This is a genomic window from Comamonas sp. SCN 65-56, from assembly GCF_001724135.1.
Lineage (GTDB): Bacteria > Pseudomonadota > Gammaproteobacteria > Burkholderiales > Burkholderiaceae_C > Comamonas_C.
In genome coordinates, this window is record NZ_MEDS01000014.1 from 1 (window position 1) to 48,160 (window position 48,160).

The 48,160-nt window shown below is 63.1% G+C and carries 49 protein-coding genes and 5 tRNA genes; 22 read left to right on the forward strand and 32 right to left on the reverse strand.

Annotated elements, in window-relative coordinates; genetic code table 11:
• Positions 1 to 156 precede the first annotated feature (156 nt).
• The 4 genes from ABS45_RS09685 to ABS45_RS09700 form a co-directional block, all read right to left on the reverse strand.
• The gene (locus tag ABS45_RS09685) at positions 157 to 513 is read right to left on the reverse strand and encodes a helix-turn-helix domain-containing protein (RefSeq protein WP_291555281.1); all 357 of its coding nucleotides are present in this window, start codon (positions 511 to 513) and stop codon (positions 157 to 159) included.
• Between the two features lie 273 nt (positions 514 to 786).
• Positions 787 to 2,253, reverse strand: coding sequence for a site-specific integrase (locus tag ABS45_RS09690; protein ID WP_291555282.1), 1,467 nt, complete (start codon positions 2,251 to 2,253; stop codon positions 787 to 789).
• Positions 2,254 to 2,422: 169 nt separating this feature from the next.
• Positions 2,423 to 2,499 (reverse strand) — tRNA-Pro (locus tag ABS45_RS09695).
• A gap of 24 nt (positions 2,500 to 2,523) precedes the next feature.
• Entirely contained in the window at positions 2,524 to 3,507 is a 984-nt protein-coding gene (locus tag ABS45_RS09700) for a polyprenyl synthetase family protein (RefSeq protein WP_291555335.1), read from the reverse strand.
• A 162-nt stretch (positions 3,508 to 3,669) separates the two neighbouring features.
• Between ABS45_RS09700 and rplU the strand changes: the two genes are divergently transcribed.
• From rplU to proB, 4 genes are all read left to right on the forward strand, one after another.
• Complete coding sequence (gene rplU / locus ABS45_RS09705; RefSeq protein ID WP_291555283.1) at positions 3,670 to 3,981, forward strand: 50S ribosomal protein L21; 312 nt, start codon at positions 3,670 to 3,672, stop codon at positions 3,979 to 3,981.
• Between the two features lie 17 nt (positions 3,982 to 3,998).
• Positions 3,999 to 4,256 carry a 50S ribosomal protein L27 gene (rpmA, locus tag ABS45_RS09710; protein WP_291555284.1) on the forward strand — a complete coding sequence of 86 codons (258 nt, stop codon included), beginning with the start codon at positions 3,999 to 4,001 and terminating at the stop codon, positions 4,254 to 4,256.
• A gap of 86 nt (positions 4,257 to 4,342) precedes the next feature.
• On the forward strand, positions 4,343 to 5,419 hold the full coding sequence (gene cgtA, locus ABS45_RS09715) for an Obg family GTPase CgtA (RefSeq protein ID WP_291555285.1): 1,077 nt from the start codon (positions 4,343 to 4,345) through the stop codon (positions 5,417 to 5,419).
• A 54-nt stretch (positions 5,420 to 5,473) separates the two neighbouring features.
• Positions 5,474 to 6,619 (forward strand): glutamate 5-kinase, encoded by a 1,146-nt coding sequence (gene proB / locus ABS45_RS09720; protein WP_291555286.1) that lies wholly within the window; start codon positions 5,474 to 5,476, stop codon positions 6,617 to 6,619.
• A 19-nt stretch (positions 6,620 to 6,638) separates the two neighbouring features.
• Here the strand turns inward: proB and ABS45_RS09725 are convergent, their stop codons facing one another.
• Complete coding sequence (locus tag ABS45_RS09725) at positions 6,639 to 7,301, reverse strand: RNA pyrophosphohydrolase (protein ID WP_291555336.1); 663 nt, start codon at positions 7,299 to 7,301, stop codon at positions 6,639 to 6,641.
• 90 nt (positions 7,302 to 7,391) lie between these two features.
• On the opposite strand from ABS45_RS09725, the gene ABS45_RS09730 reads away from it, so the two are divergent.
• Both ABS45_RS09730 and ABS45_RS09735 read left to right on the forward strand, forming a co-directional pair.
• On the forward strand, positions 7,392 to 9,140 hold the full coding sequence (locus ABS45_RS09730) for a proline--tRNA ligase (protein WP_291555287.1): 1,749 nt from the start codon (positions 7,392 to 7,394) through the stop codon (positions 9,138 to 9,140).
• A 5-nt stretch (positions 9,141 to 9,145) separates the two neighbouring features.
• Positions 9,146 to 9,784, forward strand: coding sequence for a lytic transglycosylase domain-containing protein (locus ABS45_RS09735; RefSeq protein WP_291555288.1), 639 nt, complete (start codon positions 9,146 to 9,148; stop codon positions 9,782 to 9,784).
• Here the strand turns inward: ABS45_RS09735 and ABS45_RS09740 are convergent.
• Both ABS45_RS09740 and ABS45_RS09745 read right to left on the reverse strand, forming a co-directional pair.
• Entirely contained in the window at positions 9,760 to 11,094 is a 1,335-nt protein-coding gene (locus ABS45_RS09740; protein ID WP_291555289.1) for a hemolysin family protein, read from the reverse strand. The genes ABS45_RS09735 and ABS45_RS09740 overlap by 25 nt on opposite strands.
• 78 nt (positions 11,095 to 11,172) lie before the next feature.
• Entirely contained in the window at positions 11,173 to 12,078 is a 906-nt protein-coding gene (locus ABS45_RS09745) for a DMT family transporter (protein ID WP_291555290.1), read from the reverse strand.
• A 104-nt stretch (positions 12,079 to 12,182) separates the two neighbouring features.
• Here ABS45_RS09745 and ABS45_RS09750 point away from each other — a divergent pair, with 104 nt between their 5' ends.
• On the forward strand, positions 12,183 to 13,166 hold the full coding sequence (locus ABS45_RS09750; protein WP_291555291.1) for a quinone oxidoreductase: 984 nt from the start codon (positions 12,183 to 12,185) through the stop codon (positions 13,164 to 13,166).
• Between the two features lie 199 nt (positions 13,167 to 13,365).
• Here ABS45_RS09750 and ABS45_RS09755 read toward each other — a convergent pair.
• From ABS45_RS09755 to folC, 9 genes are all read right to left on the reverse strand, one after another.
• A tRNA-Ala gene (locus ABS45_RS09755) sits at positions 13,366 to 13,441 on the reverse strand.
• 6 nt (positions 13,442 to 13,447) lie between these two features.
• Positions 13,448 to 13,524 (reverse strand) — tRNA-Asp (locus ABS45_RS09760).
• Positions 13,525 to 13,575: 51 nt separating this feature from the next.
• Positions 13,576 to 13,651 (reverse strand) — tRNA-Glu (locus ABS45_RS09765).
• A gap of 97 nt (positions 13,652 to 13,748) precedes the next feature.
• A complete protein-coding gene (gene gltX / locus ABS45_RS09770; RefSeq protein ID WP_291555292.1) occupies positions 13,749 to 15,158 on the reverse strand; it encodes a glutamate--tRNA ligase in 1,410 nt (469 codons plus the stop codon).
• Complete coding sequence (locus ABS45_RS09775) at positions 15,155 to 16,375, reverse strand: O-succinylhomoserine sulfhydrylase (protein WP_291555293.1); 1,221 nt, start codon at positions 16,373 to 16,375, stop codon at positions 15,155 to 15,157. The genes gltX and ABS45_RS09775 overlap by 4 nt, the downstream gene beginning before the upstream one ends.
• Positions 16,376 to 16,475: 100 nt before the next feature.
• Entirely contained in the window at positions 16,476 to 17,981 is a 1,506-nt protein-coding gene (gene purF, locus ABS45_RS09780) for an amidophosphoribosyltransferase (protein WP_291555294.1), read from the reverse strand.
• Positions 17,982 to 18,008: 27 nt separating this feature from the next.
• Positions 18,009 to 18,497, reverse strand: a complete 489-nt coding sequence (locus ABS45_RS09785) for a CvpA family protein (protein WP_291555295.1) — start codon at positions 18,495 to 18,497, stop codon at positions 18,009 to 18,011.
• Positions 18,498 to 18,503: 6 nt separating this feature from the next.
• A complete protein-coding gene (locus tag ABS45_RS09790) occupies positions 18,504 to 19,376 on the reverse strand; it encodes an SPOR domain-containing protein (protein WP_291555296.1) in 873 nt (290 codons plus the stop codon).
• Between the two features lie 20 nt (positions 19,377 to 19,396).
• Entirely contained in the window at positions 19,397 to 20,860 is a 1,464-nt protein-coding gene (gene folC, locus ABS45_RS09795; RefSeq protein ID WP_291555297.1) for a bifunctional tetrahydrofolate synthase/dihydrofolate synthase, read from the reverse strand.
• Between the two features lie 47 nt (positions 20,861 to 20,907).
• Between folC and ABS45_RS09800 the strand changes: the two genes are divergently transcribed.
• From ABS45_RS09800 to argG, 3 genes are all read left to right on the forward strand, one after another.
• The gene (locus ABS45_RS09800) at positions 20,908 to 21,303 is read left to right on the forward strand and encodes an ArsC family reductase (RefSeq protein WP_291555298.1); all 396 of its coding nucleotides are present in this window, start codon (positions 20,908 to 20,910) and stop codon (positions 21,301 to 21,303) included.
• 169 nt (positions 21,304 to 21,472) lie between these two features.
• Complete coding sequence (locus tag ABS45_RS09805) at positions 21,473 to 22,165, forward strand: glycine zipper 2TM domain-containing protein (protein WP_291555299.1); 693 nt, start codon at positions 21,473 to 21,475, stop codon at positions 22,163 to 22,165.
• Positions 22,166 to 22,252: 87 nt separating this feature from the next.
• A complete protein-coding gene (gene argG / locus ABS45_RS09810) occupies positions 22,253 to 23,593 on the forward strand; it encodes an argininosuccinate synthase (protein WP_291555300.1) in 1,341 nt (446 codons plus the stop codon).
• A 59-nt stretch (positions 23,594 to 23,652) separates the two neighbouring features.
• Here argG and queC read toward each other — a convergent pair whose 3' ends face one another.
• Together queC and ABS45_RS09820 are read right to left on the reverse strand one after the other, a co-directional pair.
• The gene (queC, locus tag ABS45_RS09815; protein ID WP_291555301.1) at positions 23,653 to 24,363 is read right to left on the reverse strand and encodes a 7-cyano-7-deazaguanine synthase QueC; all 711 of its coding nucleotides are present in this window, start codon (positions 24,361 to 24,363) and stop codon (positions 23,653 to 23,655) included.
• Positions 24,360 to 25,031: a 7-cyano-7-deazaguanine/7-aminomethyl-7-deazaguanine transporter gene (locus ABS45_RS09820; RefSeq protein WP_291555302.1), complete on the reverse strand. Its 672-nt coding sequence runs from the start codon at positions 25,029 to 25,031 to the stop codon at positions 24,360 to 24,362. The genes queC and ABS45_RS09820 overlap by 4 nt, the downstream gene beginning before the upstream one ends.
• 216 nt (positions 25,032 to 25,247) lie before the next feature.
• Here ABS45_RS09820 and ABS45_RS09825 point away from each other — a divergent pair, with 216 nt between their 5' ends.
• Positions 25,248 to 25,568, forward strand: coding sequence for a pyrimidine/purine nucleoside phosphorylase (locus ABS45_RS09825; RefSeq protein WP_291555304.1), 321 nt, complete (start codon positions 25,248 to 25,250; stop codon positions 25,566 to 25,568).
• Between the two features lie 17 nt (positions 25,569 to 25,585).
• Here ABS45_RS09825 and murB read toward each other — a convergent pair whose 3' ends face one another.
• Entirely contained in the window at positions 25,586 to 26,668 is a 1,083-nt protein-coding gene (gene murB, locus ABS45_RS09830) for a UDP-N-acetylmuramate dehydrogenase (protein WP_291555305.1), read from the reverse strand.
• A gap of 65 nt (positions 26,669 to 26,733) precedes the next feature.
• Here murB and ABS45_RS09835 point away from each other — a divergent pair, with 65 nt between their 5' ends.
• From ABS45_RS09835 to ABS45_RS09845, 3 genes are read left to right on the forward strand one after another with little or no spacing between them, the layout of a single operon-like run.
• The gene (locus ABS45_RS09835) at positions 26,734 to 27,219 is read left to right on the forward strand and encodes a YajQ family cyclic di-GMP-binding protein (RefSeq protein ID WP_291555307.1); all 486 of its coding nucleotides are present in this window, start codon (positions 26,734 to 26,736) and stop codon (positions 27,217 to 27,219) included.
• 15 nt (positions 27,220 to 27,234) lie between these two features.
• Entirely contained in the window at positions 27,235 to 27,867 is a 633-nt protein-coding gene (locus tag ABS45_RS09840) for a retropepsin-like aspartic protease (protein ID WP_291555308.1), read from the forward strand.
• Positions 27,868 to 27,869: 2 nt separating this feature from the next.
• Positions 27,870 to 28,844 carry an HD domain-containing phosphohydrolase gene (locus ABS45_RS09845; protein ID WP_291555309.1) on the forward strand — a complete coding sequence of 325 codons (975 nt, stop codon included), beginning with the start codon at positions 27,870 to 27,872 and terminating at the stop codon, positions 28,842 to 28,844.
• Between the two features lie 34 nt (positions 28,845 to 28,878).
• Here ABS45_RS09845 and plsY read toward each other — a convergent pair whose 3' ends face one another.
• The gene (gene plsY / locus ABS45_RS09850) at positions 28,879 to 29,511 is read right to left on the reverse strand and encodes a glycerol-3-phosphate 1-O-acyltransferase PlsY (protein WP_291555311.1); all 633 of its coding nucleotides are present in this window, start codon (positions 29,509 to 29,511) and stop codon (positions 28,879 to 28,881) included.
• Between the two features lie 298 nt (positions 29,512 to 29,809).
• On the reverse strand, positions 29,810 to 30,316 hold the full coding sequence (locus ABS45_RS09855; RefSeq protein WP_291555312.1) for an aminoacyl-tRNA deacylase: 507 nt from the start codon (positions 30,314 to 30,316) through the stop codon (positions 29,810 to 29,812).
• 140 nt (positions 30,317 to 30,456) lie between these two features.
• Here ABS45_RS09855 and ABS45_RS09860 point away from each other — a divergent pair, with 140 nt between their 5' ends.
• The 7 genes from ABS45_RS09860 to ABS45_RS09890 all read left to right on the forward strand — a co-directional run bounded on the left by ABS45_RS09860 (position 30,457) and on the right by ABS45_RS09890 (position 37,461).
• Complete coding sequence (locus ABS45_RS09860; protein WP_291555313.1) at positions 30,457 to 31,383, forward strand: alpha/beta hydrolase; 927 nt, start codon at positions 30,457 to 30,459, stop codon at positions 31,381 to 31,383.
• A gap of 101 nt (positions 31,384 to 31,484) precedes the next feature.
• A protein-coding gene (gene prfB / locus ABS45_RS09865) for a peptide chain release factor 2 (RefSeq protein ID WP_291555315.1) occupies positions 31,485 to 32,589 on the forward strand; the annotation gives its coding sequence in 2 pieces (ribosomal slippage) (positions 31,485 to 31,565 and positions 31,567 to 32,589; 1,104 coding nt in all).
• 17 nt (positions 32,590 to 32,606) lie between these two features.
• On the forward strand, positions 32,607 to 35,318 hold the full coding sequence (pepN, locus tag ABS45_RS09870) for an aminopeptidase N (protein ID WP_291555338.1): 2,712 nt from the start codon (positions 32,607 to 32,609) through the stop codon (positions 35,316 to 35,318).
• Positions 35,315 to 35,863, forward strand: coding sequence for a hypothetical protein (locus ABS45_RS09875; protein WP_291555316.1), 549 nt, complete (start codon positions 35,315 to 35,317; stop codon positions 35,861 to 35,863). The genes pepN and ABS45_RS09875 overlap by 4 nt, the downstream gene beginning before the upstream one ends.
• 59 nt (positions 35,864 to 35,922) lie before the next feature.
• Positions 35,923 to 36,267, forward strand: coding sequence for a hypothetical protein (locus tag ABS45_RS09880; RefSeq protein ID WP_291555317.1), 345 nt, complete (start codon positions 35,923 to 35,925; stop codon positions 36,265 to 36,267).
• A 68-nt stretch (positions 36,268 to 36,335) separates the two neighbouring features.
• Positions 36,336 to 37,343: a class 1 fructose-bisphosphatase gene (locus ABS45_RS09885; protein WP_291555318.1), complete on the forward strand. Its 1,008-nt coding sequence runs from the start codon at positions 36,336 to 36,338 to the stop codon at positions 37,341 to 37,343.
• Positions 37,344 to 37,385: 42 nt separating this feature from the next.
• Positions 37,386 to 37,461, forward strand: a tRNA-Thr gene (locus tag ABS45_RS09890).
• 74 nt (positions 37,462 to 37,535) lie between these two features.
• Here the strand turns inward: ABS45_RS09890 and ABS45_RS09895 are convergent.
• From ABS45_RS09895 to scpA, 9 genes are read right to left on the reverse strand one after another with little or no spacing between them, the layout of a single operon-like run.
• Positions 37,536 to 37,997 carry a VOC family protein gene (locus ABS45_RS09895; RefSeq protein ID WP_291555319.1) on the reverse strand — a complete coding sequence of 154 codons (462 nt, stop codon included), beginning with the start codon at positions 37,995 to 37,997 and terminating at the stop codon, positions 37,536 to 37,538.
• Between the two features lie 57 nt (positions 37,998 to 38,054).
• Positions 38,055 to 40,103: an acetyl-CoA carboxylase biotin carboxylase subunit gene (gene accC / locus ABS45_RS09900; RefSeq protein ID WP_291555320.1), complete on the reverse strand. Its 2,049-nt coding sequence runs from the start codon at positions 40,101 to 40,103 to the stop codon at positions 38,055 to 38,057.
• Positions 40,096 to 40,218: a hypothetical protein gene (locus ABS45_RS09905; RefSeq protein ID WP_255437656.1), complete on the reverse strand. Its 123-nt coding sequence runs from the start codon at positions 40,216 to 40,218 to the stop codon at positions 40,096 to 40,098. Before ABS45_RS09905 ends, accC begins: the two co-directional genes overlap by 8 nt.
• Positions 40,219 to 40,237: 19 nt before the next feature.
• Entirely contained in the window at positions 40,238 to 41,770 is a 1,533-nt protein-coding gene (locus ABS45_RS09910) for an acyl-CoA carboxylase subunit beta (protein WP_291555323.1), read from the reverse strand.
• Between the two features lie 32 nt (positions 41,771 to 41,802).
• Positions 41,803 to 42,828 (reverse strand): methylmalonyl Co-A mutase-associated GTPase MeaB, encoded by a 1,026-nt coding sequence (meaB, locus tag ABS45_RS09915; RefSeq protein WP_291555324.1) that lies wholly within the window; start codon positions 42,826 to 42,828, stop codon positions 41,803 to 41,805.
• Complete coding sequence (locus ABS45_RS09920) at positions 42,825 to 43,712, reverse strand: restriction endonuclease (RefSeq protein ID WP_291555326.1); 888 nt, start codon at positions 43,710 to 43,712, stop codon at positions 42,825 to 42,827. The genes meaB and ABS45_RS09920 overlap by 4 nt, the downstream gene beginning before the upstream one ends.
• Positions 43,713 to 43,752: 40 nt before the next feature.
• Positions 43,753 to 44,172 (reverse strand): PIN domain-containing protein, encoded by a 420-nt coding sequence (locus ABS45_RS09925; RefSeq protein ID WP_291555328.1) that lies wholly within the window; start codon positions 44,170 to 44,172, stop codon positions 43,753 to 43,755.
• Complete coding sequence (locus ABS45_RS09930) at positions 44,172 to 44,453, reverse strand: hypothetical protein (RefSeq protein WP_291555330.1); 282 nt, start codon at positions 44,451 to 44,453, stop codon at positions 44,172 to 44,174. Before ABS45_RS09930 ends, ABS45_RS09925 begins: the two co-directional genes overlap by 1 nt.
• Before the next feature lie 50 nt (positions 44,454 to 44,503).
• Positions 44,504 to 46,660 carry a methylmalonyl-CoA mutase gene (scpA, locus tag ABS45_RS09935; protein WP_291555332.1) on the reverse strand — a complete coding sequence of 719 codons (2,157 nt, stop codon included), beginning with the start codon at positions 46,658 to 46,660 and terminating at the stop codon, positions 44,504 to 44,506.
• 129 nt (positions 46,661 to 46,789) lie between these two features.
• On the opposite strand from scpA, the gene ABS45_RS09940 reads away from it, so the two are divergent.
• On the forward strand, positions 46,790 to 47,425 hold the full coding sequence (locus ABS45_RS09940; RefSeq protein ID WP_291555333.1) for a GntR family transcriptional regulator: 636 nt from the start codon (positions 46,790 to 46,792) through the stop codon (positions 47,423 to 47,425).
• Between the two features lie 292 nt (positions 47,426 to 47,717).
• Here the strand turns inward: ABS45_RS09940 and ABS45_RS09945 are convergent, their stop codons facing one another.
• Both ABS45_RS09945 and ABS45_RS09950 read right to left on the reverse strand, forming a co-directional pair.
• Positions 47,718 to 48,035 carry a phage head closure protein gene (locus tag ABS45_RS09945; protein WP_291555334.1) on the reverse strand — a complete coding sequence of 106 codons (318 nt, stop codon included), beginning with the start codon at positions 48,033 to 48,035 and terminating at the stop codon, positions 47,718 to 47,720.
• A complete protein-coding gene (locus ABS45_RS09950; RefSeq protein ID WP_291555340.1) occupies positions 48,032 to 48,157 on the reverse strand; it encodes a head-tail connector protein in 126 nt (41 codons plus the stop codon). Before ABS45_RS09950 ends, ABS45_RS09945 begins: the two co-directional genes overlap by 4 nt.
• Positions 48,158 to 48,160 lie beyond the last annotated feature (3 nt).

Below are 48,160 nucleotides of genomic sequence, written 5' to 3' on the forward strand. Positions count from 1 at the left end.
CACCGAACGACTGCTTGAACCCATCGGTAACATTCCACCAGTAGAAGCTGAAGCAAAATACTTCAGTAACTTGGCAATCAAACACGCTTCGGAAGAGGCGGCCACTTTAACCACGTAGCCTCCTCGAAACCTGGGGCGATTCAAAGCGGACTTACATCATGTGTTGGCGTTCAAACGCTGCAATCGCGCCTGCTGGCGGCGCTGCTGACGCACCACCGGATTACTGTCAGCCAACATTATGGCGTCCGACCGTATTGCTGGCGAGACATCGGCTTCCGGCGCCGCTTGTCCAGGTACCAACTCACCATCAGGTGTGGTTAATTGGCCTTTACGAAAAGTCTTGTCCAGAAACTCCCGAAAGTCTGCCGGATGCCAATACTCGCGGCCGCCAAAACGCACCGGTGCAGGCATGGTACCCGCGCGGATGTAGTTCTCGATCGTCTTCCTGCTGCAGCCGTCGAAGATACGGGCGGCATCCGCCATGGTGATCAGCTTGAAATCCGAGAGAGACATGAGATATCACAGAGAAGTTATGACGCCTCGTCTAGGTCGTGAATTTATCTTGCTCGAAGAATCTCCAATTTGCGCTCGCCGTTTGGCATGAAAGACGCGGCTTCCTCAGGTGAGTGGCGCACGACGCGCGATACTGGGAATGCAATGACGGCGGCCACGTCAGCCCGCCCAGCTGCGTCCCCAACAGGGACTTCTGCCGCGCTCGCTACGTCAAGCGAAGCGTCGTCGACCGTGACCGAAGCGCTAACGAGCGCATGCGAATCTGCAGGGTCGCTACCCTCCACTAAGCTGGATGCAGACACCTCGGCGGCCCTGTTCAAAAACTTGCGCCCCCGATGGATGCGATATTTTTTTTTCGTTCTTGAAGCACTCATCTATCTTCTTTGCCACCCGCCCCGAGCACAGATGGGCATAGCGCATCAGCATCCGCAAGTCCCGGTGTCCACTAAAAACCTGCAACTCCGGCAACGTGAACTTACCGGTCTCCGCCAGACGCGACAACGCTTCGTGACGTGCGTCATGGATGTGCAGGTCGGTGATTTTTGCTATCTCACATCCCTTGCTCCAGGCGCCTACGAGATAGTCAATCCCCAGGTCGAAAACCCGCTCGGTGTCGCGGGGTAGCTCGCGCACTAGCTGCACTAGATCTTCGCGCAGTGCCAGCTTGCGTGGACGCCCGTTTTTAGTCTTAGGAAGATAGGCCGTCTTCGCGACGAAATCGACGTGCTTCCACGGCAACCCGAGCGTCTCGCCCCGGCGTGCAGCGGTCATGACCTGGAACAGATAAAAAACCTGTAAATAGGGCACAGCCTCAGCCGTCTCCTGCGCCAGCGGGAGCAACTCAGTACGGACTTTCGCCAGCACCTTTTTGCGTGCGCTGACGCTCGTAAACACATGGTCGGCAAGAGCGGCGTCGGCAAGTTCGCTCAATCGAGCCTCAACGGCACGCTCGAAGTCCAGCGCGGCGAAGGCCTCCAGCAGGCGGCGCTCTTCGTCGTCCGCGATGCGGCGATCGCGCTCATTGAAGTACTTCGGCCGGCGGACCGCGTCCATGGGATTCTTCGCCAGCGGGTAGTCCCAGACAGAGATGGCAATCTTGAAGAGAGCCTTCAGGCGGTCAATTTCGCGGTCGACCGTAGCCGGTGCGACGGCATCGATTCGCTCATTGATGAAATTCTCGACGTCCACCGTCGTGATTTCCGACAGCGGCTTGTGAATCCAAGCCAGCTCGCCGCTGCTGCGGCGCATCTGAAACTTGCTCACCCGCGCGGCGAGACCGCGCCTGCGCCGCTCTTCGCGATATTTCTCGAGCAGTTCGAGGCCGACCGGCCCGCTATCGGCGAGCCAGCCCTCCAGCGAATAGGAGAGCACCTGATGGCTCTTGTGTTTTGGCGCTTCCTCGAGCAGGTAGCGCACCATCAGTTCAGCGAGGCTGACTTTGAGCGATGCCGTGTAGTCGACGAATAATCCGCGACTGCGCTCTTCCGTTGTCCGGGCGATGAAACCTTCGGCTTCCTTGCGCGTCTTGAACGTCGCGCTCAGCGGCTTGTGCCCTTTGTCGCGAATACGCACGAGCCAGCTTTCATCGAGCTGCTCGACACGCGGCTTCAAGCGTTGCGCGCGCAAACACGCCATGTAGCTTCCAACGTCATCGAGCCGGTTGAAGCTGAAGTGCCGGGTCAGGTCGTCGCGGTTCTTGACCGCGACACGAAAGCGCCCGCGGTTGGTGAGGTCAGCCATGTGAGTCTCCAGTTGACAAGGGAGACTCGTGAAGTGAATGGGTTTTAGCCTTGTCGAGTTTCTGTCCCACCCAACTCTGCTTTCGTGGAACAGATTTGGAACAGAACCTGTTAAAACACAAAAGCCGCGGAGTTCGCGGCTTGTATGTCCTTGATTGGCAAGGAAATTCTGGTCGGGGTGAGAGGATTCGAACCTCCGGCCTCTACGTCCCGAACGTAGCGCTCTACCAGGCTAAGCTACACCCCGATGGCTCCGCATGATTCAGCGAGCTCACACTCGCCGCTCAAGCAACTGAGCCGCCAATTGTAGCAGCGCTTTGGTATGAGAATTGGCTGGAAGCACAGACAGCGCCTGCACTGCCAGCTGTGCCTGGGCCTGTGCTGCGGCCCGCGTGGCGCTCATGGCATCCGTCGCATGCACAACGCCCGCCACTGCGGCAAGTTCATCGGTCGATCCGGTCTCGATCACCCTGCGCAGCAGTGCACGCTGCTCCTCAGTACCACGCTGCATCGCGATGATAAGCGGCAACGTCATCTTGCCTTCGCGCAGGTCATCGCCAATGTTCTTGCCCATCTCGTGCACGTCGCCTTCGTAGTCCAGTGCGTCATCTATGACTTGGAACGCCGTGCCCAGCGCCTGCCCATAGGCTGCACAGGCCTGCTCCACCGAAGCGCTGCTTCCGGCAAGCACCGCCGCCAGGCGTGCACTGGCTTCAAACAACTTGGCTGTCTTGGAGCGAATCACTTCCAGATACCCGGCCTCTGTCAGGCTGGCATCGTGCGTATTGACCAGTTGCTGCACCTCGCCCTCGGCAATTACATTGGTCGCATCCGCGAGAATCTCCATCACCCGCATGTCGCCCGTCTGCACCATCATCTGGAAGGCGCGCGAGTACAGGAAATCGCCGACGAGCACGCTGGCCGGGTTGCCAAAATTCTCATTGGCCGTCGCATGACCACGGCGCAAGGTTGACCCGTCTACAACATCATCGTGCAGCAGTGTCGCCGTATGAATGAACTCCACCACCGCCGCCAGGTTGTAACGGCGGACATCCAGGCATTCCAGCGCACCGCACATGAGCAGCAGCAGAGCAGGTCGCAAGCGCTTGCCGCCCGCCTGAATGATGTAATGCGCTACCTCACCGACCAGAGCCACTGAAGAGCTCAGCCGTGCGGCAATGACCTTGTCCACCTCGCGCATATCATCGGCGATCAGGGCCAAAGCGGCAGTTGTGCTGGATGCAGGGGCGCTCAAGGAGAGTCTCACGAAGTTGGTCGTCAAGTCCGGCGAATTATATGAAGCACCGCCAATCCCCCTCAACGACCCGGCAGCGCGATTTGGTCAACGGCACAATATCCAGTACAATCAGCGGTTCTGCAAAAATTCGTTTGCAGATCTCACTACATAGAGGTTTACATGTACGCGGTCATAAAAACCGGCGGCAAGCAGTATCGCGTTGCCACCGGCGAAAAAATCAAGATAGAACAGATTGCTGCGGAAGTAGGCCAGGAGATCGTGCTGGATCAGGTACTGGCTGTCGGTAACGGCAGCGAGCTCAAGGTCGGTACACCCCTGGTGTCCGGAGCAAGCGTCAAAGCGACGGTGGTGGCCCACGGCCGTCACGACAAGGTTCGCATCTTCAAGATGCGCCGGCGCAAGCACTACCAGAAACGCCAAGGCCATCGCCAGCAGTTCACCGAACTGCAGATCGATGCGATTGCCGCTTGAATACAGGGGATTGAACCATGGCACACAAAAAAGGCGGCGGCTCGACGCGAAACGGGCGGGATTCCAAGCCCAAAATGCTCGGTGTGAAAGCTTACGGCGGTGAACTGGTGAACGCCGGCTCCATCATCGTGCGCCAACGCGGCACGCGCATGCACGCTGGCAGCAACGTCGGCATCGGCAAAGACCACACGCTGTTCGCTCTGGTCAGCGGTCACGTATCCTTCAGCACCAAGGGTGCCTTGTCCAAGCACACGGTCAGCGTTACTCCTGCCTGATACTGGTACTTTGACCACTCCAAAGCCCCGAGCCATCGGGGCTTTGTTGTTTGGACAGTCACACCGACTCACTACACTCGCACACCATGAAATTCGTGGATGAAGCCTTCATCGATATCGCAGCCGGAGATGGTGGCAACGGCTGCGTATCGTTTCGCCACGAAAAGTACAAGGAGTTCGGCGGTCCGAACGGCGGCGATGGCGGGCGTGGTGGTCATGTATTTGCCGTTGCCGATCCCAACCTGAACACGCTGGTGGATTACCGCTACGCGCGCCGACACGAGGCCAGGCGCGGCGAACACGGCATGGGCTCCGACATGTTTGGTGCAGCAGGAGACGACATCACGCTCAAGATGCCGGTCGGCACCATCATCACCGACGCCGACACCGGCGCCGTTCTGTACGAGCTGCTCGAGCCCGGCAAGCCGCTGCTGATCGCCAAGGGCGGCGATGGTGGTTTTGGCAACCTGCGCTTCAAGAGCGCGATCAACCGCGCACCGCGCCAGAAGACGCCAGGATGGCCAGGCGAGAAAAAAAGCCTCAAACTTGAGCTCAAGGTGCTGGCCGACGTCGGCCTTCTGGGCATGCCCAACGCGGGCAAGTCCACGCTCATCGCCGCAGTTTCCAACGCGCGGCCCAAGATTGCGGATTATCCTTTCACGACGTTGCACCCCAACCTCGGCGTGGTGCGCGTGAGACCGGAGCAGAGTTTCGTCATTGCCGATATTCCCGGTCTCATTGAAGGCGCCTCCGAAGGCGCGGGTCTTGGACACCAATTCCTGCGCCACCTGCAACGCACCCGACTGCTGCTGCACATCGTGGACATGGCACCGTTCGATGAATCGGTGGATCCCGTGGCGCAGGCCAAGGCCATCGTCACCGAGCTGAAAAAGTACGACTCCGCGCTGCACGCCAAGCCGCGCTGGCTGGTGCTCAACAAGCTGGACATGGTGCCTGCTGAAGAGCGCGCTTTCCGCGTCAAGGATTTCGTCAAACGCTTCCGCTGGAAGGGGCCGGTGTTCGAGATTTCAGCGCTGACACGCGAGGGCTGCGAGTCGCTGGTCAGAGAGATCTACCAGCATGTGCATGCGGAACAAGTGGCCGGACAACCGCCAGCCGACGTTGATCCGCGATTCGCCGACCTCAGCGATCCACCGCACTGAAATATTATTTTGATAGCTTAATGCGAATAACCAATAAGCGTTACAGCGATTTTAATGAAAAATTCAAGCTCTCCGCTGCGTGACGCGCACCGCATCGTCGTCAAGGTCGGCTCCAGCCTTGTGACCAACGAAGGGCGCGGACTGGATGCGCAGGCGATTGGCGAGTGGGCCCGCCAGCTCGCGGCCCTGGTGCGCGGAGATGCCGGCATTCCGCGCGAAGTCATCATGGTCTCCAGCGGCGCGATTGCCGAAGGCATGAAACGCCTGGGCTGGCGCACCCGCCCGAGTGAAGTGCGCGAGCTGCAGGCCGCGGCCGCTGTCGGGCAGATGGGCCTGGCACAGATGTACGAAACCAAGCTGAGCGAGCAGCACCTGCCCAGCGCGCAGGTGTTGCTCACGCATGCCGACCTCGCCGATCGCGAGCGCTATCTCAACGCCCGCTCTACCCTGCTGACCTTGCTGGAGCATGGCGTGGTGCCGGTCATCAACGAAAACGACACCGTGGTCACCGATGAGATCAAGGTGGGCGACAACGACACCTTGGGTGCGCTGGTCACCAACCTCGTCGAGGCCGATGCGCTCATCATCCTCACCGATCAGCAGGGTCTGTACGCCGCCGACCCGCGCCGTGTACCCGATGCCGCGTTCATCCACGAAGCCCAGGCTGGCGACCTGCAGCTCGAAGCCATGGCGGGCGGAGCGGGTTCATCGATCGGCAAGGGCGGGATGATCACCAAGATCATCGCTGCCAAGCGTGCCTCGGGCTCGGGCGCGGCCACCGTGATCGCATGGGGGCGCGAACCCGACGTGCTGCTGCGCCTGGCGCGGGGCGAATCCATTGGCACGCTGTTGACAGCGCATACCCACAAGCACCAGGCACGCAAGCAGTGGATGATGGACCACTTGCAATTGCGCGGCTCGGTCACCGTGGATGCCGGCGCCGCCGCAGTGCTGCGCGAGGCCGGCAAGAGCCTGCTGCCTATCGGCATGGTGGCCGTCGAGGGGGAATTCGTGCGCGGCGACGTGATCGCGGTGCGCGACGCCGCCGGTTCCGAAATTGCCAGGGGCCTGGCCAATTACGCCAGCGCCGAAGCGCGCCTGCTGTGCCGCAAGCCGTCTTCCGAATTCGAACGCTTGCTCGGCTATGCGGCCGATCCGGAAATGGTGCACCGTGACAACATGGTGCTCACTCAGGGCTGATGGCGCACCAGCTCGCGCCCTATTGAATCGGTGGGCGCACTTGTGGATTGTCCGCCTCCGGTTGGGGATCCGGATCAAAGCTGGCGCCTGGCGGGAGTTCCACACCCGGATGCACCAGCATGGAACCTGACCGATAGGCGCTGACATAGTCCGCTCCAGCGTGGTCGCGCCCGCGCATGCTGGAGCGCAGATAGCGATTGCGCTGCAAGGTGCGCGGCAGAAAGCGCGAAAGCTCGGTCAAGGCCAGTTCGTAGACTCCGCGCTTGAACTCCACCACGACATCGAGTGGCACCCAGTAATCGTTCCAGCGCCAGGCATCAAACTCCGGGTGGTTGGTGGCGCGCAAGTTCAGATCCCAATCATTGCCCGTGAGCTGCAGCAAAAACCAGATCTGTTTTTGTCCCTTGTAGTGTCCGCGTGCATCCCGGCGGATATAACGGTCCGGCACCTCGTAGCGCAACCAGTCCCGCGTACGGGCAACCACACGCACGTGGTGGGCCAAGAGCCCAACCTCTTCGTGCAGCTCCCGGAACATCGCCTCTTGAGGACTTTCGCCCCGATCGATGCCACCCTGCGGAAACTGCCAACTGTGCGTACCTAAGCGTTTGCCCCAAAATACCTGGTTTCTCTGGTTGAGCAGAATGATGCCGACATTTGGCCTGAAGCCTTCCCTGTCGAGCATAATCGAACCCCAATTCTTGCAAATTGAGTCCATTATGCACGCTTGCATTCCTGCGGCAAGCGCTGTCACTGCGGACAGCAAAGTCACGCGATGAAAGCCTCCCAGTTTTTTATTTCCACCCTCAAGGAAGCCCCCGCCGACGCCGAGATCGTCAGTCACCAGTTGATGATGCGCGCCGGCCTCATCAAGAAGCTCGGCGCGGGCATCTACAACTACATGCCGATGGGGCTGCGGGTGATCCGCAAGGTCGAAGCCATCGTGCGCGAAGAGATGAACCGCGCTGGCGCCGTGGAATGCACCATGCCCGTGGTGCAGCCAGCCGAGCTGTGGCAGGAGACCGGGCGCTTTGAAAAAATGGGCCCCGAGCTGCTGCGCATCAAGGATCGCCACCAGCGCGACTTCGTGATTCAGCCCACCAGCGAAGAGGTAGTGACCGACATCGCGCGCCAGGAGCTGCGCAGCCACAAGCAGTTACCGAAAAACTTCTACCAGATCCAGACCAAGTTCCGCGACGAACGTCGCCCGCGCTTTGGCCTGATGCGCGGGCGCGAGTTCATCATGAAGGACGCCTATTCCTTCGACAAGAGCCGCGAAGCGGCGCAGATCAGCTACCAGTCCATGCGCGCGGCCTATGCGCGCATCTTTGATCGCTTCGGGCTCTCGTACCGCGCAGTGCGCGCTGATTCGGGCGCGATTGGTGGCGACCTGTCCGAGGAATTCCAGGTGATCGCCGCCACCGGCGAGGACGCCATCGTCTATTGCGCGGCCAGCGATTACGCCGCCAACATGGAGAAGGCCGAGAGTGCACCGCCCGGCGCCGCCCGCCCTGTCCCCGGGGAGGCGCAAACACTCACGCCCACGCCGGGCAAGAGCACCTGTGCGGCCGTGGCCGAGTTGCTCGGGCTGCCGCTTGAGCGCACAGTCAAATCGCTGGTGCTGGCGACGGATGAGAAAAACGAGGCCGGTGACATCGTGGGTGCCAGGGTCTGGCTGCTGCTGCTGCGCGGCGACCACGACATGAACGAAGTCAAGGTATCCAAGGTGGCGGGACTGGACGCGGGTTTCCGCTTTGCCACCGTGGCCGAGATCGAGGAGCACTTCGGCGCCAAACCAGGCTACCTCGGGCCCTTGAACCTGCTCAAGCCCGTCACCATCGTGGCCGACCGCGAAGTCGCGGTGATGGCCGACTGGGTCTGCGGCGCCAACCGCGAAGACTTTCACGTCACCGGCGTGAACTGGGGGCGCGACCTGCCCGAACCGGCGCTGGTGGCCGATCTGCGCAACGTGGTGGCGGGTGACCCCTCGCCCGACGGCAAAGGCGAACTCACGATCGAGCGCGGCATCGAGATCGGCCACGTGTTCTACCTGGGCACCAAGTACTCGAAAGCGATGAACGCCACCTTCCTCGGCGAGGATGGCAAGCCTGCATTCTTTGAAATGGGTTGCTATGGCATCGGTATTACGCGCCTGCCTGCCGCCGCGATCGAGCAGAATCACGACGAGCGCGGCATCATCTGGCCCGATGCGATCGCGCCCTTCACCGTCGTGCTCTGCCCCATAGGCATGGATCGAAGCGAGGCGGTTCGCAACGCAGCGCAAAAGCTGCATGCGGATTTGATCGCAGCGGGCGTCGATGTCATACTGGACGACCGTGGCGAGCGCCCCGGCGCGATGTTTGCCGACTGGGAGCTGATCGGCGTGCCGCATCGCGTGGTGCTCTCGGACAGAGGCCTCAAGGAAGGCCAAGTGGAGTACCAGCACCGGCGCGCAAGCACAGCCACCCAGATGGATCTTGCAGACGTCGCACACTACCTTTTGGATCACATCGGCAAGCAATGAAGGGATTGGAAACCACTCGCAGGCACTGGCTGCTGGCACTGGGTGCAGGCCCGGCCGGTTGGCTGGGTCTGCCTGCGGCAGCCCATGCAGGGGGGCAGATCGAGGAACCCCTGGCGGATTCGGTACGCAGCGCCCTAAGCGCTGCGGTTACTGATCTGGCGCCGCCCGAGCCGGTCTTTGCCAGCACCGAGGGGCGCATCACCTATCTTCGCTGGCTCGGAACGATGAGCGATCGGCTGCGCGCACGCAAAACCAGTTGGGAGCAGCGGCGCGATTTCCTTCAGACCGTCTGGTACGAATCCAAGCGCGCTGGCCTGGATGAATCACTGGTGTTGGGCCTGATCCAGGTGGAGAGCGCCTTCCGCAAGTTTGCCGTGTCTTCCGTCGGGGCGCGCGGCTACATGCAGGTGATGCCGTTCTGGTCGCGCCTCATCGGCGACAGCGATGTCGGCAAGCTGTTCCACCTGCAGACCAATCTGCGCTTTGGCTGCGTGATCCTGCGCCACTACCTGGACCGTGAAAACGGCGATCTGTACATGGCGCTGGGTCGCTACAACGGCAGCCGCGGCCGATCGCACTACCCCAACGCCGTTTTCGCCAACCAGCGGCACTGGAAATTTCAGGAATCGACGCGCAGCGCCTGAGTTGCTTCAGCGGGCGGTTGGGCTGCAGGCAGCCGGGTGACCATGACTTGGTCGATGCGATAGCTGTCCACGTCCAGCACTTCAAACAGATAGCCACCGAATTTCACGCTGTCGGTGCGCCGCGGCACACGCCTGAGCATCACCATCAGAAAACCCGCCAGCGTCTCATATTCATCTGCGCTGGGAAGTTCGTCCAGCTGCAGTGCGTGCAGCACATCCTCGATCGGCGCCACACCATCGATCAGCCACGAATTTTCATCACGGCGCACGATCTGCTCTTCATCGGCCGGGCCGATCAGCTCGCCCATGACCGTGCTCATCACGTCATTGAGCGTGACCACACCGACCACGCGGCTGTATTCATTGACCACCACCGCAAAATCCTCGTGCGCCTGGCGGAACTGCTCCAGCACATCGGCCAGGGTCAGCCGGTCGGGCACAACCAGCACCTTGCGCACCAGCGCGTCGTCGCGCAATGAAAGCGGCTGGTTGTTGAGCACACGCTGAAACAGATCCTTGGCATCCACATAGCCGACCACGTGGTCGATGTCGCCCTCGCACACCGGGTAGGTGGAAAACGGCTCGGCCGCGATGCGCAAGCGGATGACCTCGTCCGGATCGTCGCGCAAAAAATAGGCTACGCGCTCGCGCAGTGTCATCACCGAGGCCACCGCGCGCGAGTCGAGCTCGAACAGATTGGCAATCACCTGCTGCTCGCGCTCGGCCAAGACGCCCGCACGGGCCCCGGCCTCGGTCATCGCGAGGATGTCCTCGAAGGTGACGTGATCGTCGCGCTGGCCCGGCGCACCCAGCAGCCGCAGCAGCCCGTCGGCAGAACGGCTGTACAGCCACACCAGTGGTTTGAACACCAGCATGCATACGTGCATGGGCCGCACCACGCGCAGCGCGATGCGCTCGGGCTGCGCCATCCCGAGGCGCTTGGGCAGCAGGTCGGCGAACAGGATGAAGAGCGAGGTGACAAGCAGGAAGGACGCGACAAAACCCAGCGTCTGCGCGCTGGCAAGAGGCAGCCAGTGCGCCAGCCACGCGGTGAAATGGCTGCCCAACGCACCTTCGCCGACGATGCCGCCCAAAATGGCCACCGCATTCAGCCCCACCTGCACCACGGTGAAGTAGTCGCCCGGCTGCTCCTGCACCGCCAGCACCTGCCTGGCACGCACGTCGCCGTCGTCGGCCATCTGGCGCAAGCGCAAACGGCGCGACGCGGCCAGCGAAATCTCGGCCAGCGAGAAAAACGCGCTGGCAACAATCAGCAGTGCGATGAGCAAGAGGCTTTGGATCAGCGTCATGGGCCAGGCAGAAGTGGCGGGGCGCCGCGTTCGGCAAACCAGTGTAACGGGCGGCCCGCGGGCGGTTCGGCGTGTAGATCAGCTGCGCCGCGAAGTCACGACGATGCCGCCCACGATCAGCAGAAACGCCCAACCGTGATAGGCATGCGGCAATTCACCCAGAAACGCCGCCGACATCAGCGCCGCGAACAAGGGCGTGAGGTTGAGGAAAAACCCCGCCAGCACCGGCCCGCCCTGGCGCACGCCCTCACCCCAGAAACGATACGCCAGTACCGCCGGACCGAGCGCGATGAAGGCCAGCGCCGCTGCCAATGGCCAGCTCCAGCGAATCGCGTGGAAATCCCCCAAGGTCCACTCCACCCCGGCAAAAAAGCCGGACCAGCCCAGGCCGAAGATGAGCTGCGCCATCAAGAACGCGCTCCAGTCGGCGCGCAACGCGCGCGGCTCGTCGGTGCGCTGCAGCAGCCAGCTGTAGAACGCCCAGGCAATGGTGGCCAAGACCATGTAGAGATCGCCCGGTACCAGCCGCAGCGCGACGAGTTGCTGCCAGTCGCCTCGACTCAAGACCAGCAACACTCCGGCAATCGACAGCAGCGCGCCCAGCGCCTGCCCACGCGCCACCGGTGCCTGAAAGAACAGCGCGCCCACCAACAGCATCCAGACCGGAAGGCCTGCGGCCACCAGCGTGACGTTGACGGGCGTTGAGGTTTGCAACGCCAGGTACTGCAGCGCGTTGTAGCTGCCTATGCCCAGCAGCCCCAGCATGGCGTAGCGCCGCCAGTGGCCCCATACGCTGCCCGAAGGCGCGAGCACGCGCCAAGCCAGCGGCAGCAGCACGATGAAGGCCAGCAGCCAGCGCAAAAAGTTCAGCATCGACGGACCAACCAATGCATGCACCATGCGCCCGACGACGGCATTGCCGGCCCACAGCAGTGGCGGAATCGCGAGCATCGCGATCGTGGAAGGAGAAATGCGGCCCAACATCAAGCCAGCGACTGTAACGGCTTGCACCCTCTTTGCTGCGTTGCAAGGTCAAACGTGGCACGATCGCTCCATCCCTTTTCATTTGATGACAGGAGTGTTGCCTCATGGTTCGTGCCGTCCAGATCCGCCAGCACGGCGGCCCCGAAGTCCTTGAACTCGTCGACCTGCCGGTGGGCGAGCCCGGCCCGGGCGAAATCCGCATTCGTCACCACGCCATCGGGCTCAACTTCATCGACGTGTACTTTCGCACCGGCCTGTACGCGGGCGCCTTGCCGATGGTGCCGGGCGGCGAAGGGGCAGGCGTCATCGAAGCCGTGGGCATGGGCGTCACCCACCTGAAGGTGGGCGACCGCGCGGCCTACGCCGGGCCGCAGGGCAGCTATTGCGAGGCGCGCGTGCTGCCCGCCACCACCGTCTGCAAGCTGCCGGACGCCATACCCTTCGATACCGGCGCGGCGATGATGCTCAAGGGCCTGACGGCGCAATACCTCTTGAAAAAGTCGCGCCCTGTCGAGGGGCTGGAGCCGGGCGACTTCGTGCTTTTTCACGCCGCCGCCGGGGGCGTGGGCCTGATCGCCTGCCAGTGGGCACGCGCGCTTGGGTTCAAGCTCATCGGCACCGCAGGCAGTGATGAAAAATGCGCTCTGGCGCTTGCCAATGGTGCAGCATATGCTATCAATTACGCCAAGGAAGACTTCGCTGCGCGCGTGAAGGAGATCACCGGCGGCCAAGGGGTGAAGGTGGTCTACGACTCGGTTGGCAAGGACACATGGGAAGGCTCGCTCTCATGCCTGCGCCCCTTTGGCCTGATGGTGAGCTTTGGCAATGCCTCGGGGCCGGTGCCGCCGTTTGCGCCCGGCATCCTGGGCGCCAAGGGGTCGCTGTACGTCACGCGCCAAACGCTGTTCACCCACATGGCCACGCGTGCCTCCACGCAGGCCATGGCAGACGACCTGTTTGACGTGGTCGCGAGCGGCAAGGTGGCCATCCACATCGGCCAGCGACACGCCCTCGCCGACGTGCAGCAGGCACACCGCGACCTGGAAGCGCGCAAGACGACGGGCTGCACCATCCTGACGCTGCCCTGAGCGCCGCGCCAAAGCGTCTCACACGACGGCGTGCACAAGCACGGCATCGTGCTGCGCTGCCATGCCGGCATACCAGCGAAAATACCCGCAAGCCGCCGGTGCCGCCCCAGGTCGGCATGCACGACCTAGAGCAAAAAACCCGCGTCCTTGTGACAGGAGCGGGTTTTGAGGTGTCATGGGGCTTTGTGAGACCCCGATTTGGTGGAGGTAAGCGGGATCGAACCGCTGACCTCTTGCATGCCATGCAAGCGCTCTCCCAGCTGAGCTATACCCCCAAATGTTGGCGGAGTGGACGGGACTCGAACCCGCGACCCCCGGCGTGACAGGCCGGTATTCTAACCAACTGAACTACCACTCCAGCACAGCTTTTGTTGCTACGTTTACCGCAGCAACCAAGTGCCGTACAACTTGGCGACCCTACGGGGATTCGAACCCCGGTACTCACCGTGAAAGGGTGATGTCCTAGGCCTCTAGACGATAGGGTCAAATTCCCAGGAACTTGCGTTCATCTTCCCTGAAGCGCTCTGATCTGCGTTACGATCTGATCGTAATCAGGAAAGACGCGCATTGTAGCGTGGATTTTCAGCGCTTCTGGAGTCGCGCGAGGATTTTTTCACGGCCGAGCAATTCCAGCACCGCATCGACCGACGGAGTGTGCGCCACGCCCATGGTGAGCACGCGCAGCGGCATCGCGAGCTGCGGCATCTTGATGCCCTGCGCCTTTAACACCGCTTTCAGCGCCGCGTTGATGGCCTCGCGCGTCCACTCCACGCTCTGAATCGCTTCAGCAAACGCGGCCAAGGGCGCGTCGGCGGCGGCGGTGAGCTGCTGCGCCACGTCCTCGGCATTGCGCTCGATGGTATCGACGTAAAACAGGCGCGCCCAGTTCGCCAGATCAACCAGCGTTTCGCAGCGGTCCTTGAACAGCGCGCAGATGCGCGACAGGCGGTCGTCGGCATCGATTTGTGCGCCGCTCACGCCCGCGTTCAACATGAAGGGGCGCACCAGGCGCGCGAGTTCATCATCCGCCAGCGCCTTCAAGTGCTGCGCATTCACCCAGCGCAGCTTGGCTTCATCAAACTGACCGGCGCTCTTGCCCAGATGGTCGAGGTTGAACCACTCAAGAAACTGCGCGCGCGAGAAGATTTCATCATCGCCGTGGCTCCAGCCCAGGCGCGCAAGGTAGTTGACCATCGCGTCGGGCAGATAGCCCGCGTCGCGGTACCAGGTGACGGGTTTGGCGCCGCGGCGCTTGCTCATCTTCTCGCCGTCTTCGTTCAGCACCGTCGGCAGGTGGGCGAACACCGGCGGCTGCACGCCCAGCGCCTCGTAGATGTGGATCTGGCGCGGGGTGTTGTTGACGTGGTCATCGCCGCGGATCACGTGGGTGATCGCCATGTCCATATCGTCGACGCAGACGCAGAAGTTGTAGGTGGGCGTACCGTCAGGACGGGCAATCACCAAGTCGTCGAGTTCGCTGTTCTGGAATTCGATGCGGCCCTTGCACTTGTCGTCCCAGCCAACAGTGCCGGTTTGCGGCGTCTTGAAGCGCAGCACCGGCTGCACGCCTGCAGGGATGGGGGGCAGCACCTTGCCTGGTTCGGGCCGCCAGGTGCCGTCGTAGCGCGGCTTTTCCTTGGCGGCGCTTTGGCGTTCGCGCAGCGCGTCGAGCTCCTGCACGCTCATGTAGCAGGGGTAAACGTGGCCGCTGGCCTTGAGCTGTTCAAGCACCGCCTTGTAGCGCTCCATGCGCTGCATTTGGTAGAACGGGCCCTCGTCGATGTCGAGCTGCAGCCACTGCATGCCTTCGAGAATCACGTCCACGGCCTCTTGCGTGGAGCGCTCCAGGTCGGTGTCCTCGATGCGCAGGATGAAGTCGCCGCCATTGGCACGGGCAAACGCCCACGGGTACAGCGCCGAGCGGATGTTGCCCAGGTGGATGAAGCCCGTCGGCGACGGGGCGAAGCGGGTACGTACTTTGTTTGTGCTCATGCCAAGGTGTCCAGGCCGCGAAGCAAATCGGCCTTCAGATCGTCCATGTGTTCCAGGCCCACCGAGATGCGAATCAGGCCCTGTTTGACGCCCGCCGCCTGGCGCTGCTCTTCCGACAGGCGCCCGTGCGAGGTGCTGGCGGGGTGGGTGATGGTGGTCTTCACGTCGCCCAGGTTGGCGGTAACCGAGCACACGCGCGTGGCGTCGATCACGTGAAAGGCGTTGGCGCGCAGTTGCTCGGGCGTGGTGCCGACGACATCAAACGCCAGCACCGTGCCGCCCATGCCGCTTTGCTGGCGCATCGCCAGGTCATGCTGCGAGTGGCTCTTGAGGCCGGGATAGTGCACGGCGGCGACCTTGGGGTGACCCTCGAGCCAAGTCGCCAGCTCCAGCGCGGCGGCGCTCTCGGCCTTGACGCGCAGTGCCAGCGTTTCCAGCCCCTTCAAGACCACCCAGGCGTTGAACGGCGAGAGGTTCAGGCCGCCGCTGCGCAAGAAGGTGCCCATCACGCCATCGACCAATTTCTGCGTGCCGCAGACGGCGCCGGCCATCACCCGGCCCTGCCCGTCGAGCAGTTTGGTGCCCGAGTGCACGACGAGATCGGCGCCGAACTCGACCGGGCGTTGCAGCACCGGCGAGGCGAAGCTGTTGTCCACCGCCAGCAGCGCGTCCGCGCCGTGGGCGATGTCGGCAAGCTGTGCGATGTCGCACAGGTCGGTGAGCGGGTTGGTTGGCGTTTCGGCGAACAGCAAGCGGGTATTGGATTTGACGGCGGCGCGCCAGGCAACAACATCGGTTTGCGAGACGAAGGTGGTCTCGACGCCAAAGCGCGCCATCTCGATGCCCAGCAGCTTCATGGTCGAACCGAACATCGACTGCGATGCGATCACGTGGTCGCCCGCCTTGAGCGTGGTCAGCGCCACCAGCAGGATGGCCGCCATGCCGGTGGTCGTCGCCACCGCGCATTCGGTGCCCTCCATCTTGGCAAGGCGCTGCTCGAAGCTCGCCACCGTCGGGTTGCCGGTACGAGTGTAGGTATAGCCCTCGTGCGGGTGAGCGAAGTGGCTGGCGGCGGTCTCGCAATCGTGCTGCACGAAGCTGCTGGTGAGGTACAGCGCTTCGCTGTGCTCGCCATAGCCGCTGCGCGCCGATGCTTGGCGCACCGCATAGGTTTCGGGATGCAATCCCTCGGGTAGTCCAATGGTTTCCTGGGTCATGATTTTTCTGAAACGATAGCTATTTGCGCTTTATCAAAGGCGCTTTTCAATCTATTTATCCATGAAACGCAGTACTGGCAGGCGCTGCGCGCTCACTTTTTCATGTGGTTTCCGCATTGGGCAGGGACAGCCGCGAAGCCGGCGCGTCGTCGCCCTCCTGCGCACCACCGCGCCCCGCACGCATGGCGGCCAGATCGGCATCAGTCAACCCGGTGACATAGCGGCCATCGAAGCATGAGGCTTCAAACCCCGCCACCTTCGGGTTGACCGCTTGAATCGCGCGCTTCATGGCCTCCAAGTCCTGGTAGATCAAGGCATCGCAGCCGATGTAGGCGCGGATTTCCTCGACCGTGCGGCCATTGGCAATCAGCTCTTCGCTCGTCGGCATGTCGATGCCGTAGACGTTGGGAAAGCGCACCGGCGGCGCTGCCGATGCGAGGTACACCTTGGTCGCGCCAGCGTCGCGCGCCATTTGCACGATCTCCCTGGACGTCGTGCCGCGCACGATGGAATCATCGACCAGCAGCACGCGCTTGCCCTTGAACTCGCTGACTATGGCGTTGAGCTTCTGACGCACGGATTTCTTGCGCGCGGACTGCCCCGGCATGATGAAGGTGCGGCCGACGTAGCGGTTCTTCACGAAGCCCTCGCGGTACGGAATACCCAGCTTTTGCGCCAGCTGCATTGCGCTGGGGCGGCTGGATTCGGGCACCGGGATGATGGAGTCGATCTCGCTGGGCGGCACGGTGGAGACCACGCGCTTGGCCAGCGTTTCGCCCATGTTCAGCCGCGCCTGGTAGACCGAGATGCCGTCCATCACCGAGTCCGGGCGCGCCAGATAGACGTACTCAAAAATGCAGGGGTGCAGCTCGGCATGGTCGGCGCACGGGGCGGATTGAATCTCGCCGTCTTCGCGCACCAGCACCGCTTCGCCGGGCGCAATATCGCGCACCAAATGCAGCGAAGTGCCCTCCAGCGCCACCGATTCACTGGCCACCATCACACTGCCATCATCGCCCTGCCCCAGGCACAGCGGCCGAATGCCGAACGGGTCACGAAACGCGAGCAACCCGAAACCCGCGATCAGCGCCACCACGGCGTAAGAGCCCTGCACGCGACCATGCACCGCGCGCACGGCGGCAAACACCTCTTCGCTGCGCAGCTGTGCCCCCCGGGTGGCGCGCGCCAGCTCATGCGCCAGCACGTTGAGCAGCACCTCGGTATCGCTGCCGGTGTTGGTGTGGCGGTGGTCGTTCTCGAACAGCTCGCGCCGCAGCGCGTGCGCATTTGTCAGATTGCCGTTGTGCGCCAGCACGATGCCAAACGGTGCATTGACGTAAAACGGCTGCGCCTCCTCTTCGCTGGCGGCGTTGCCCGCCGTCGGATAGCGCACCTGGCCCAGTCCGCGCGCACCCGGCAGTGCCCGCATGTTGCGCGTGCGAAACACGTCACGCACCATGCCCTTGGCCTTGTGCATGAAGAACTTGCGGTTCTGCTCGGTAACGATGCCGGTGGCATCCTGCCCACGGTGCTGCAGCAGCAGCAAGGCGTCGTAAATCAGCTGATTGACGCTGCCCTGGCCGACGACTCCGACGATTCCGCACATGCTCTCGCTCCTTCAACGCAGACCGGCTTACACCGGCGCGGCAACGGCCCATGGCTGCGGCAGTACCGGCCCCAGACCCCTGAGCGTCTGCTGCAGCAGCGGCGCCACGCGCGAGGCCTGCCACCACGGCTCGGCCGGCAGCGGCGTGAAGCCAGCCGCCCAGACCGCCACCAACAGCAGCAAAGCGCCGCGCACCGCGCCAAAAATCGCACCCAAAGCCCGGTCCGCCGGCCGCAGCCCGGCGGCCGTGATCAACTTCTTTGCCAGCGCAGCCAGCAGGCCGCAGGCAAACACCACAACGATGAACAGCAGCACAAACGCCACCACCGGGCGCCAGGGCACCTGCGCTTCGCCCCAGGGAAGCATGACGCCCAGGTCGCCCGCGAACCAGCGCGCCACGACAAAGGCCAGCACCCAGCCCGCCAGCGACAGCACCTCAAACACCAGCCCGCGCCAGGCGCCCAGCAGCATCGACAGCGCAAGCACCGCGAGCAAGCCCCAATCCAGCAGCGCCATACAGGGCTACAGCGTCAAAATGGCGCCATCCAGCCCCAGGCCCTTGATGCGATCGAGCACCTTGGCTGCTTCAGCACGGTTGGCAAACGGGCCCAGGCGCACGCGCGTGGTGCGCACCCCTTCCTTGCCCTGGATGTCCTGCGCATAGGTCTTGAGGCCGGCGCGCTCCAGCCGGGCACGCACCTCGCGCACCTTGGCCTGATCGGCGTAAGCGCCAACTTGCACGATGAAGCGCTCCGCCTGCGCAGTGGCAGCGGGCGTTGCAGCCACTGCACCCCCGTTTTTTCCTTCCAGCAAGGCGCGCGCCCGCGCGGCATCCGCATCGGAACTTGGCGCCGGGGTGGGCACAGGCGTGGGCGCCACGGCGTGTTTGGGCTCGGTCTTGGGCTCGGCTTTCGGCTCGGCCTTTGGCACGGGTTTCGGTTCCGGCCTGATGTCAAGCTTGGGCTCCGCCTTGGCCGGCGCCTTGGCTTCAGCGCTTTCAGCCGGGGCTGCCGGTGGCGATGCTGCGGCGGGCGCCGCAGCAGCAACCGGTTTGGCCGGCACCTGCTCTTCGCCATCCGCCAGGCCGGCGCCCACCGCCTGCTTTGCGGCATCGGCCGTGGTGGCCGGGGCAGCGCCTATCACCAGCGCGCCAGCGGTGTTGCGATCGGGAATGTCGATAGCCACCTTGACCGGCACCGTGCGCGGCTGGGTATCGAACACCATGGGAAACACGATTACGCCGGCGAGCACCAGCACCACCGCGCCAATCAGTCGCTGGCGCGCCCGGCGGCGCAGCTCTTCGACGCTTTCGGCCTGTGCCGCGCGGCCCCGCCTGGAACTGCCCTTGTCTGGCGCTTGGGACTGATTGAACCAGGGGAATTTGAAAAATGCCATGAAACCAGTGGCTGAGCGGGCTAGGAATCGGAGTGCTTGCCGTGCATGTGCGGCACGCCATGCCTGAGGATGCCGCCGACCGTGTAGAACGATCCAAAGACGACGATTCTATCAGTCAGCCTGCTGGCCGCGACGGCCGCATCCAGCGCCGATTGCGGGTCGGAAAACACCTCGCTCTTGACGATGCGCCGCCCGCCACCGCCTTCGCCGCTGCTGCCACGGCGCGAGCGCGTGACCGACAGATGGGGCTGGTCGTCCTGCGCCTTGGCCGCTTGCGCCAGATCGACACGCGGCGCCTCGTCTGCCACCGCCACGGGCGACGCGTGCAAGGCCTCCTGCTGCGCATGAAAGTGCTCCCAGCGCTGTTGCAAATGCACTGCAGCCTCGGCGCGCGGTGTCGGCAGATCGGTGAAGTACCAGCGGTCGATCAGCGGCCCCATCTTCTCGAAAATGCCGGTGATGTCCTTGTCCGCCATTGCGCCAAACACCGCATGCGTCAGGCGAAAGTGCCCCATGGTGCCCATGCTGGCCGCCAACGCGGCCACCGCGTGCGGGTTGTGGCCCACGTCCAGCACCACCACCGGCTGACCGGGCACCACTTCAAAGCGCCCGGGCAGCTCCACCAGCGCCAGGCCCGCGCGCACCGCCTGGGCGGAGATCGGCAATTGCTCTCGAATGGCCTCCAGCGCCGCCAGCGCGCCCGAGGCATTGAAGAGCTGGTTGGCCCCGCGCAGCGCCGGGTAGGACATGCCGGCATAGCGCCGTCCGCGTGCGGCCCAGCTCCACTGCAGCTTGTCGCCCGAGTAATTGAAATCGCGCCCGAAGAGCCACAGATCCGCGCCAATCTCCCCGGCGTGATCGATCACGCTCTGCGGCGGCACCGGGTCGCAGACCACCACCGGACGGCCGGCGCGCATGATGCCGGCCTTCTCGCGGCCTATGGTTTCGCGGTCAGGGCCAAGGTATTCGGCATGGTCCACATCGATGCTGGTGATCACCGCGCAGTCGGCGTCGATGATGTTCACCGCATCCAACCGCCCGCCCATGCCCACCTCCAAAATCGCCACGTCCACCTTGGCCTGGCTGATCAGGCGCAGGATGGCGAGCGTGGTGAATTCGAAATAGGTGAGCTGAATTTCATCGTCATTTTGGACTCTAGCACTTTCTACGGCTGCGAAGTGCGCTATCAATTCATCAGGCTTGACGGTTTCGCCACCGATGCGGCAGCGCTCTTCGAAATGCACCAGATGCGGCGAGGTATAGACGCCGGGACGGTAACCCGCCTGCAGCGCCACCGCCTCGATCATGGCGCAGGTGGAGCCTTTGCCGTTGGTGCCGGCCACGGTGATCACCGGACAGTCAAAGTGCAGTCCAAGGCGCTCGGCCACCCGCGCCACGCGATCCAGGCCCATCTCTATGGTGTGCGGATGCAGGTGCTCGCAGTACTGCAGCCAGTCATCCAGAGTGTCAGGTAGTGTTTTCATGGAACCGGTGATTGTCCTGCACCGCCCGGCAAGCGATGATCGGCCCCATGAGTACCCCCAAGACCATCACCCTCTACGGCATCGTGAACTGCGATACCGTGAAAAAGGCCCGTGCCTGGCTGGCTGCCCAGGGCGTGACCTATGTCTTTCATGACTTCAAAAAAAGCGGCGTGAGCGCTGAACAACTCGTGCGCTGGTCACAAGCCGTCGGCTGGCAGGCGCTGCTCAACCGCCGTGGCACGACCTGGCGTGGGCTCGATGCTGCCGCGCAGGTGGGCGCGCAGGACGAAGCCAGCGCCTGCGCGCTGATGCAAGAGCACACCAGCCTGATCAAGCGCCCGGTGGTCGAATGGGAGGCCGGCAGCGTAAGCGTCGGCTTCGACACCGCCGATTGGACCAAGCGCATCGCACCCTCTGCCGCCAGGCCCAGACACGGCGCATGAAAAAGCCAGACGCCGCGCGAAGATCACACAGCGTGGCCACGTGTTGCACCAGCGACAATCATGTTTACGCAGCTTTACGCCTCAGTCCGCCAGTATTGACGCATGCAAGCTAAACTTTTTCTCCAGGTCGAACGTTAAGCACGACAAGCCATCCGAAAGGAGTTTCACCATGAACAAAATTGTCAGCTTTGCGCTGCTCGCCACTGCAGCCGCGCTTTCCCTGCAGGTGCAGGCACAGACTCCCGCTCAGGGCCGCGAAATGGGGCGCGTGCTGTCGGTCACACCGGTGTCGCAGCAAGTGGCCGTACCGCAGCAGATTTGCAACAACGAGACCGTCTACAGCGACGGGCGCCAGCCCAGCGGTGCGGGCGCCGTGCTTGGCGCGGTTGCCGGCGGCTTGCTGGGCAATGTGATCGGCGGCGGCTCCGGGCGCGCCGTGGCTACGGCCGCGGGCGTCTTTGGCGGCGCGATCCTGGGCAACCAGGTGGAAGGCGGCAACAGCGCCGGCTACCAGAACGTGCAGCGCTGCAGCACGCAAACGCGCTACGACAACCAGTTCCTCGGCTATGACGTGGTGTATGAATATGGCGGGCGCCAGTACAGCACGCGCACGCAGCAAGACCCGGGTCAATGGATTCCCGTCACGGTGCAACCCGCCGTCGCACCGGCAGCACCGCCTTCCAGCTACCCGCAGGACTATGGCTACAACTCCGTGCAACCCGGGGTGGTGGTGACGGAAACCCCTGTTTACACCACACCGGTCTATACCTCGCCGGTCTATGTGTCGCCGTCCTACGGCGCCACCATCGAATACCACCGCGGCGGCGGCTGGGACCACGGCTATCGCGGCCACTGGCGTTGAAAGCCCGGGCGAGCCAGCGCCCCTAGAATCGGCAGCTTTCCCCCAACAACGGCGGTGCGGCACCAGGCCGCATCGCAGCACGCTGCCATGGCAACCATTTTGCAATCGCTTCCCGTCGGCCAGAAGGTCGGCATCGCCTTCTCCGGCGGCCTCGACACCAGCGCCGCGCTGCGCTGGATGAAGAACAAGGGCGCTGTTCCCTACGCCTACACCGCCAACCTGGGCCAGCCCGACGAGGCCGACTACGACGCCATCCCGCGCAAGGCGATGGAGTACGGCGCCGAGAACGCGCGATTGATCGATTGCCGCACGCAACTGGCCCAGGAAGGCATCGCGGCGATCCAGTGCGGCGCGTTTCATGTGCGCACTGCCGGCGCCACCTACTTCAACACCACGCCGCTGGGCCGCGCCGTGACCGGCACCATGCTGGTGGCGGCGATGAAGGAAGATGACGTGAACATCTGGGGCGATGGCTCCACCTTCAAGGGCAACGACATCGAGCGTTTTTACCGCTACGGGCTGCTCACCAACCCGGCCTTGAAGATCTACAAACCCTGGCTGGATCAGCAATTCATCGACGAGCTTGGCGGGCGCGCCGAGATGTCGGCCTTCATGACCAAGGAAGGCTTCGGCTACAAGATGAGCGCCGAAAAGGCGTATTCCACCGACAGCAACATGCTGGGCGCGACGCACGAGGCCAAGGATCTGGAATTCCTGAACAGCTCGATCCGCATCGTCAACCCCATCATGGGCGTGGCCTTCTGGAAGGACGATGTGGCCGTGAAGGCTGAGGAAGTCTCCGTCACCTTCGACGAGGGCCGCCCGGTCGCGCTGAACGGCCACGCGATCGACGACCCGGTGGAGCTGTTCCTCGAAGCCAACCGCATCGGCGGGCGCCACGGCCTGGGGATGTGCGACCAGATCGAAAACCGCATCATCGAGGCCAAGAGCCGCGGCATTTACGAGGCCCCCGGCATGGCGCTCTTGCACACCGCGTATGAGCGCCTGGTGAGCGGCATCCACAACGAAGACACCATCGAGCAATACCGCGTCAACGGCCTGAAACTGGGGCGCCTCTTGTACCAGGGCCGCTGGTTCGACCCGCAATCCATCATGCTGCGCGAAACCGCCCAGCGTTGGGTGGCGCGCGCTGTCACCGGCACCGTCACGCTGGAACTGCGCCGCGGCAACGACTATTCCATCTTGAACACCGAAAGCCCCAACCTGACCTACGCGCCCGAGCGCCTGTCGATGGAAAAGGTGGAAGACGCACCGTTCTCACCGCTCGACCGCATCGGGCAGCTCACCATGCGCAACCTGGACATCTCGGATACGCGGGGCAAATTGGGCGTGTATGCGAGTGCCGGGCTGCTCTCGCTGGGTGGCAACGCGGCGCTGGCGCAGCTGGAAGACAGCGCAAAAAAATAAGCATCGAATACGGCTCCAGCGCTTGATGGGAAAGCGCGAGCAGCTATCAAAAGCGTCAGCTATTGGCTGACGCTTTTTCTTTTCCACTCGGCCCAGCCATGCGCGCGCAATTGGCAGGCCGGGCACTGGCCGCAGCCATGGCCCCAGTCGTGCAGCGCGCCGCGCTCACCGAGGTAACAAGTGTGCGAATCACGGCGAATCAGCTCGACCAGCGCCTCTCCGCCCAGCGCCTGCGCCAGCGCCCAAGTCTGCGCCTTATCACGCCACATCAGCGGGGTTGCTATCACCAAGGGGCGCTCCACCCCCAGGCTGAGCGCCACCTGCAAGGCCTTGAGCGTGTTGTCGCGGCAATCGGGGTAGCCCGAGTAATCCGTCTCGCTCATGCCGCCGACGAGCACCGTGAGGCCGCGACGGTACGCCAGCGCCGCCGCCAGCGTGAAAAACAGCAGGTTGCGCCCGGGCACGAAGGTGTTGGGCAGGCCGTCCGCCTGCATCCTGATGGCCACCTCGTCCTGCATCGCGCTGCCACCCAGCTCGCGCAGCACGTCCACATGCAGCAGATGATCGTCGCCCAGCACGCCGGGCCAGTGCATTTGCAAGAGGCCACGCCGCAGTTGCTCGCGGCAAGCGAGCTCGACGTGATGGCGCTGGCCGTAGTCAAAACCGATCGTCTCGACCACTGCATATCTGGAGAGCGCCCAAGCCAGGCAGGTCGCGGAATCCTGCCCGCCCGAGAACAGCACCAGCGCACGGCGCGAATCCAGCGTCATGGCGCAGCAACGACCGCTTGCAAGGGACGCTGCAGCCAGCGCTGGATCGCGGCCAGCAGCACGCCATACGCCGGCACGAAGAACGCCAGGCTCACGCCCAGCTTTATCGCGTAATCCACCCAGGCGATCTCGACCCAGTTGGCGGCCATGAAGGCGTCGCTGCTGTGCCAGAAGGCGATGGAAAAGAACGCCGCCGTGTCGAACCACTGCCCGACCACGGCTGATGCGGCCGGCGCCAGCCACCAGAGTGCGCTCTTCTGGCGGATGCGGTCGAACACCTGGATATCGAGCAACTGCCCGAGCACGTAGGCGGCGAAGCTGGCAAACGCGATGCGAAAGACAAAGGTGTTGAATTCACCCAAGGTGGCCCAGCCATTGAAGCCGCCGTCATGAAACAGCACGCCAACGACGTAAGAGGCCACCAGCGCGGGCAGCATTGCCCGGCCGATGACCCGCCGCGCGCTCTGCTTGCCGATCAGGCGCACCGTGAGGTCGGTCGCCAGAAAGATGAAGGGAAAGCTGAACGCGCCCCAGGTGCTGTGAAAGCCGAAAAGCCGGATCGGCAGTTGCACCAGGTAGTTGCTGGCGATGACGATCGCGATGTGCAGCGCGACGAGGATGAAAAGGTAAAGCGGCACGCGCGAAGCGGGTGCCAGGGACGAAGTCATGCGAATCCTTTTTGGATGGGGGCGAGGGAACCCAGGAGGGCACTATTGTAGCGGTGCCGCAAGCGCGAAAAAACCAGTCAAATCAAGGCATAGCGCTTGTAATGCATGCGTATGATGCTCCTTTTTTCATAGTATCATCGTATTCGTCCGAGTGGTTCCGGGCTCCGGGCAACGCAGCTACCATTGCCGCCTGTTTTTTCAAACCTCCCGCACGCCATGTCCGCCACCACCCAGATCGCCAACGTCACCCTCAGCACCCAGGCCAATGTGTATTTCGGTGGCAAATGCGTATCGCACAGCTTCACGCTGGCCGATGGCACGCGCAAAAGCGCGGGCGTGGTGCTGGCGTCCGAGCTGACCTTCAGCACCGGCGCTGCGGAAATCATGGAGTGCGTGGCGGGCGCCTGCGAATACCGGCTCGCTGGCAGCGACGCATGGCAACAATCGGGGCCGGGCGAGCGCTTTACCATCCCCGCGCAATCGTCGTTTGACATCCGCGTGGCCGAGGCCTACCACTACCTCTGTCACTACGCCTGAATCCGACCCAAGGCGCGCTACACCACCACCGGCTCCGGCTGCAGAAGAATGCCGAAGCGCTCATACACGCTGGTCTGGATCGCCTTGGCCAGCGTCATCACCTCGCCGCCCGTCACGCTCGTGTCCGGGCTGTGCCGATCGCCTCGGTTGACCAGCACCAGCGCCTGCTTCTCGTAGACGCCGGCACGCCCCACCGTCTTGCCGCGCCAGCCACAGGCGTCGATGAGCCAACCCGCGGCCAGCTTGATGCTGCCGTCCGGCATGGGGTAATGCACGATCCTGGGCTCGCGCGCGATGATGTCGCGGCATTGTTCGGGCGAGACCGTCGGGTTCTTGAAGAAACTGCCGGCATTGCCCAACACGTCCGGGTCAGGCAGCTTGGCCTGGCGGATGGCACTGACCCAATCGAAAATCTGGCGCGCATCGGGTGCGGTCGTACCCGTCGCCTCGCACTTGCGCTGCAAATCCAGGTATTCCAGCTCGGGGCGCCAGGCCTTGGGCAGCGCCAGCCGAACGCTGGTGATCACCGCCCGGCCCGCTAGGCCCATGCCGCGCTGCCAGAGCGCGCCCTGCCCGGCCACGGGCGCCGCATGCTTGAAGACGGAATCGCGGTAGCCGAAGGCGCAGTGCGCGGCGTCCAGTTCAAACGCCTGACCGGTCAGGCAATCCACAGCCGACAGCGAATGAAAGCGGTCCTGCAGCTCGACGCCGTAGGCGCCGATGTTCTGCACCGGCGCAGCGCCCACGGTGCCCGGGATCAGCGCCAGATTTTCCAGTCCCGGCCAGCCCTGCTGCAAGGTCCACGCCACGAATTCGTGCCAGACAACGCCGGCACCCGCTTGCACGACCCAGTGCCTGGCGGTTTCCTGCACCAGAGCCATGCCCGGGATCTCCACCTTCAGCACCAGCGGTTGCACATCCCCGGTCAGCACGATGTTGCTGCCGCCGCCAAGCACGAAAAACGGCTCGCGCGCCAGATCAAAGCGGGCGGCCGCCTCCTGCACCTCGGCCTGGCTGCACACGCGCACCAGCGCGCGTGCGCGCGCGGCAATGCCGAAGCTGTTGGCACTTTGCAGTGATGCATTTTTCTCGACTAACATCCCGGGAATTGTCGCACCCGCCCGCTGCGTGAGCGCCGGGCGCCGCTACCCGTCAGAGGAAAGCCATGCCATCGTTTGATACCGTTTGCGAAGCCGATTTCGTCGAAGTGAAGAATGCCGTGGACAACGCCGCCAAAGAGGTGAGCACACGTTTTGATTTCAAGGGCACGTCAGCCGCGATCGAGCTCAAGGACAAGGAAATCCAGCTGACCGGGGACGCCGATTTCCAGTTGCAGCAGCTGCAGGACATCCTGCGCGCCAAGCTGACCAAGCGCAACGTGGATGTGCGCTTTCTGGATATCCAGAAGCCGCAAAAGGCAGGGGGTGACAAGCTCAAGCAGACCATCGTGGTGAAGAACGGCATCGACGCCGAGCAGGGCAAGAAAATCCAGAAGCTCGTCAAGGAGAGCAAGCTCAAGCTGCAGGCAGCCATCCAGGATGGCAAGGTACGTGTCACCGGAGCCAAGCGCGACGACCTGCAGGCCGCGATGTCCCTGCTGCGCAAGGAGGTGGCCGATTTGCCGCTCACCTTCGACAATTTCCGCGACTGAACACCACGCAGCGCCATGCAACGCCACGCCCTCCTGCTGGCAGCACTGCTCGCGACAGCACCGCTGCACGCGCAGACGCTGCGGCTGGCGGGCATTCTGGGTGGCAAGGCACTGATGGTCTCGGGCAGCAGTGCGCCGCGCGCCGTGGCGCCGGGCGAATCCATAGACGGCGTGCGCGTGATCTCCGTCAGTCGCGATGCCGTGGTCATAGAGAGCGTGGGCGGACGTGAAACCCTGCGCCTGGGCGCCGAGCCGGTGAGCGTCGGCACGCATGCCAGCGCGCCCCAGCAGCTCACGCTGTACGCCGATGCACGCGGGCATTTCGTCAGCAACGGGCAAATCAACGGCAGGCCGGTGCAGACCATGGTGGACACCGGCGCCAGCGCGGTTTCGATCGGCCGCGCCGAAGCCGAGCGCCTGGGCATTCGCGTGCAGCAAGGCCAGCCGGTGCGCATGCAGACGGCCAACGGCGTGGCCGAAGGCTGGCGCGTGCGACTGGATTCGGTGCGCATCGGCGCGCTGGAGCAGCGCAACGTCGAAGCCATCATCACCAACGAGCCCATGCCCTACGTGCTGCTGGGCAACAGCTTTCTGAAACCCTACGAGATGACGCGCAAGGGCAACGAGCTCCTGCTGCAAAAGCGCTGACCATGGCCCTTGCCAACGCCGACGACGAATACGAGGATTTGTTGAGCCAGTGGCTCGATCTGGAGGCGGCGCTGTCCATGCTGCTGCTGCACCCGGTGCTGGTGCCGGAGTTCAACGCCAAGCTGCGCCAGTGCGACCAATGGCTGCAGGAGATCGTCGGCCACGACACCGACGCCGCGCTGTACCTGATGTTCCAGCTCGCCAGCACCTCCACCGCGGGCTACAGCGCGTCGCACGCGCTGGTGTGCGCCACGCTGTGCCAGATCCTGGCGCAGGAGCTGCAGCTGCCGCGCCATGAACGCGAAAGCCTGGTGCGCGCCGCCATCACGATGAACATCGCCATGACCGCGTTGCAAAACCAGCTGGCACTGCAGCACGAGCCCCTGAGCAGCGAGCAAAAGCGCGCCGTCGCCGCGCACCCCGAACAGGGTGTGGCGCAACTGGAAGACCTCAACATCCGGGACGATCTCTGGCTCGATGTGGTTGCCGCGCACCATGCCACGCCACCGGCGCGCACCACGCTGTCCAGCCTGCCGGCCGAAGCGCGCCTGACGCATATTCTGGCGACGGTGGACCGCTATGCCGCGATGATCTCGCCGCGCAAATCGCGCCCGGGGCGCACCGCCAGCGATTCGGTGCGCGCCATCGCCGGCCAGCCGGAGCAGCAGGACGATGACGTTGCCGTGGCGCTCATGCGCGCCGTCGGCCTGTGCCCGCCGGGCACCTTCGTGCAACTGACCAATGGCGATACGGCGGTCGTTCTGCGCCGCAGCGAGCGCGTGAATTTCCCGCTGGTCGCCAGCGTCGCCGATGCCCATGGCGAAGCGCTGGATGCGCCGGTGCTCTACCACACCGTGCGCGGCCAGCCCCAGGTTGCGGCGGCACTGGCGCGCTCGGCCGTGACCACGAATATCAACCACCACATGATGGTGCGCCTGGGCTTGTACGCGGCGCAGGTGGCCAGGCAGCCGCAGTAAGCCACACTCGGCCGCGCGAGGCCGGCGGCGCCTTTCAGGGTTTCTTGCGTGCGCCCAGCTTGGGCTCGGTGCCCTTGATCAGGCGCCCGATATTGGCCGAGTGCCGCCAGGCCAGCAGGCCGGCCATCAGCGCAATCGCCAGCGCGATGCCGGGGTCCATCTCCCACAGCACGCCACCGGTCAGAACGTAGAAAAACGGTGCAAACGCCGCGGCGATGAGCGAGGCGAACGAGACCCAGCGAAAGAACGCTACGATGATGACGAACGTCACCACCGTCGCCAGCGCCAGCCAGCCGCTGATGCCCAGCAATACGCCCAGTGCCGTGGCCACGCCCTTGCCGCCCTTGAAGCCGAAAAACACCGGCCACAGATGCCCGGCAAACGCCGCCAACCCCACCAGGGCCACGGTACCTTCCCCCAGCCCGAAATTCTGGCCCACGGTGCGTACCAGGAATACCGGCAGCCAGCCTTTGGCGGCATCGAGCAGCAGCGTGACGATGGCCGCCGCCTTGGAGCCCGAGCGCAGCACGTTGGTGGCCCCCGGATTCTTGCTGCCGTAGCTGCGCGGGTCGGACAGGCCCATCACGCGACTGACGATGACGGCGAACGAAAGCGACCCCAGCAAATAGGCGGCCACTACGGCAATCAAGGGGTAAACGGCGTTCAATTGAGAGGTCCTTGCTGGCTCGGAGGGCACATGCAGGCGCTGCATTCACAACACGCGGCACGGGCAATCTCTGTCAAAACGGCCTGATCAGACACATGCCTCAGGTGGCTGTTGTGCCCTCCCCTTCTGGGGGAGGGTTGGGGTGGGGGCCTGCAGCGCCGAAAATCGGCACTCGGCTGCGCAAGCCCTCATCCCGACCTTCCCCCAAAGGGGGAAGGCGTCTGAGACACGTCGCCCATCAGGCAAAACGGAGGTCATTGTGCCAGCCACGGCGCGCACCTGATGGCGGTCTGACCCATCATCCCGGTTCCAGCAAGGCGCAATGCACCGGCTTTGCACCCAGCACCTGCACGCACACCTGCGCAGCAATCTGCACCAGATATCCGCGTCGCCCGCCATTGATCGCAATCCGGTCGAGCGCCAGGATGCTTTCCTCGATATACACCGGCATCGCCTTGCGCACGCCAAACGGCGAAGTGCCACCGACCTGATAGCCGCTGTGGCGCTGCGCCACCTCGGGCGCGCAGGGCTCGACCGACTTGGCGCCAATCTGCCGTGCCAGGTTCTTGGTAGACACCTTGCAGTCGCCGTGCATGAGCACGATCAGCGGCTTGCCGTCCTGGTCCTGCATCACCAGGGTCTTGACCACCCAGTGTTCCTCCAGCCCCAACTGGCGCGCCGATTCATGCGTGCCACCGTGCTCCACATAGTCGTAGACATGCTCGGTGAACGCCACCCCGTGGGCGCGCAACATCTGCGTTGCCGGGGTTTCACTCACGTGCTGCGACTTGTCTTTCTTTGCCATGATTCATCAAATCGATAGCTGTCAACGATTGTCCACCAAGCGCAAAGACCGTATTTTGCTTGAACGTTTGCCGGGCAGCTCCGGCGCCTGCGGCACGCAAGGCCGCGCAGGGCTGCAGCGGCCTTGACCATAATCGGGCGATGTACCAGGAACGCCTTCCCGCCCGCCACGAAACCTTCAACCTGCGCGGCCTGCCCTGCCATCTGCTGCACTGGGGCGGCGCCGACAGCACGCTGACGCCCCTGGTCTTGCTGCATGGCTGGATGGATGTGGCTGCCTCCTGGCAGTTTGCCGTCGACGCGTTCAGCGATGGCTTCACGCAGGCCAGGCAGATTGTTGCACTGGACTGGCGCGGCTTCGGGCGGTCCATGCCGCAGTCACCGGCGGATTGCTACCACTTCGTGGACTACCTGGCGGATCTGGACGCGCTGCTGGAGCGCTGTTTCGGCGACCTGCCTGTGGATCTGGTGGGCCACAGCATGGGCGGCAACGTGGCCATGATGTACGCCGGTGCACGCCCGGCGCGCATTCGCAGGCTCGTCAATCTGGAGGGCTTCGGATTGCCGGCCACCCAGCCCTCCCAGGCCCCCGGGCGCTTTGCGCAGTGGCTGGACGAGCTGCGCCAATTGCGCCAGGGCGGCATCACGCTCAAGAGCTACGACAGCCTGGCGGGCGTGGCCGAGCGTCTGATGAAGACCAATCCGCGCCTGGCGCCGGACAAGGCCACCTGGCTGGCGCAGCATTGGGCGCGGCCCGGTGACGATGGTCGCTGGCACATCCTGGGCGACGCGGCGCACAAGGTCACGAGCGCGCAGCTGTACCGCGTGGACGAGGCGCTGGCGCTTTACGCGGCGATCACCGCGCCGGTGCTCAGCGTCGAAGCAGACCACGACAGCCTGGCACTCTGGTGGAAGGAGCGCTTCACCCTGCGGGAATACCACGAGCGCATCGGCCATGTGCGCCAGTTGCGCAGCGCCACCATCCGCGACGCCGGACACATGCTGCACCACGACCAGCCCGAAGCAGTCGCCGGCGTGATCGAGCAGTTTCTTGAGCCCAAGCCCTGATTGCGCTTCCAGACAAGCGCCGGACGCTATCGAAGATGAAGCAAGCGGGTGCGTGAGAAAATTGCCAGCTATTTTGAACACCAGAACACGAGGATTTCCCCATGGACGCAGAACACATCAACCTGATTGGCACCACGCTTGAAGACCTCGGTGAGCGCACCGAGGACTTGCGGAGGTATCTTTGACTACGATGCCAAATACGAACGCCTGAGGACCGTCAACGCATCGCTGGAAGACCCCAGCGTCTGGAACGACCCGAAGAAAGCCCAGGAGCTGGGCAAGGAAAAAAAAATGCTCGATGGCGTGGTGCTCACGCTGCAAAAGCTCACGCAGGAGCTGGCCGACAACACCGAGCTCTACGAAATGAGCAAGGAGGAAGGCGACGAGGCAGGTCTTGCCACCATAGAGGCCGAAACCGACAAGCTCAAGCCGCTGATCGAGGAGCTGGAGTTTCGCCGCATGTTCAGCAAGGAGGCGGACCCGCTCAATTGCTACATCGACATCCAGGCCGGCGCCGGCGGCACCGAGGCCTGCGACTGGGCCGGCATGCTGCTGCGCCAGTACCTCAAGTACGCCGAGCGCAAGGGCTTCAAGGCCACGGTGGACGAGGAAACGCCGGGCGACGTGGCCGGCATCAAGGGTGCCACCATCCACATCGAGGGCGAATACGCCTACGGCCTGCTGCGCACCGAGACCGGCGTGCACCGCCTGGTGCGCAAGAGCCCGTTCGACAGCTCGGGCGGACGCCACACCTCGTTCGCCTCGCTCTTTGTCTACCCCGAAATCGACGACTCGATCGAAATCGACATCAACCCGTCGGACGTGCGCACCGACACCTTCCGCGCATCGGGCGCCGGCGGCCAGCACATCAACAAGACCGACTCGGCGGTGCGCCTGACCCACATCCCGACCGGTATCGTGGTGCAGTGCCAGGATGGGCGGAGCCAACATTCCAACCGCGACGTCGCCTGGCAGCGGCTGCGCTCGCGCCTGTACGAGCACGAGATGCAAAAGCGCATGGCCGAGCAGCAGGCGCTGGAAGACACCAAGAGCGACGTCGGCTGGGGCCATCAGATACGCTCGTACGTGCTGGACAACAGCCGCATCAAGGATTTGCGCACCAACGTCGAGGTCTCGGCCACCCAGAAGGTGCTTGATGGCGACCTGGATGTGTTCATCGAAGCCTCGCTCAAGCAAGGCGTCTAGGAAAGGACAACCCCATGATGAGAGAAGGCAACGCCGCGGCGGTGTATCGCCTGCAGTACGCCCCACCCGCGTTCTGGATCGAAAGCGTCGACCTCACGTTTGACCTCGACCCGGCCAAGACCCGCGTGCTCAGCAAGATGCGCGTGCGCCGCAACCCCGACGTCGCCCTCGAGCCGCTGCGCCTGCATGGCGAGGAGCTGAATCTGGCGCGCGTGATGGTCAACGGCGCGGGCACCAGCTTCAAGATCGAGGGCGAGCAACTGGTGCTCGAAAACCTGCCCGAAGGCAACGAGCCGTTTGATCTGGAAATCTTCAGCACCTGTGCTCCAGAGAAGAACACCCACCTGATGGGCCTGTACGTCAGCAACGACACCTTCTTCACGCAGTGCGAAGCGCAGGGTTTCAGGCGCATCACCTATTTCCTCGACCGCCCGGACGTGATGGCGAGCTTCAGCGTGCTCTTGAGAGCCGACAAGAAACGCTATCCGGTGCTGCTCTCCAACGGCAATCTGGTGGAATCGGGCGATCTGGAGGGCGGGCGCCACTTCGCGCGCTGGGTCGATCCGCACAAGAAGCCCTGCTATCTGTTCGCCCTAGTCGCGGGCCAGCTCGTCGCACGCGAGCAGCAGATCGTGAGCCGCGCGGGCAAGAACCATCTGCTGCAAGTCTGGGTGCGCCCGGGCGATCTCGGCAAGACCGAGCACGCGATGAACTCGCTGATGGCCGCGATCGCCTGGGACGAGACGCGCTTTGGCCTGAGTCTGGATCTTGACCGCTTCATGATCGTCGCCACCAGCGACTTCAACATGGGCGCGATGGAGAACAAGGGCCTAAACATCTTCAACACCAAATACGTTCTGGCCAGCCAATCCACGGCGACCGACGTGGACTACGCCAACATCGAAGGCGTGGTCGGCCATGAGTACTTCCACAACTGGACGGGCGACCGCGTCACCTGCCGTGACTGGTTCCAGCTCTCGCTCAAGGAAGGCCTGACGGTCTTTCGCGACCAGGAATTTTCGATGGACATGGCGGGCAGCGCATCGGCGCGGGCGACTCGCCGCATCGAAGACGTGCGCGTGCTGCGCACCGCCCAGTTCCCCGAGGACGCCGGCCCCATGGCGCACCCGGTGCGCCCCGACAGCTACGTCGAAATCAACAATTTCTACACCGTCACGGTGTATGAAAAAGGCGCGGAAGTCGTTCGCATGCAGCGCACGCTGGTCGGCGGACACGAAGGCTTTGCGCGCGGCATGAAGCTGTATTTCGAGCGCCACGACGGCCACGCCGTCACCTGCGACGACTTCGCGCAGGCGATCGCCGACGCCAACCCCGGCACCGCGCTGGCCCAGCACCTGGATCAGTTCAAGCGCTGGTACAGCCAGGCCGGCACGCCGCGCGTGAAAGCCGTGGGCAGCTACGACGCCGCTGCGCAAACCTGGACCCTCACGCTCTCGCAAAGCTGCCCGGCGACGCCCGGCCAGCCCGGCAAGCTGCCCTTCGTCATTCCGGTGGCGCTGGGCCTCGTCGCACAAGACGGCAGCGCCCTGCCCTTGCACCTGGAAGGTGAAGCGCAGACGAGCGGCACCGAACGCACGCTGGTGCTGCACGAGGCGAGCCAGACCTTCGTCTTCACGCACGTAGCGAGCGCGCCCGTGCCCTCCATCCTGCGCGGCTTCAGCGCGCCGGTGATCCTGGAGATGGTCTACAGCGACGCCGAGCTACTCACGCTGCTGGCGCACGACAGCGACCCCTTCAACCGCTGGGAAGCGGGGCAACGCCTGCTGCTGCACGTCGCTATCAATGCGATAGGGGCTGACGCAGACCAGGCGGACGCTACAGGCCAAAATGCCTTGATACCGGATGCAGTGATCGCGGCGCTGCGCGCGGTGCTGCGGCATCCGCAGCTCGATGCCGCGTTCAAGGAGCTGGTGCTCACGCTCCCCTCCGAAGCCTACATCGCCGAACAGCTGGCCGTGGTCGATCCACAAAAAGTGCACGCGGTGCGCGAGGCGCTGCGCCTGCAGCTCGCGACCGCGCTGCAAGCCGATTGGCTCTGGGCCTGGGAACAGCACCAGACCAGCGGTGCCTACCACCCCGACGCGGCCAGCAGCGGGCGACGCGCACTCGCCGCTCTGGCCCTGGCCATGCTGTGCCTGGCGGCCACGCACGGCGGCGACCCCGTCTGGCCGGGCAAGGCGTATCAGCGCTTCAAGGATGCAGGCAACATGACCGATCGCCTGGGCGCGCTGGGCGCGCTGGTGCTGTGCGGCCATGAACTCGCGCAGCCGGCACTGGCACGCTTTCACGAGCGCTTCAAGGACGACGCGCTGGTGCTGGACAAATGGTTTGCCCTGCAAGCCGGGCGCTCAGATCGCGGCGGTGACGTGCTGCCCGCCGTCCAGGCGCTGATGAAGCACCCGGATTTCAACCTGAAAAACCCGAATCGCGCGCGCAGCCTGATCTTCAGCTACTGCAGCGCCAACCCCGGGGCCTTCCACCGCACGGACGGCGCGGGCTACGCCTTCTGGGCCGATCAGGTGCTTCTGCTGGATGCCTTCAACCCGCAGGTCGCGGCGCGCCTGGCCCGCGCGCTCGACCGCTGGAAAAAGCTCGCCGAGCCCTACCGCGACAGCGCCCGCGCCGCGATCGAGCGCGTGGCCGCCGCGCCCAAGCTCTCCAACGACGTGCGCGAACTCGTCACCCACGCGCTTGCCGTTCACGAATGATTACCTCCAACCCATCCCCATGGTTTGCCCTTATAGGAGTCGTTGTTGGTTTTCTGCTCGGTGAAGGGAGTCGCTATGTACGGTACCGATTTGAAATTCGTCGCAATAAACGCGTGATTCTAACCGAATTAAAGTCAATTTTAGCGCAAATCCCACAGAAGCAAGACATACTGAATCAGGCCATCATAAACATGAAGCATGAGCGATTCATGCCACTCCTCTCTGTACGAATTATTTCATTCGGTTACTACTCCATGCTAGAGTCACTCTACCCTCACCTGAAACCAAAAGAAAGAACTTGCCTGCATGTTATCTTTGAACGGCTCCGCGTGGCGGACGAACAGATGGACAAAATGGAGGAAATTTTCACTAGTATTTTAAAAAATGGAACAATAACCAATCCTTGGGGAGTATTCATTGGTCGCTGTGAAGAACTACTCGCATCCTATAGAATCGTTATCGAACTCGCCATTTCGTATCTTTCCGGAAAACCAAATGATATATTTCCCATTGAAAACGCTCGCCAAATTGCAATCATGACCTAAACACCATAACCAAAATTATGCCAATTTTAATATAAATAAATTTTATTATCTACATCTATATGAAAAAAATAAAATTTACAAAATCTGTTATTTGGCTATCGGCGATAATAATTGGAGTAATTTCATCTATAATATATAGCTGGATAGTGCCATATTTAAATAATATTTATTCATGCGAATACAGCGGACTACATTGGGGATATGACATCCTAACCCATGGTTATAATGAAAAATGTACATCGTTGCTTGGTATTCCAATTGATTTTGAATTTATCGGTTTTTCGGATAACAAGGGATATAGACATCTTGTGCCCGTAGCTCCTTTTTTTGGTGCTTTTTGTTCTTGCATTTGGTCACTCTTTATTATTATAAAATATCAAGATTCAGGACAATCTCAATTGTGAAATGTATCAGCCCACCGTGTACCAGGGGTTGTGTAGACCTTTGCTAACTGACTGAGAGGAGCCCCACCATGGTCGACCACCGCATCAGCCTCACCCGCTACCTCGTCGAGCAGCAGCGCGTACACGGCCACATCCCGTCCGAGCTGCGCCTGCTGCTGGAGGTGGTGGCGCGCGCCTGCAAGCGCATCAGCTTTGCCGTCAACAAGGGCGAGCTGGGCGACGTGATGGGCAGCGCCGGCACCGAGAACGTGCAGGGCGAGGTGCAGAAGAAGCTGGACATCATCGCCAACGAAACCCTGATCGAGGCCAACGAATGGGGCGGGCACCTCGCAGCAATGGCCAGCGAGGAGATGGAAGGCATCTACGTCGTGCCCAACCGCTACCCCCAGGGCGAGTACCTGCTGATGTTCGATCCGCTCGACGGCTCCAGCAACATCGACGTCAACGTCAGCATAGGCACCATCTTCAGCGTGCTGAAAAAACCCGAAGGCCACCCCGGCGTGCACGACCAGGACTTTCTGCAACCGGGCCACAAGCAGGTAGCGGCCGGCTACTGCGTCTACGGCCCGCAAACCACGCTGGTGCTCACCGTCGGCGACGGCGTGGCGATGTTCACACTCGACCGCGAACAGGGTTCATTCGTGCTGATCCGCGAGAACGTGCGCATCCCCGAGGACACGAAAGAGTTCGCGATCAACATGAGCAACATGCGCCACTGGGACGCGCCGGTGCGTCGCTACATCGATGAGTGCCTGGCCGGTGAAGAAGGCCCGCGCGGCAAGAACTTCAACATGCGCTGGATCGCCAGCATGGTGGCCGACGTGCACCGCATTCTGTGCCGTGGCGGCATCTTCATGTACCCCTGGGACCAGCGCGAGCCGAACAAACCCGGCAAGCTGCGCCTGATGTACGAGGCCAATCCCATGGGTTGGTTGATCGAACAGGCCGGCGGCGCGGCAACCAACGGTCACCAGCGCATCCTCGACATTCAACCCACCAAGCTGCACGAACGCGTGAGCGTGATCCTGGGCTCGAAAAACGAAGTCGATCGCGTCACGCGCTATCACCAGAGCTGAACATCAAAACCGCCACCGCGATCCCCTATAATCGCTGGCTTCGCCGGAGTAGCTCAGTCGGTAGAGCAGCTCATTCGTAATGAGAAGGTCGGGGGTTCGATTCCTCTCTCCGGCACCATCACAGAAGACAAAAGCCTGCTGCATGAAAATGAGCAGGCTTTGTTTTTGCTGGCTTCGCAGCCCAGCCGCACCTTACCCCAAGGCAGCAATCACCTCAGGCGGCGCTTGAACCAGCTCCAGCAGCACTCCCTCTCCGCTGAGCGGAAATTGCTCGTTGCCCCTGGGGTGAATGAAGCACACGTCGTAACCAGCGGCGCCCTTGCGGATGCCTCCGGGCGCAAAGCGCATGCCTTGGACGCTCAGCCACTGGACGGCGCTTGGCAAGTCATCAATCCAAAGACCGATGTGATTGAGCGGCGGGATGTGGACCGCCGGTTTCTTTGCCGGGTCCAGTGGCTGCATAAGGTCGATCTCCACCTTGGTCGCGCCGCGGCCCATCGCGAGGATGTCTTCGTCGACGTTCTCGCGTTCGCTCGCAAAGCTGTCGGTGTGCGCGAGGCCCAGGGTATCCACCCACAGGCGGCGCAGCGCTGCTTTATCAGTGCCACCGATGGCAACCTGCTGGATGCCCAGCACCTTGAAGGGGCGTGTCATGAATTCACTCCTCAAAAAACCGCTTGAAGCGCTTGTTTGGAAAGCGCTACAGCCTTCTCATTCAAATTCGACGATGGGCTGATCCACCGCCAGGCTCTCGCCCTGCGCGGCCTTGATCTCCTTGACCACGCCGTCGCTGCTCGCAAAGAGCACGTTCTCCATCTTCATCGCCTCGATCACCGCCACGCGCTCGCCCGCCTGCACCTTCTGCCCCGGCTGCACCGCCACCTGCACCAGCAGGCCGGGCATGGGCGAGAGCACGTACTTGCTCATGTCCGGCGGCGCCTTGTAGGGCATCAGCGCGAACAGCCGGGCGCGCAGCGGCGTGAGCACCAGCGCGTCGATCTGCGTGCCGTCGTGGATGATGCGCAGCGCCAGCGGGTTGCCGGCCAGGCCGCGCTCGACCTGGGCGGTGAAGCCCTTGCCGTTGCAGGCGCCTTGCACACGGATGCTGCCCAGGTGCGCGCTGCTACTGATGCGATAGCTCTTGCCGCCCACCAGCACTGCGCTGGAGCCCGATTGGTCCACATAGTCGGTGACGCTCACCTCATGCGGCACGTGCTGGCCTTCGGCGCCCAGCACCACGACGGTGAAGGCCTCGCCGACCTTGATCTCGTGCCCCACCATCTGCCCGCTGATGCCGCAGGCGCGCGCGCGGTAGCGCCGGTGCATGTAGGCGGCCAGCGCGACGAGGAAGTCCGGGTCCTCGTGCGGCACGTCCTCGGCGCGAAAGCCGTGCGGGTAGTGCTCGGCGATGAAGCCGGTGTTGAAGTTGCCGCTGGCAAAGTCCGGATGGCCGAGCAGCGCCGCCTGGAAGGGAATGCTGCTCATCACCCCGCGAATCACGAAGGCGTTGAGCGCGGCGCGCATCTTCTGGATGGCGTCGGCGCGGTCCTGCCCGTGCACGATGAGCTTGGCGATCATCGAGTCGTAGTACATCGGGATTTCGCCGCCCTCGTACACGCCGGTGTCCACCCGCACGCCGTAGCGCTTGTCCATGTCGGCCTGGAACATGGTCTGCTCGGGCGGCTCGAAGCGCACGAGCCGCCCGGTGGAGGGCAGGAAGTTGCGAAACGGGTCTTCGGCGTTGATGCGGCACTCGATGGCCCAGCCCTCGCGCTTGACCTGCGACTGCGTGAGGGTGAGCTGCTCGCCCGCGGCGATGCGGATCATCCACTCCACCAGGTCCAGTCCGGTGATGCTCTCGGTCACCGGGTGCTCCACCTGCAGGCGGGTATTCATCTCCAGGAAGTAGAAATCCTGATCCTTGCCGACGACGAACTCCACCGTGCCCGCACTCTGGTACCTGACCGCCTTGGCCAGCTGCACCGCCTGCTCGCCCATGGCCTTGCGCGTCGCCTCGGAGATGAAGGGCGAAGGTGCCTCCTCGATCACCTTCTGGTGGCGCCGCTGGATCGAGCATTCGCGCTCGTTCAGATAAATGACATTGCCGAAACCGTCACCCAGCACCTGGATTTCGATGTGGCGCGGCTGCTGCACGAATTTTTCGATGAACACGCGGTCGTCGCCAAAGGCCGACAGCGCCTCGTGCTTGCAGGAGGCAAAGCCCTCGTGCGCCTCCTGGTCGTTCCAGGCCACGCGCAGCCCCTTGCCGCCGCCGCCGGCGCTGGCCTTGATCATTACCGGATAGCCCACGTCCCTGGCGATCTCCACCGCGTGTTCGGGCGAATCGATGGCTTCGTTCCAGCCAGGGATGCAGTTCACGCCCGCTTCCTTGGCCAGCTTCTTGGAAGCGATCTTGTCGCCCATCGCGGCAATCGCGTGGTGCTTGGGGCCGATGAAGGCCAGGCCCTCTTCTTCGACGCGGCGCGCAAAGCCCTCGTTCTCGCTCAGGAAGCCGTAGCCCGGGTGGATCGCCTGCGCGCCGGTCTGTTTGGCCGCGGCAATGATCTTGTCGGCCTGCAGGTAGGACTCGCGCGAGGGCGCCGGGCCGATGTGCACCGCCTCGTCGGCGAGCTTGACGTGGCGCGCCTCCTTGTCGGCGTCGGAATAGACCGCCACGGTGGCGATGCCCATCTTCTTGGCCGTCGCAATCACGCGGCAGGCGATTTCGCCACGGTTGGCGATCAGGATTTTTTCAAACATGGTGGTTCTCCGTGGCGAAATCGCCCGTGCCCGCTTCGCGTGCCATGCAATGTGCAGAAACGCCCACTCCGTGGCCGTTTTCGCCACGGTTGGCGATCAGGATTTTTTCAAACATGGTGGTTCTCCTCGCCTGCTCACAGCGGCATGTTGCCGTGCTTGCGCCACGGGTTTTCGAGTTGCTTGTTCTGCAGCATGCCCAGGGAGCGGCAGATGCGCTTGCGCGTCTCGTGCGGCTGGATCACGTCGTCGATGAAGCCGCGCGCACCTGCGACGAAGGGGTTGGCGAAGCGGGTCTTGTATTCGGCCTCGCGCGCGGCGAGCTTTTCCGGGTCGCCCTTGTCCTGGCGGAAGATGATCTCCACCGCGCCCTTGGCGCCCATGACGGCGATCTCGGCGTTGGGCCAGGCCAGGTTCACGTCGCCGCGCAGGTGCTTGGAGCTCATCACGTCGTACGCGCCGCCGTAGGCCTTGCGCGTGATCACCGTCACCTTGGGCACCGTGGCTTCGGCGTAGGCGAACAAGAGTTTGGCACCATGGCGGATGATGCCGCCCCATTCCTGCGAGGTGCCGGGCATGAAGCCGGGCACGTCCACGAAAGTGATGATGGGAATGTTGAAGGCATCGCAAAAGCGCACGAAGCGCGCGGCCTTGATGGAGCTGCGAATGTCCAGGCAGCCGGCGAGCACCAGCGGCTGGTTGGCGACGATGCCCACGGGGTGGCCGTCCATGCGCCCGAACCCGATGACGATGTTCTTCGCGTAGTCGGGCTGCAGCTCGAAGAAGTCGCCGTCGTCCACGGTCTTGAGGATCAGCTCCTTCATGTCGTAGGGCTGGTTGGGGTTGGCCGGCACCAGGGTATCGAGGCTCAGGTCGGCGCGGTCGATCGGATCCTTGCTCGGGCGCACCGGCGGTTTTTCGCGGTTGTTCAGCGGCAGGTAGTTGTACAGGCGACGCAGCATCAAAAGCGCCTCCACGTCGTTTTCGAACGCCATGTCGGCAACGCCGCTCCTTGTGGTGTGGGTGACGGCGCCGCCCAGCTCCTCGGACGTGACCTCTTCGTGCGTCACGGTCTTGACCACCTCGGGGCCGGTCACGAACATGTAGCTGCTGTCCTTGACCATGAAGATGAAGTCGGTCATCGCAGGCGAATACACCGCGCCGCCCGCGCACGGGCCCATGATCATGCTGATCTGCGGCACCACGCCGCTGGCGAGCACGTTGCGCTGGAACACCTCGGCGTAGCCACCCAGGGACGCCACGCCCTCCTGAATGCGCGCGCCACCGGAGTCGTTGAGGCCAATCACCGGCGCGCCCACCTTGATGGCCTGATCCATCACCTTGCAGATTTTCTCGGCGTGCGCCTCGGAAAGCGCGCCGCCAAACACGGTGAAGTCCTGGCTGAAGACGAAGACCAGGCGCCCGTTGATCATGCCGTAGCCCGTCACCACGCCGTCGCCCGGGATTTTGTTGTCCTGCATGCCGAAGTCGGCGCAGCGGTGTTCGACGAACATGTCCCACTCTTCAAACGTGCCTTCGTCCAGCAGGAGCTCGATGCGCTCGCGCGCGGTGAGCTTGCCCTTGGCGTGCTGCGCATCGATGCGCTTTTGCCCGCCCCCCAGGCGCGCGAGTTCGCGCTTTTGCTCCAGTTGTTCCAGGATGGTCTGCATGCTTGCGTCCTTGGTTGAAATGGTTTGACTCTTCAATCGATAGCTGCCAGCGCTTGTCCTGCTTGCGCTGAGAGCAGATTTCTTGCCGCAGTACTGGCGGCAATGCGCCCCGCGACGACGTCCGACTGCATTTGCACCAGCAGCGCGGCGACGGCAGGATGGCTGCGAAACGCCGTGCGCAGCCCGGCGTCGATGCGCTCCCACATCCACGCCAGCGCCTGCTGCTGACGCCGCGCGGCGATCTCGCCATTGGCCGTTTGCAGCGCACGGTATTCACTCACCGCCGCCCAGAAATCCTGCACGCCCTCGCCCTTCAAGGCGCTGATCGTGATCACCTTGGGGTGCCAGCGCTGCGGATCATTCTGCGCATGCGCCGGGTTGCCCTGCATCGCCATCAGGCGCAGGCTGGAGGTGATCTGCGTGCGCGTGCGAATCGCAGCCCTCGGGTCGATGTCGGCCTTGTTGACCACCACCAGGTCAGCGAGCTCCATCACGCCCTTCTTGATCGCCTGCAAATCGTCGCCTGCGTTGGGCAGTTGCAGCACGCAGAACATGTCGGTCATGCCGTGCGCCGCGGTCTCGCTCTGGCCCACGCCCACGGTCTCGACGATGACCACGTCGTAGCCCGCGGCCTCGCACACCAGCATGGCCTCGCGCGTTTTCTCGGCCACGCCGCCCAGCGTGCCGCTGCTGGGGCTGGGGCGGATGTAGGCGTTTTCCTCGCTGCAAAGCTGCTGCATGCGCGTCTTGTCGCCCAGGATGGAACCGCCCGAGACGGTGGAAGATGGATCAATCGCCAGCACCGCGACCTTGAGCCCCTGCGCGGTAAGATACAGGCCGAGTGCCTCGATGAAGGTGGACTTGCCCACGCCCGGCACGCCGCTGATCCCCAGGCGCAGCGCACGACCCGTCTGCGGCAGCAAGGCGGTGAGCAACTCGTCGCCCTGCGCGCGGTGGTCGGCGCGGGTGGATTCCAGCAGCGTGATGGCCTTGGCCATGGCGCGGCGGCGCATGGGTATCGACGCCGCCAAGGCTTTCAGGATTTCCGAGTTGTTCATGTCCTGAAAAGCTCAAAAAAAGCCTCGTCGATGTCATGCACCGTGCGCGGCAGCAGTCCGAGTTCGTACTTCTTGAACATGCCGTAGAGCTTCTCGCCGTCAACCAATTCGACAGGGTCGGCACCCGCGCGCGTTGCCTCATCCTTGGCGCTTTTGGAAAAATGGCTCGTCGTCAGGAAAATCGCCTTATCGGCTCTCCCAGCCATCGCACCTCGCAGGTCTCGAACTTCCTTGGGAGGTACCGAATTCGCCCACTTCTTGCACTGAAATACGACATTGAAGCTCACCAGATCATTGACCTGCAGCACGCCCACGCCATCGACGCCGCCATCATTGGAACGACCCGTCACTTCCAACCGGTCGAACCCCGCTTCTCTCAGCAGACGCAAACAGAGTCGCTCGAAGCCACTTGGCGAAAGTCCATGCAGTACCGCAAGAAAACGCCCGAGTTCGTTCTCTTCGTCCGACTGCTCGCTGTCCTCGTTTTCTACAGATTGAGGATCGGGTTGGGCACCGGAACTCGCACCCTTTTTCTGGGCCACGATTTGTTGCTGTCGCAGCCGATCGAAAAGGTTCAACGCCTCAGCGCTGTCCAGGTGTGTTTTCCAACCTTGGGACGTCAGCGCCCAAACCCCACGTTTTCCGCTCTCGATCAACCCCGCCCAGACCAGGTACTGTCGCGCCCAATAGACTTGATTGGCAAAGCGCTCCATCCCCGTCTTGAGTGTCTCTTCCCTCTGCTTTTCAGGCACAGAGCAAAGGCGAGCTACCACATCAACCGCTTCTTTGGGCGTGGCTGACCCGCCAAGCTCTCTCAGCGCATCGAGCAGTGGCCCGAACCACTGCACGAACTTCGGGCCTTTTTTTTCTCGTGTCGTCGCCATCCGCCTGTGTCCCTGGTCGCAATGAAATACGCTCAACGTATCAAAGAATCTCGAAAGCCCGGCCATCTGGCAGGCGGTAGCGAGAAAAATCGCGCACATCCTGAGTGAAAACGGTGCATACACCCGTCTGCGCCGCCAGCCAGACCAGCGATGCATCGGCCAGATCCATCTCGGTGCGTGGGGTTTCGGTGTATCGATCCATCAAGGGAATGAACTCCGTCAAATCAGCCTGTGAAAACGGAAACACCGACACTGCTGCCGCGCCTATCCATCGCAAAAAGGTATAGCGTTGTGGCGGCTGCAACAGATAACTGGCTTCGACCACGCAAGGCCAGGTGGTAGACAAGGCCCAGCGTTCAGCCGCAGCCAATTGAAACAACTCGGCGTAATGCTGCGCACGCGCCTGGTGCATGCCAAACACGGCCACCATCGCACTCGCATCGACCAGTGCCGCAGCCATCAGGCAATACCGTGCTTGGCTTTGAGCCGCGCGATCAAGGCCACCCGAGACCCTTCAGTGTCATAGGGCAACTCCCGGTCGGCAAAAGCACTGCCATCGGCCTGATAAGCCTTGGTGCGTTCCTCGGCCTTGAGCGCCACCATCAGCGCATACGGATCCTTGCTTCCCAGCGCACGCTCCACCGCATCGATGATGAACTGCGATTTGGTGATGCCTTTTTGCTGCGCCGCCAACTCAAGGCGTTTTTCCAGCAAAGGCTCCATGCGAACGGAAACAGCCATGATGCACCCTCCAGTTGAAATACGGTATTACTGTATCTCGAACGCGGATATCAAGCAAGCGCCGCCTTGATTTTCTCCAGTACATCCCTGGCGCATGCCGGGATCGGCGTACCCGGCCCGTAGATGCCCTTGGCACCCGCCTGGTAGAGGAAGTCGTAATCCTGGCGCGGCACCACGCCGCCGACGAAGACGACGATGTCATCCGCGCCCTGCTTCTTCAGTTCGTTGATGATCGCGGGCACCAGCGTCTTGTGCCCCGCCGCAAGCGTGCTGACGCCGATCGCGTGCACGTCGTTCTCGATCGCCTGGCGCGCGCATTCCTCGGGGGTCTGAAAGAGGCTGCCGATGTCCACGTCAAAGCCCAAGTCGGCAAACGCAGTAGCCACCACCTTGGCGCCGCGGTCGTGCCCATCTTGCCCCAGCTTGGCGACCATCACGCGCGGGCGGCGGCCCTGTTCCTGGGCGAAGGCGTCGATCTCGGCCTTGATGGCGTTCCAGCTTTCTGGAGAATCATAAGCGGCTGCATACACACCGGTCACCTTTTGCGTATCGGCGTGGTGGCGCCCGAAAATCTTCTCCAACGCATCGCTCACCTCACCCACGGTGGCGCGCAGGCGGATCGCCTGAATGGACAAATCGAGCAAATTGCCCTCGCCGGTTTTTGCTGCATTCGTGAGAGCTGCCAGCGCTTGCTCCACTTGGGCTGGATCGCGTTTCTGCTTCAAATCATTGAGGCGTGCAATCTGGCTTTCGCGCACCTTCACGTTGTCCACCTCCAGGATGTCCACCGCGTCTTCCTTGGCCAGCTTGTACTTGTTGACGCCGACGATGACCTCCTTGCCCGAGTCGATCAGCGCCTGCTTCTCGGCCGCCGCCGCCTCGATCTTGAGCTTGGCCCAGCCGCTATCGACCGCTGCCGTCATCCCGCCCATGTCCTCGACTTCCTCGATGATCTTCCACGCCGCGTCCGCCATGTCCTGCGTGAGCTTTTCCATCATGTAGGACCCCGCCCAGGGGTCGATCACGTTCGTGATGTGCGTTTCTTCCTGGATGATGAGCTGGGTATTGCGCGCGATGCGGGCGGAAAACTCGGTCGGCAGCGCGATCGCCTCGTCAAACGAATTGGTGTGCAGGCTTTGCGTGCCGCCAAACACCGCCGCCATGGCCTCGATGGTCGTGCGCACCACGTTGTTGTACGGATCCTGCTCGGTCAAGCTCCAGCCGCTGGTCTGGCAGTGCGTGCGCAGCATCAGGCTCTTGGCCTTCTTCGCGTCAAAGCCCTTCATGATGCGGCACCACAGCAGGCGCGCGGCGCGCATCTTGGCGATCTCCAGATAGAAATTCATGCCGATCGCCCAGAAAAAGCTCAGGCGCCCGGCGAACTCATCGACATCCATGCCCTTGGCGATCGCGGTCTTCACATACTCCTTGCCGTCGGCCAGCGTGAAGGCCAGTTCCAGCGCCTGGTTCGCCCCCGCCTCCTGCATGTGATAGCCGCTGATCGAGATCGAGTTGAACTTCGGCATGTGGCGCGCCGTGTACTCGATGATGTCGCCCACGATGCGCATGCTCGGCTGCGGCGGGTAGATGTAGGTGTTGCGCACCATGAACTCTTTCAGAATGTCGTTCTGAATGGTGCCCGAGAGCTGGTCCTGGCGCACGCCTTGCTCCTCTGCTGCCACCACGTAGCCCGCCAGCACCGGCAGCACCGCACCGTTCATCGTCATGCTGACGCTGACCTTGTCCAGCGGAATGCCGTCAAACAGCACGTTCATGTCTTCCACGCTGTCGATCGCCACGCCCGCCTTGCCCACGTCGCCGGTCACGCGCGGATGGTCGCTGTCGTAGCCGCGGTGCGTCGCCAGATCGAACGCCACCGAGACGCCCTGCCCGCCTGCCGCCAGCGCCTTACGATAGAAGGCGTTGCTCTCCTCAGCGGTGGAAAAGCCCGCGTACTGGCGAATCGTCCACGGCCTGCCCGCGTACATCGTCGCCTGCGGACCGCGCAGATAGGGCTCGAACCCCGGCAGCGTATTGGCATACGGCAGCGCCGCCGTGTCCGCAGCGGTGTACAGGGGTTTCACCGTAATGCCGTCGGCCGTCACCCAGTTGAGCTGGTTCAGGTCACCGCCTGGCGCGGTTTTGGCGGCGGCCTTGGCCCAGGCGGCAAGGTCGGCGGGCGCAAAAGAAGGTTGGGAGTCGCTCATGGTGGCTGCTCGCTTGGCTGTGAAAATGTTCGGCCTCTGGCGCTCTGCCGGGCCTGAATGTACGAATGCCTCAAGTTTACCCGATTTGTAATTATTAATTTTTAATTCTTTTTGGGTTACAGTCGCCCCATGTCCACCGCCACGCTTGCCCCGCGCGCGCTCTACGAACAGGTCGCAGAGCAGCTGCGCCTGCGCATCTTCCACCGCGAGCTGGAGCCCGGCAGTTGGATAGACGAGCTGAAAATCGCCGAGGAATTCGGCATCAGCCGCACGCCGCTGCGCGAGGCGCTCAAGGTGCTCGCCACCGAGGGGCTGGTCACGATGAAGCTGCGCCGCGGTGCCTACGTCACTGAAACCTCGGACAAGGACCTGCGCGACGTCTACCACCTGCTCTCGCTGCTGGAGAGCGACGCCGCAGCAGCAGTCGCGCGCGGCGCCAGCAGCGCCGACCTCGCCAGCCTTGAGGCGCTGCACGACGAACTTGAGCAGGCGACGGGCGAGCGCGAGCGCTTCTTCGCGCTCAACGAGCGCTTTCACATGCAGTTGCTGCAATTGGCCGACAACCGCTGGCGCGAGCAAATGGCCGCCGACCTGCGCAAGGTGATGAAGCTCAACCGCCACAATTCGCTGTTCAAGCGCGGGCGCATCGCCGACTCACTTGCCGAACACCGCGCGATCATGGCCGCGCTCAAGGCACGCCGGCCCGAGGCTGCCGCGCAGGCCATGCAGGCGCACTTCGCCAACGGTCTGGAAGCTGCCGCCTGATACTATTGTTTTCATAGCTTGTGGCGCTTTGTGATCAAGCGCTGCAGCATGAAAACGTTAGAATACGGCGTGCTCCAAACCAGCAAGACCCCTCACATCACCGCCGCCGGCCGCAATCCGTGGCGCCTTTGCGTGGCACCGATGATGGACAGTTGCGATTAACCAACATTCATGCGGGTTTGCGGGTAGGTCGTGTGCAAACTGTGTGCATCAGCTTTTCACATTATGATATTTTGATGTTACGGCAGTCTGCTTTTGCTGCCGATAGAAAAGGCGTTTGCACACGCCTGCCCTACCCCACGGCCTTGCACATCAGCACCAGCTCCCGATGACCTGAGCGAACGTCCACCAGGCTCACGATGTTGTAGGTCTTGCCACCGTGGATCACCCGATCCTGCGCCGTCATCCATGGCCTAAAGCGCATCCTTATCCGCGTCGTCACCTCAGACTGCAACGCCTGCGCCGCGATGTACTCCCGGCCCACCAGCGGCTCTACAGCCGCCCAGCAGGTGAACAGGGGTGCCCAGCTCTCGATAGGGGTTCCCCAGCCGTCCACTGTGCTGGTGAAGCGCTCCACCGTCACGCGCTGCGTCAGATCCCCGGCCTTCATGCGTACACCCGGTACGGTGCCAGCAGGCGTTCAAACGTCGGGTTCTTGGACAGCGGGCGCTCCACCAGGGCTTCCCTGTTGGCGTACAGGTCGCCCACCAGCAGCAGCGCTGCGGCCTTCACCGG

Bases quoted from the DNA above. Each gene is read 5' to 3' on its own strand.
- ABS45_RS09685 (WP_291555281.1), bottom strand. From the start codon at position 513: ATGTCTCTCTCGGATTTCAAGCTGATCACCATGGCGGATGCCGCCCGT.
- ABS45_RS09690 (WP_291555282.1), bottom strand. From the start codon at position 2,253: ATGGCTGACCTCACCAACCGCGGGCGCTTTCGTGTCGCGGTCAAGAAC.
- rplU (WP_291555283.1), top strand. From the start codon at position 3,670: ATGTACGCGGTCATAAAAACCGGCGGCAAGCAGTATCGCGTTGCCACC.
- rpmA (WP_291555284.1), top strand. From the start codon at position 3,999: ATGGCACACAAAAAAGGCGGCGGCTCGACGCGAAACGGGCGGGATTCC.
- cgtA (WP_291555285.1), top strand. From the start codon at position 4,343: ATGAAATTCGTGGATGAAGCCTTCATCGATATCGCAGCCGGAGATGGT.
- proB (WP_291555286.1), top strand. From the start codon at position 5,474: ATGAAAAATTCAAGCTCTCCGCTGCGTGACGCGCACCGCATCGTCGTC.
- ABS45_RS09725 (WP_291555336.1), bottom strand. From the start codon at position 7,301: ATGCTCGACAGGGAAGGCTTCAGGCCAAATGTCGGCATCATTCTGCTC.
- ABS45_RS09730 (WP_291555287.1), top strand. From the start codon at position 7,392: ATGAAAGCCTCCCAGTTTTTTATTTCCACCCTCAAGGAAGCCCCCGCC.
- ABS45_RS09740 (WP_291555289.1), bottom strand. From the start codon at position 11,094: ATGACGCTGATCCAAAGCCTCTTGCTCATCGCACTGCTGATTGTTGCC.
- ABS45_RS09745 (WP_291555290.1), bottom strand. From the start codon at position 12,078: ATGTTGGGCCGCATTTCTCCTTCCACGATCGCGATGCTCGCGATTCCG.
- ABS45_RS09750 (WP_291555291.1), top strand. From the start codon at position 12,183: ATGGTTCGTGCCGTCCAGATCCGCCAGCACGGCGGCCCCGAAGTCCTT.
- gltX (WP_291555292.1), bottom strand. From the start codon at position 15,158: ATGAGCACAAACAAAGTACGTACCCGCTTCGCCCCGTCGCCGACGGGC.
- ABS45_RS09775 (WP_291555293.1), bottom strand. From the start codon at position 16,375: ATGACCCAGGAAACCATTGGACTACCCGAGGGATTGCATCCCGAAACC.
- purF (WP_291555294.1), bottom strand. From the start codon at position 17,981: ATGTGCGGAATCGTCGGAGTCGTCGGCCAGGGCAGCGTCAATCAGCTG.
- ABS45_RS09785 (WP_291555295.1), bottom strand. From the start codon at position 18,497: ATGGCGCTGCTGGATTGGGGCTTGCTCGCGGTGCTTGCGCTGTCGATG.
- ABS45_RS09790 (WP_291555296.1), bottom strand. From the start codon at position 19,376: ATGGCATTTTTCAAATTCCCCTGGTTCAATCAGTCCCAAGCGCCAGAC.
- folC (WP_291555297.1), bottom strand. From the start codon at position 20,860: ATGAAAACACTACCTGACACTCTGGATGACTGGCTGCAGTACTGCGAG.
- ABS45_RS09800 (WP_291555298.1), top strand. From the start codon at position 20,908: ATGAGTACCCCCAAGACCATCACCCTCTACGGCATCGTGAACTGCGAT.
- ABS45_RS09805 (WP_291555299.1), top strand. From the start codon at position 21,473: ATGAACAAAATTGTCAGCTTTGCGCTGCTCGCCACTGCAGCCGCGCTT.
- argG (WP_291555300.1), top strand. From the start codon at position 22,253: ATGGCAACCATTTTGCAATCGCTTCCCGTCGGCCAGAAGGTCGGCATC.
- queC (WP_291555301.1), bottom strand. From the start codon at position 24,363: ATGACGCTGGATTCGCGCCGTGCGCTGGTGCTGTTCTCGGGCGGGCAG.
- ABS45_RS09820 (WP_291555302.1), bottom strand. From the start codon at position 25,031: ATGACTTCGTCCCTGGCACCCGCTTCGCGCGTGCCGCTTTACCTTTTC.
- ABS45_RS09825 (WP_291555304.1), top strand. From the start codon at position 25,248: ATGTCCGCCACCACCCAGATCGCCAACGTCACCCTCAGCACCCAGGCC.
- murB (WP_291555305.1), bottom strand. From the start codon at position 26,668: ATGTTAGTCGAGAAAAATGCATCACTGCAAAGTGCCAACAGCTTCGGC.
- ABS45_RS09835 (WP_291555307.1), top strand. From the start codon at position 26,734: ATGCCATCGTTTGATACCGTTTGCGAAGCCGATTTCGTCGAAGTGAAG.
- ABS45_RS09840 (WP_291555308.1), top strand. From the start codon at position 27,235: ATGCAACGCCACGCCCTCCTGCTGGCAGCACTGCTCGCGACAGCACCG.
- ABS45_RS09845 (WP_291555309.1), top strand. From the start codon at position 27,870: ATGGCCCTTGCCAACGCCGACGACGAATACGAGGATTTGTTGAGCCAG.
- ABS45_RS09855 (WP_291555312.1), bottom strand. From the start codon at position 30,316: ATGGCAAAGAAAGACAAGTCGCAGCACGTGAGTGAAACCCCGGCAACG.
- ABS45_RS09860 (WP_291555313.1), top strand. From the start codon at position 30,457: ATGTACCAGGAACGCCTTCCCGCCCGCCACGAAACCTTCAACCTGCGC.
- pepN (WP_291555338.1), top strand. From the start codon at position 32,607: ATGAGAGAAGGCAACGCCGCGGCGGTGTATCGCCTGCAGTACGCCCCA.
- ABS45_RS09875 (WP_291555316.1), top strand. From the start codon at position 35,315: ATGATTACCTCCAACCCATCCCCATGGTTTGCCCTTATAGGAGTCGTT.
- ABS45_RS09880 (WP_291555317.1), top strand. From the start codon at position 35,923: ATGAAAAAAATAAAATTTACAAAATCTGTTATTTGGCTATCGGCGATA.
- ABS45_RS09885 (WP_291555318.1), top strand. From the start codon at position 36,336: ATGGTCGACCACCGCATCAGCCTCACCCGCTACCTCGTCGAGCAGCAG.
- ABS45_RS09895 (WP_291555319.1), bottom strand. From the start codon at position 37,997: ATGACACGCCCCTTCAAGGTGCTGGGCATCCAGCAGGTTGCCATCGGT.
- accC (WP_291555320.1), bottom strand. From the start codon at position 40,103: ATGTTTGAAAAAATCCTGATCGCCAACCGTGGCGAAATCGCCTGCCGC.
- ABS45_RS09905 (WP_255437656.1), bottom strand. From the start codon at position 40,218: ATGTTTGAAAAAATCCTGATCGCCAACCGTGGCGAAAACGGCCACGGA.
- ABS45_RS09910 (WP_291555323.1), bottom strand. From the start codon at position 41,770: ATGCAGACCATCCTGGAACAACTGGAGCAAAAGCGCGAACTCGCGCGC.
- meaB (WP_291555324.1), bottom strand. From the start codon at position 42,828: ATGAACAACTCGGAAATCCTGAAAGCCTTGGCGGCGTCGATACCCATG.
- ABS45_RS09920 (WP_291555326.1), bottom strand. From the start codon at position 43,712: ATGGCGACGACACGAGAAAAAAAAGGCCCGAAGTTCGTGCAGTGGTTC.
- ABS45_RS09925 (WP_291555328.1), bottom strand. From the start codon at position 44,172: ATGGCTGCGGCACTGGTCGATGCGAGTGCGATGGTGGCCGTGTTTGGC.
- ABS45_RS09930 (WP_291555330.1), bottom strand. From the start codon at position 44,453: ATGGCTGTTTCCGTTCGCATGGAGCCTTTGCTGGAAAAACGCCTTGAG.
- scpA (WP_291555332.1), bottom strand. From the start codon at position 46,660: ATGAGCGACTCCCAACCTTCTTTTGCGCCCGCCGACCTTGCCGCCTGG.
- ABS45_RS09940 (WP_291555333.1), top strand. From the start codon at position 46,790: ATGTCCACCGCCACGCTTGCCCCGCGCGCGCTCTACGAACAGGTCGCA.
- ABS45_RS09945 (WP_291555334.1), bottom strand. From the start codon at position 48,035: ATGAAGGCCGGGGATCTGACGCAGCGCGTGACGGTGGAGCGCTTCACC.